Origin of the sequence: Paenibacillus fonticola DSM 21315 (assembly GCF_000381905.1) — a bacterium.
Lineage (GTDB): Bacteria > Bacillota > Bacilli > Paenibacillales > Paenibacillaceae > Fontibacillus > Fontibacillus fonticola.
The window spans coordinates 1-57,220 of record NZ_KB907273.1 but is presented as its reverse complement, the minus strand read 5'-3'; the positions used below and the strand labels follow the sequence as shown (position 1 = coordinate 57,220).

The window sequence follows — 57,220 nt, the reverse complement described above, 5'->3', positions numbered from 1 at the left end:
ATGATCCGGCGGGCTTTCAGCAGCTGCGCGAGGCTTACGAGCAAGCTTTAAATGAAGCGAAGTTTATTAAAGAAGTGGAGCAGCAGCAGAACGAAGCGGGAGGGGAACCTGCTCTTCAAGCAGCCCCTATACAGCCGAAGAGCATCGATAAGGAGAAGGAGGAGGCTGCTCCGCAGACTGCGCCATTTTTACATAGCGAAGACAATTCAGCGGATGGTTTAGCCGACGCTTTTATGGAGCGTGTCGAAGCGCTCTACACGAACTTTTCAATGAGAAGGGATGCTGGACAGTGGCGGGCTTTGCTGGCACGGGAAGAGCTGTGGAGGCTGGATGTCAGGGAATTGATCCATCGGCGTATGCTGTCTTTTCTCACCGAGAATTACTTGCTGCCGCAGCCAGTTTGGACGCTGCTGAACGAGCATTTTTCATGGACAGATCAGGAGATGGAACTGCATAAGCACTTTCCGAGTGATTTTGTAGACTATTTGCTCAGGGAAGTGAGAAAAAATTGGGAGCTGCGTTATGAGTTTATCCCAGCTGATTTGCAGGATGTGGATGTATTTCTTCACAATCGCAATGCCGCCCAATACGCTCTAATCAGTAATCAATTGGAGGATGCTGGCCACTATCTGGCAGCGGCGCAGCAAATATTCGGTGATGATCCCGATTTATTGAGGCTTGGCGGCGAGTATTTCGTCCGTACGGGCGATATGGAAACTGCGTTTAATGTCTATCATCGGCTGGCCGAAATGTATCCCGGAGAAATGGATGGATTTAGGCATCGCGCCGCCATCGCGCTGCAGCATGGCAACATCACGCTGGCATTATCTGACTATCAGTACATTTTATCCCGAAACGCTGATGATCTGGCGGCCTTGCATGGGCTGGCCGAATGCTACCTGGCGCTTGAGCGGCTTGCGGAAGCGAAATCATTATGGGAGCTCGTTATACAGCAATACCCGTTCGATTTGGATGCCCGGATTCGTTTGTTTAATGTGAATAAACGGTTGGCTGAAGCTCAGCGCCTGGAGCTGGCTCAATCTCCCCATGATGCGGACAAGCTGCTGACGCTGGCACAGCTGTATTTCGATCTGGAGCTATGGGACGAATGCTGCCAAACGCTTGAGTCTCTACATGCCGTAAAGGAGCAGGGCTCTGACAAATATCTGCTTTGGGGCCGCGCACTCCTGGAGCAAAAAAGGTATGCGGACGGCATTCAACTGCTTCATTCAGCTTGGAGTGAAGCGATGAATGAAGGAAGCAACGGTTACGACATTGTTGTAGCCCGGGGGATCGCTTATCTCGACTCAGATGAATATGAGCTGGCCATACGTGATTTAACTGCGGCGCTGGAGATGAATCCCTACAACATCACCGTGTTGAATAAGCTCGGCTTGGCGTATTATTTCATCGATGATCCGGGCAAAGGCATCGAGCTATCCAATCAGGCGATATCGATCGATCCATCCATTTGGGAGTCTTATCATATTCGAAGCAACTGTTATTACAAGTTAAAAGAGTACCGGGCAGCTTTGCCAGACTATGAAAAAGTGCTAGAACATGAATATACATATGGCCTGGACTGGTTTAGAAAGGGGCAGTCCCATTTATTCCTCATGGAATACGCGCAGGCGACCGAGTGTCTGGAAGCGGCTATCGCTTGGAATTTTGATAAATTCACATATCAAAATCTAGCCAGTGCTCGCTTCTTGAATGAAGATTACGAGGGAGCCTTGGCGGCGATCCAAACTTTCAAACAGCATTTTCCTGAGGAATCCTACGGCTATGTTGTAGAAGGCGATATTTATCGTGCCATGGGCGAGGACAAGAAGGCGACGGAGCTTTACAGCGAAGCGGCCGAGTTGTTCCCCGAACATTATTATCCGTCGCAAATGGCGCTGTATATGCTGCTGAAGCAATGGAACATGGATGAAATGGAGCGGATTGACGCTAACATTTCCAGAATTATGCTGCAGCGGCCTGATGATGAGTGGGTACTGCTCGAAACGATCAAGATGTTAGTTAATTTGAAGCAATGGAAACCAGTGCCGAGCGTAGCCCAAAATTTCATCGTACAAAGGGGCGAGGAAAATTCCTATGCTCCTCTCGTCTGGCTATATTCCGGGGTAGCGCATTACTATCAGGGTGATTATGAGGCGAGCATCAAGGATTTGGGCCGTGCTTACGACCTGGGCCGCCGGGATGAAGCAGTCATTTATTTAAGTGTAGCGCATTATAAGAATGGCGATATTAAAGCAGCCGCGGAATATGCCCATGAGGCTTGTCAGGATTTCCCTGATCATCGCGCATATGCGCAGTATTATGAACAATTATCGCAGCTTACGGTAAATTCGGCGAAGCTGCTCCGGGGGCTGTTCACACGAAAGAGCGCGCCGCCGATTACGCTGCCTGATCAGCTTTATTTGTCGCATCAGGAAGTTGGCGAAGTATATTCATTACACTTTTTAGTGGATGGAGTTGAATACTATGTTGATTAGCGATAGCCTGGATAACGGCCGCGATAACGAAAATCGCCGTAATAAGGCTAATATAAGCGATATAGAGCTATGGTGTTACGCTTTGGGAGCTGTGCTGTTCGAAATGAACGGTGTCGATTTTGCCAACAATTATGAATTAGAATTTACCGAGGAAAATGACGCCCTGCACAGGCAATCCCTGGAACGTGACTGGGGAATAGACAGCAGGGAAACTTTACTAGATAATCTGAATTTTTTGGATGATGGAGGGCATAATGTTTCATTTATGACCATCCGCTCGTTTTTGTCTGCATTGTCTGCCAGCGACCAGCAACGTTACATCGCCGCTATCCCGAATGCAACGAAAGAATACAGGGAGCATCGTATCGTGCAGGCTTACATGAACAGGCTGCCGGCAGCGGGAATTGCTGCATGGGATTGGGGCAGATACGTCAATTTATGCAAGTATGGCGCTTTTCTCGGGTATATATCCCGGCAGGAAGCGCTGGAGCTGATCATGCCCATCGCCGTCAAGGCCCAGCAATGCTATACAGGCTGGTATGAGTATGGCACCAGCTATTTAATTGGCCGGCAGTTCTGGTGGGGGCAAACTACGGAGGATAGTGCAAAACGAATGGTCGAATACGTTCATCGGCTCATGATCGACGCTGGCAGTCCTTGGAATCGGCTCGATTGGAACATGTCGTTAAACTGAATTTAACCAGTAACTGCAAGAAAGGAATAGAGATGCTTAATTCGATTCTGAAGCATTATGCCGCGGAGTATAACGGAGAAATAAAGCAGGGAGCCAGCGGCTGGAATAACACGACTTATTTTATTGAAAGCCGTACTCGCCGCAGTGTGCTGCGGATTTATGAAACGCACCAAGACCGGGAGAAAATACAATTCGAGCATGCGGTGCTGGAAGCGCTTGGACAGCGAACACTAAGCTTTGGCATCCCGCTTCCAGTCAAAACGCTTGCCGGCGAGACGATCGTACAAACAGCAGACGGCAGTGGACGATACGCTTGTATGTTCGAATATATGGAGGGGATGCGGCCGGAAGGAGACAGTGAAACCGCTGCGTATTCGTTTGGCAACGCTGCCGGCGAATTAGTTTGTGTGCTTGCCGGAGTGGAGCCGGGAGTACAGCCGTCCTATCGGCCGTATTATGAATTAGCGCAGTCTTATCCGGCATGCACCCCGGAGATCGTTCAGCAGTTTTGCAAGCAGCCGCCCGCATTTTTTCATGACTTGCGGAATGCGCTAATTTACATCGCTGATGCTCTCACCGGCATCACCCGACAGCTTGACGGGCTGGAGCAGCTGCCGCAGCAGCTTGTTCATGGCGATCTCAACTATTCGAATTTGCTTGTAAACTCGGATGATCCTGCCCAAGTTGTCGCGCTGCTCGATTTTGAATTCTGTACGCAGGATGTCCGGGCGATGGAGCCGGCTGTCATTATTTCGGGCTTAATGGGGCACGGCAGCGAACGAGATCAGGCAGCTGTCAAACTATTTTGCCAAGGGTTCAGCAGCCGGATCAGGCTGGCGCGCGAAGAAGTAGAGGCTATACCAGCCCTCATGCGTTTGCGTCATATCGATGTGTTTCTTCATTTTATGAGCCGTTTTTTTAATGGTACGGATGGCCCGGAGGTGCTTCGGCGGCAAGTGCAGTCCATTTACGCGGATTTAAGACAGCTGGAAAAGAACGGCGGTTGGCTGGATGAGAGCTTACAACAATCTTTGATTGGCTAGTACGCTGCGAGTGTCAAACTCTTCCTTTTAGGCATACACTACATAGACATTTACCTAGAAAGGAGAGTGCTCCAAATGATCGATGCGATTCTCCAATCGCCTGATCTTCGGCTGGCGGCTGATTCCAACCAGGTGCTTAATTATCAGCGCGATCCGCAAAATTATATTACACAGGTTTTCGGGGCACAGCTCCCCGCAATAAAAACCGGTTTTTTCAACATTCATTTAACGAGGGGCATTATCGTCCAGCCCCATTGGCATACCAATGTGAACGAGATGGTTTTTGTCATCTGCGGGGAAGTCGTTACGTCTGTTTTTGATCCATTTACGCAAAGGCTGATGACCTATTATTTGAAGCCGGGGCAAATATCCTTGTTTCCAAAGGGCTGGTTTCACTGGATTGTTACGGAAAGCGATCATGCGCATCTTCTGACGATTTTTGATCAGCCTACGCCGGATATCGTTTATGGCTCCGATTTCTTGCGTGCGATTCCTAAGGAAGTTATTCAGAAGGCTTACTGTGTGAATGCAGAAGATTATGCCAGAGCGATAGCGCCTATTAGAGAATCCGTCATTTTGGGACCTCCGGTCGGCTGTGGCGGCAAAGCTGCAAATGTACATTTTCCGGGATAGTTCGTTGGCTGCCGTATTATAAAGATTCGTAGAAGAGAGGCCGGTGATGGTCTCTTTTTTTTCATTCTGATGTGGGATCTGAAGGTATGGCATTGAAGGGTCATGATATAATTATTGTAGGCAAAAGAGATTCAGAGCACAGATCAAATGATAGATGAGAGGATCAGCGCCGCAATGAAAAATAAAATAAGCAGCCTTCCTTTAACCCCGGGAGTATATCTTATGAAAGATTTTCAGAATACAATCATCTATGTGGGCAAATCTAAAAGTCTCAGGAAAAGAGTGCAATCGTACTTTTATAACAATAAATCCCATTCGCCGAAGGTGAAGAAGCTGGTTAAGCACGTGAAAGATTTGGAGCACATCGTTACGGATACAGAATTTGAAGCATTTCTGCTGGAGTGCAAGCTTATTCAGGAACTGAAGCCAATGTACAATCGGAAGATGAAAAATCCGCTGTCTTATACTTATATTGCCGTAAGGCAAACGGATGGGCTGCGCCGCTTAGAAATTAGGAACGATCCCAGCATGAAGGACAGCTTGATTCAATTCGGGCCATATACTGCAAACAAGCACGCGGTCGAAAAAGCGGTGCAAGGGATTCAGGCAGCCTTGAAAATTTCCTGCAACTATGCTTACTCTGCCTCTTCCACTCCTAGCTCTGCTCCATCTTCCTCTGCATCTGCCGGAGGCTCGCCTTGCTTGAACTATTCACTTGGATTATGCCTGGGCATGTGCCTCGGCGGGGAAGCCGTCCAACTGTACAATGCAAGGCTGGAACAACTGATCGGTCTGCTGGATGGTACGGATCTGAGCCTGTTGGCCCAAATGGAACTCAGCATGTTGGAGGCATCCCGGCAATACGATTTTGAAAAGGCTGCCAAATACAGAGACTGCATCAACGATATGAACTTTCTGTTGAATAAAGAGAAAGTGATTGATTTCATGGCAGAAAATCGGAATATCGCAGTAATGGAGCAGTTAAACGAAACCACGCTTAAGGTTTTTCTAATCAAGCGCAATGAGGTGCGATACAGCGAGAAATTTACAGTAGAGACTACTTCCGAATTTGAGAAACTGTATGTAAATATGAAGGAATTAATTTTGCGTTACTTTAATATTGGGCAAGTGCTCGAATGTGCCGCAGTGAACCGGGCTGAAATCGACGCAGCGCAGATTATATACAGCTATTTACAGAGCAGCGCCTGTCAGTATCTTCTTATACCGGAGGCGTGGTTGAAAGAGACGGGGCATCATGAACTGGAAAGTGCGCTCCAGGGATGGATAGATAAAATGAACTTGACGGCTTTGACTTTGCAAAAGTGAATGCAGCATTCCTATCTTTTAAATTAAATATGATATCGGGTGTCAAAGATGGCCCCGTGATGATTTTATCCATGGAATCGTGTCTTCAGGATGTTGGCCTGAAGCACGATTTTTTTTATTGAACGCAGAGGTTATGAGCAGCTATTAAAGAGGCTGACTTTACTAAACTAGTTTACAAAAAAGAGCATGACTTTCATGAGATTATAACAGAAACAGCCATCTGATTAAACATATTCCCTGTATGTATTTTACAAAACTAGTTTAACATTTTGATTGAAGCGGAGGATGCATAACATGGCAAATATGAGTGATGTAGCAAAAGCAGCTGGCGTATCAAAAAGCACGGTATCCAATGTATTCAGCGGCAAAAGGGCGATTAGCGAGGCGGTAAGGATGCGCGTGCTCGCTGCGGCAGAGCAGTTAAACTACAGGCCGAACTATTTTGCCAGAAGCATGGTGACCAAGGAAACACGGATCATCGGCGTCGTTATGGACAGCGAGAAGGTGAAATTCAGCCAGTACAACATTTCGTTCTTTAACGGGGTGCTGAAGGAATGCAACCGTCAGGGTTATCGTTTGCTGATCGATACACTGCACAAAGAGTACCGCAAACAAGTGACACAGATGACCTCTGAGCCGGTAGACGGGGAAATCATTCTTGATCCGGCGAGGGTCGATGAACGGATTCAAGAGCGCGTGGCCAACGGACGGGTGATGACGATTATCGGCAAGCCGCCGCTGAAGTACGAAACCGCACTGTCTTATGTGAACAATGACAACGTTCAGGCGGCGGAAACGGCGACAGCGTATTTGCTGGGGCTGGGACACCGGCACATCTTGCTGATGAATGCCGTCAAAAAGCGCACGGTTAGCCAGGACAGAAAGGCCGGGTATGTGCAGGCTTTTGAAAAGATCGGCCTCACCGCGAATGAAAATTGCAATGTGTATCGCGGTGAAACGGTAAGCTCGGTGGAATACGGGTACATAACGGCAAAGAAATATTTGCGTAAAAATCCGATGATTACGGCGATTATTGCCGATACGGATCAGATTGCACTTGGCGTGTACCGTGCGGTTTCCGAGCTGGGACTATCGGTGCCTGGCGATGTGTCGGTCATTGCTTTTAACAACAACACTGTGTATCCCGATGAATTTAACCCGCCTCTGACCTGCATTGAATTGAATGGAGAAATCTTGGGACAAGAGGCGACGAAGCTCTTAATCGAGCAGCTGCAGTCAAAGGAGAAACTGGTCAAGCAAATCATTATTCAGAGCAAATTGGTAGAAAGGGCTTCATGCGGCCCGGCACGGACGATTTTCCCGTCTGATCCAGTACAATCCAGTACGCTGGTTCAGCGTGAAGATAAATAAGACAGACACATAAGAGTGGAGGGAGATTTCTTTGCGGCAAAAGATGACTATCATATTCATGCTGCTTCTGTTCACCGCATCTTTGGTAACTGGCTGTTTTGGCGGGAGCGGGGAGGCAAATCGCAATGAGGTAACGAAAGAGGGCGAGGCACAAAGTGCCCTTGCGTCAAATGACGAACAAGCTGTAGTCAGCGCGTCTGGTTTCAAGGAAGCGCCGATGCTGGCAGAGCTTGTAAAGACAGGAACACTTAAGCCGGTGGAAGAACGGCTGCCGAATAAAGAGGACATTATGGTGGAACCGGTCTTTGAACAGATCGGCAAATTCGGCGGAGAGTGGAACTTTCCGTGGAACGGGCCAGATGACAAGTGGGCGATTGGCATGCCAACCGAAGAAGCGATGTTCCGCTTCAATCAGGAAGGCAGCGCCGTCGAGCCCAACGTCGCCAAGGGCTATGATGTTAACGAGGACGCTACGGAATATACCATTTACTTGCGCAAAGGCATGAAATGGTCGGACGGCATGCCATTTACAGCTGACGATGTGGTCTTCTATTGGGAGCATATGCTGATTCCTGAGACTTTCGGCAAAGCGCTTTATGATTGCTATTATTCCGTTGACCCGGTAAGCGGCGAAAAGGCGCGCGCTGATGTAGCCAAAGTGGATGACTACACCGTCAAAGTGACGTTCAAGCATTCCAATGTGATGTTTCTGGAGCGCCTTGCGATCGATAACAAGTGGTTTTTTGCTCCGGCTCATTACTATAAAACGATACTGGCTGAATTTGTAGGCGAGGAGCAGGCGCTGGAAAAGGCCAAGGAATACGGCTTTGAGGATTTGAATAACTTTGGCGTCTGGACGGGGTACTATTACTGGCTGTATCCGCAGCGTCCTACGCTGCGCCCTTGGGTGGCTAAGAACGATATGAACAGCGACCGCTTCATTATGGAGCGCAACCCTTATTATTTCAAAACGGATGGAGAAGGCAATCAACTGCCTTACCTTGATCGGATCGTTCTGACTAAAATGCAGGACAAGAGCCATAAGCTGCTGGAAACGCTGGCTGGCAAAGTGGAGATCACTACGTTTGATTTTACCGACTTTACGGTATTAAAAGAAAACGAGAAAAAAGGCGGATATCGCGTTATTCCTTGGACGACGCCAAGCTGGTCCAGTACGGGCGTGCAGCTGAATCAAACGACTGAGGACCCGAAGCTGCGCGAGCTGTTCCAGGACATCCGATTCCGCGAGGCGCTGTCGGTTGCGGTCGACCGCAAGGAAATCTCGGAAATTATTACGAATGGTTTAGGCGAACCTAGCCAGGCAGCCGTTCCGGCGGGATTGCCTAATCAGCAGGCAGGCTGGGCGCAGCAGTGGACAGAGTATGATACGAACCGCGCGGCGCAGCTGCTGGATGAGATCGGCCTTAAATGGGATGCGGCCAAGAAGTTCCGGACGTTTGCGGATGGTTCCAGCTTGACGCTGACTATATATCAGGAGGACACGACGGACAATGAGAAATTTATCGAGCTGATCCGCAAATATTACGAATCCATCGGTCTGAAGACGGATGTGAAAATCGTCGATCAGGGCAGCTATTTCGACTTGAAATACGCCAATAAAATCCCGGTTTCGGTCAAATCCGTCAACGTCGTAAACGTGGCGTTCCGTCCGGATGAGCTTGTGCCGCTGCGCGTCATTACGCCTTGGTTTGGTCATTATGGCCTTCATACGTCCTCGCAAGGCAAAGAAGGAGTGAAGCCGGAAGGCGATATAGCCTCAATTTTGGAATATTGGGACAAGGTCAAAGCGTCCAAGACGAAGGATGAGGTTCAACAGTGGACGGACGAAATCATTAAGCTGCACCAGAAAAATCAGTGGGTGATCGGTTATACGGGACCTACACCGGTGCTCATCGTAGCGAAAAATAATTTGAAGAACGTGCCTACCCTCGTTTCTTCCGATGAGTTCCGCGGAATCGGGCATGCGCACCCGGCGCAATTTTTCCTGGAATAGGGGCTTCCTGCTGCAGGGAGACGATCATCAGGAATAGCTTGTGGGTGTGAACAAGAAATACAACTAGCCGGAGGGGAGCCCAGGCAGGCATTTGATTTGGTTGAATAATTTGGTTGTAGATACGGATAAGATTGCTTGCCTGGAAAATGACTTCACTCCGGCCATGCTTGTGAATTTCGAAAGGAGCTGCCGGTTGATGGTTCGATATATATCACGCCGAACACTGCTGATGATTCCGGTCGTGTTCGTCGTTTCCATGATCGTGTTCTTCATTATTCAGCTGCCGCCAGGGGACTTCATAAGCGGTTATGCTGCCAAAATGTCCACCAGCGGCGAAATTATGGATGAGCAGGCGCTCGCCCAGCTGCGGGAGGCTTACGGACTGAACAGACCATGGTATACTCAGTACTTTACATGGATTTGGGGAATTGTGACTGAAGGCGATTTTGGTTATTCGCTTAGCTATAATCGCCCGGTGGCGGACATCATCGGGCAGTACATGGGCGTTACACTGATGGTTTCGATCGTTACGATGCTGTTCACTTACATTATCGCCATTCCGATCGGCGTGCTTAGTGCGGTGAAGCAATATTCCTTCTTCGATTACTTGTCGACCGGAATAGGGTTTCTTGGCATGGCCACGCCAAACTTTTTGTTTGCAATCATTTTGATGTTTCTGTCCTTCAAATGGTGGGGCGATCCGATGCTGGGCCTGTTTTCGCCTGAATTCGCGGATGCTCCGTGGACATCCGCCAAATGGATCGACTTATTAAAGCATATGGTCATTCCGGTCATCGTCATTGGAACGTCCAATACTTGCGAGCTGATTCGGGTCATGCGCGGGCAAATGCTCGACGAGATGACGAAGCCGCATATTTTGACCGCTCGTGCCAAGGGGCTGCCGGAGTGGCGCATTTTGATCAAATATTCCATGCGTGCGGCGATTAATCCGATCATCAGTACGATTGGCTGGTCGCTCACGACTATTTTTACCGGGTCAACGATTACGGCCATCGTTCTGAACCTTCCGACACAGGGGCCGGTCATGCATAAGGCGCTGCTTAGCCAGGACATGTACCTCGCTGGAAGCTGGCTGCTGCTTATGGCGGTATTCACGCTGCTTGGTACGTTGATTTCCGATATTTTACTCGCTTGGCTGGATCCGCGCATCCGGCTTGAGCGGAAGGGAGCTTAGGGCATTATGGTATCACAGACGAAGGCGATTATGCGGCGGTTTATCCGGGCGCGAGGCAAGCAGGGGCCGAACCCAGATCAGGCTGTATCGCACTGGCGCCTCATGTGCCGCGAGCTGAAACGGCACAAGCTGGCCCGGGTCAGCCTGATTATTTTGGCGGTACTGTACCTCGTTGCCTTGCTTGGCCGCTTTATCGCTCCGCAAGGACTGGAAAGCTACAGCAGCGAATATATGAACAGCGCGCCGTCCAAGGTGCGCTTTATAGATGCGGAAGGTAAGTTTCATCTTCAGCCGTTCGTTTACGGCTTAAAATCAGAGCGCGATCCCGAGACGCTCCGCAAACGATTTGTCGAGGATGCTTCGCAAATATATCCGATCAAGCTGTTCGCGCGGGGCGAAAGCTATTCCGTTTTCGGTTTGTTCGACACCGATGTGCATTTGTTCGGCGTAGACGAGCCGGGAAGGCTGTTCCTGTTCGGGACGGACGGCATGGGCCGCGACCTGTTCTCCCGGGTGGTGCTGGGAAGCCAGGTTTCGCTGACGGTACCGCTTGTCGGCGTATCGATCAGTTTTGTATTAGGCCTCCTGATCGGCGGCATATCGGGGTATGCGGGCGGCAGAGTGGACGCGGTCATCCAGCGCTTCATCGATATCGTCCGCTCTTTCCCAACGCTCCCGCTCTGGATGGCGCTGGCTGCGGCGATTCCGCCGCGGGTCGGGGTCATTGAGATGTTCTTTTATATAACGATTATTATGGCTTTCATCGAGTGGACCGGCCTTGCCCGGGTCGTGCGCAGCAAGTTCATTGCGCTCCGGTCCGAGGATTACGTCACGGCGGCCAAAATCGCGGGAGTGAGTGATATGAAAATCATTTTCGTTCATTTGGTGCCCGGTTTTATTAGTTATTTGGTCGTTGCGGCAACGCTGGCTATTCCCGGGATGATTATCGGTGAAACAGCGATGAGCTTCCTCGGTCTTGGCATTCGCTCCCCCGCGACAAGCTGGGGCGTATTGATGCAGGAGGCGCAGCAGATCGAAAATGTGGCCCTCTATCCTTGGAAGCTGATTCCATTGGTTTTCGTGATCGTGACGGTATTGGCCTTTAACTTTTTCGGGGACGGGCTGCGCGATGCGGCGGATCCTTACAGTCATGAAAACAGCTTGAAAACGGCGGGCAGAAAGGGGAAACGCAAATGGACAAGACGCAGCAAGCCGCTGTCGATGTAGCAGGCCAGGCTGATTTAGTGAGCCGGCCGGAACCGCCGGTGCAGGAGACGCTGGTGCTGGAGGTGAAGGGGCTGCGCGTCGGCTTCCGGACGGAGGCCGGCCTCTTGCAGGCGGTGAATGGCGTCGATTTGACTATAGGCCGGGGGCGGACGCTGGCGCTTGTAGGTGAATCCGGCTGCGGGAAGAGCGTTACTGGCCGGGCATTGTTAGCGCTGCAGCCGAAGCATGCCGAGGTGGAGGGCGAAATTTGGCTGTCTCCCGGGAGCAAGGGAGACGGTGCTGGCCGCGCCCTCGACCCCGGCAGGGTCGATCTGCTGCAGCTTCGGCCGTCCGGTCGGGAGATGCGGGCAGTGCGCGGCGGCCGGGTATCCATGATCTTTCAGGAGCCGATGACGGCGCTATCGCCGCTGCATACGGTCGGGGATCAGATCATGGAGAACGTGCTCCTTCATCGCACCCGCAATCGCCGCGAAGCGCGGCAAATTGCGCTTGATATGATGGAGCGCGTCGGGATCGGCCATGCCAAGCGGCGCCTGAACCAGTACCCGCATGAATTTTCGGGCGGCATGCGGCAGCGCGTCGTCATCGCCATGGCACTGTCCTGCCAACCGTCGCTGCTCATTGCTGATGAGCCGACGACGGCGCTGGACGTTACGATCCAGGCGCAGGTGCTGGAGCTCATGAAGCACCTGCAGCAGGAGATCGGCATGGCGATTCTGTTCATCACGCATGATCTTGGCGTTGTCGCTGAAACAGCCGATGAGGTCGCTGTGATGTACCTAGGCCGGATCGTGGAACGGGCCACGGTGCATGAACTGTTCCGCGCACCGAAGCATCCGTATACGAAGGGGCTGCTGCATTCCATCCCGCGAATCGGCAGTACGCAAGGGCGGCTAGCCTCGATTCAAGGCACGGTGCCTATGCCGCTTGGTCTGCCGCCGATGTGCGGATTTTACGACCGTTGTCCCGAGCGCATCGAGGGCCTTTGCAATCGGCGGGACGTGCCGGAAACAAGTCTAACGAACAGCCATCAGGTTCGCTGCTTTCTGTACGGCGGTGACGAACCGCGGGAGATGAGCGCGGAGCACCGTATCGAGGGTTTGAACAAACAGGATAAGGAGGAGGAGGTCATTGATGGCTGACGTGCTACTGAAAGTGGAGAATTTGACGAAGCAATATGCTGGTGAGCACAAAACCTCGCCTATCCGCGCGGTGGCAGATGTGTCGTTTGAAGTGATGCGCGGCGAAGTATTCAGCATTGTCGGCGAATCCGGCTGCGGCAAAACGACACTCGGGCGCTGCATTGCCCGGGGGCTTGAGGCCAGCTCCGGCCGGGTATTGTATACGCCGGAGGACGGTGCTGCCGCCGATTTTCTCACCGCGGATCGAGCTTCGTTCCGGCGGCTGCGCAAGGACATCCAGCTCATATTCCAGGACCCTTATTCCTCGCTGAATCCCCGAATGACCGTCTTTGACATTATCGGCGAACCGCTGCGGGCCAACTTTAAGCTGACAAGGCGGGAACTGGAGGAGCGGGTGAGGACGATCGCCGAAAAGACGGGCCTAAATCCGCAGTATTTGCGCCGGTATCCGCATGCGTTCTCCGGAGGACAGCGGCAGCGAATCGGCATCGCCCGCGCGCTCGTTACAGAGCCAAAGCTGGTTATTTGCGATGAAGCGGTATCGGCGCTGGATGTCTCCATTCAGGCTCAAATCATTAATTTGCTAAAAGATTTGCAAGAGCAATTGCAAATGACGTATATTTTCATTTCTCATGATTTATCTGTCGTTGAGCATTTGTCGGACCGTGTGGCGGTCATGTATTTGGGCCGGATCGTGGAACTGGCGCCCAAGGGGGAATTGTTCGCACGGCCGCTGCATCCCTATACGGAATCGCTGCTGTCCTCTGTACCGGTCCCCGATCCTTCAGGCAAGCGGGAACGCATACTTTTGGAGGGAGAAGTACCGAATCCGGCAAGTCCTCCCGCAGGCTGCCCGTTTCATCCGCGCTGCAGGTTCAGGACCGAGCGCTGTAGTGTGGAAGCGCCGGAGCTGCGCGAGACTGTGGCGGGCCGATTGGCGGCCTGTCATTACGCTGAGGAGCTTGAACTGGAAGGTGTACAGCATGGGGTTAGTGGACATACAGCAATAGGCTAAGCTATAGAACTCGATAGGACAGGAGAGAGGAACAAGATGAAGCTGGAACAGGAGAAGGCGAAAAAGAAGTTAATCGTGTTTCTGGATTGCGGCGATACGCTGATTGACGAAGGAAGTGAAGTTAAGGACGAGACCGGCCTTGTACTCCGGGCTGAGCTGATTCCAGGCGCCGGGGAGATGGTAAAGACGCTCGCTGAAAACGGCTATACGCTGGCGCTGGTGGCGGACGGGCTGGCCCAATCTTTTAAAAATATTTTGACGCAAAACGGAATCTATGACTATTTCGATACGATGATCTATTCGGAGACGATTAAAGTATACAAGCCGGATCGCCGCATGTTCAAAGCGGCCGTCGGTGCGCTCGATTTGTCCGAAGAGGATTATGGACGAATTGTGATGGTGGGCAACAATTTGAGCCGGGATGTGAAAGGCGCCAACGCCCTTGGCATAACGTCGGTGTTTATCGCTTGGACGCCCCGCTATCCGCACACGCCCGCCGACGATAGCGAGCGTCCGGATTATGTCATTTACGAGCCGCTCGAGCTGCTGGAACTGGTGGAGCGGCTGAATAGCCAGGCTGAGGAACGATACGGCTATATCCATACTTAGAGTTTACGTTCGCAATCCTTATAACAAATCATATCGTTTCAGCGAAACTGCCACAACTGAGACACTCCAATCGTAAACCTCCCAAGCGGTAATGACCGCTGCCTGGGAGGTTTATATCCTCCTAATTAGATAAAAGTGCTGGCTGGCTTTAACGGATCGCTCGCTGCCTGCGCAAGCTGTTCAGAAGCTGGTTCATGCGGACAGGAATTTCCGCCTTGAGTTCATCCCAGGTGACGAGCATGTCCGCCTCCCATTCTAAAGGAATATAAGTTCCGGTGATGTCGAAGCGGAACGTGCGCAGGTGTTCCACAGCGAGCTCGTCGGCATCCGGCGAAGTTTTGAAGGTGCCTTGCAGCATTTTGGGTTCCAGTACACCGTCCTTACCGGCCAGAGGTCCGGTTACCGCATGCAGGTCAGGTAACAGATCAAATAGCTCGCGCAGCGGGGAGTAGGCGTGTTTGCCGGGCTGAACAAACAGGCTGATGCGTCCGTCCGGATCGACATTAGTTTTTCCAGGTGCGATTCCCTTCAAGTATCGTCCGTGGAAGCTTGCTTCGCAGTCAACCACATCGCCTTCCGGCGACAGGTAAATCCACATATGCTCCAAATCGTAAAGATGCTGAATATCGTAATCCCAATATACTGCATATTCTATTACCAAGCCGATTCGCTGCCCGTCCACTTCAAGCTCCCGTTTGAACGAGGGGGAAGGTCCAGTCTCCGTCAGTATGGACACGCCGACCCGCACGGGACGAAAGGGTTCGTTCTCGTCGATGAGCATTTGCGGGATGTGGTGCAGCGCGAGCCCCCGCCATTCACTTTGTTTTAGCATAAAATTGCTCCTCCCTGTGATGTTCTTTTATTTCAGTTCAAATAAATATATTGTTGCAAGTAGAATATCAGAAAATGATAAACCTAGTATTAAATCTGCTGAAACTCAATAAGGTAACCTGTCCAAACTATTAGATGAGTGAATAAAAGTAAAAATTTAGTTCACAAAATTGACAAATATAGGTTTTTGATATAATATATAACAAAACTCCATTGTTTAACATCTAAATAATTCTCCTATCCGTCTCCGCTCCATTTCACTATAATTACCAGTGATTCTTATTCCTTTCCCTGCCATCAATTCCTGAATAGGCCGTGTTTTTTTCAAGATGAAACGATGCGGCGCAGCGCTGGGAAATTAGACTTCTCTTCAGGATTTGATCATAAAAACAAGAAGAAAGGGGTGACCTGTGTCCTGATTTAAGTGTGCCAACTAGCAATGATTTACTATAGTGGGTGATTTTACAAGTAGTAAGAAAGCGAGTTGGTCGTTAAACAATCTGATCCTGTACAAAAAAAGGAGGATGATGAAATGACAGCTCAGGTTATGGCGGATCGTAATTATTCGAAATTAAAAATGTTTCTGGTAGCCGTGGGTACGATGCTCGTTATGCTGGCATGTTCTGTGATATTTGCTGATAGCGCTTCCGCACATGGACATGTGATCGACAGTCGTGCCGATTTGTGCGCGAGAGGGGAAAACGTCAACTGTGGCAGAGTCATCTATGAGCCTTTCAGTGTGGAGGGGCGGGGAGATTTTCCTGAATTCGGTGTCCCTGACGGAAATATCGCTAGCGCCGGAATATTTCTGGAACTCGATGAGCAGACATCTACACGCTGGAACAAAGTAAATTTGACAGGCGGAGAGCATACGTTCCACTGGAAAATCGTCGCTAATCACAGTACAAATACTTGGGATTATTATATTACCAAAAAAGGCTGGGACCCGAATACACCGCTTAAGCGGGCGGATCTGGAATTGTTCTGCAGATATATTGATGATGGAGCTATCCCACCTGATGATGTCTACCACGATTGTTTCATTCCGAATGATCGCGATGGCTATTACGTCATTGTAGCTGTCTGGGATATCGCGGATACACCGAACGCTTTCTATCAAGTAATTGATGCTAATTTGAGCATTAATCCGTCAGCGCCAACGAATCCAGCGCCAGGCTTCCCGGGTGATCCTAACCGTTTCGGCGAATACCTGGTCTGGAATCCAATCCGTATCTACAATACAGGTGATATCGTCATTCATAACGGACAGTTCTGGGAAGCGCTATGGTGGACACAAAATCAGGAGCCTGGTACTACGGGGCAGTGGGGGCCGTGGAAGCTGATCGGCGATGCACCGCCACAGTAAGACGCTATACAGTGAGTGATGTATAAGCAATAGTAGCATGAGTAACAGCATAAGCAATAGTAGCATGAGTCATAGTTAAGCAATTGTGCTGACGGACAGAGGAGGTGTCCAGAGATTTTAATTTGGGCACCTTCTTTCATTTTGCTAGGCTTGGATGAGGGAGCCTTGCCTTTTTGAGTTCTCTGTGCTATGATTAAATTTATCGAAATTGAAACGAATTCACATGTTGAACAGAGTCTCATTTTATGATGGAACTTTTCTCAATGTGTGAATTTTTTTGTTTGTAGGAAAAGGATCATGTTAAATAATATTTGGAGGTAATCACATGCAAACAGGTACAGTTAAATGGTTTAACGCAGAGAAAGGCTTTGGCTTTATCGAAATCGAGGACGGAAATGACGTATTCGTTCATTTCAGCGCGATCGAAGGCGAAGGCTTCAAAACTTTGGACGAGGGTCAACGCGTTCAGTTCAACGTGACGCAAGGCAATCGCGGACCGCAAGCCGAGAACGTAACGAAAATTTATTAATCCAAGACAAGGCTGCTCCTGTATATAAAGGAGCAGCTTTTCTTCTTAGGGGCGGAGCGAACTTATCTCTAACCTTTCTTTAAACTTCATAAGAAATGGGGAATGTTTGAGTGAAAGTTAAGTTGATTTTTACGAACAAAGGGCAAACCGCTATTGAGAATTTCGACAATGGCGAGCTGATTGAAATATTCTCAAGATACATGAGAACATTAACGAAACAATTTGCCATCGAGACTAAGGTTCCAGTTGAAGCTAATCAGAATATTAGTGATGAAGGTGTTCTAAGAGTATCTTTGTCTAAAGTTAACTGCGACGTAAATATTTTCTTTAAAGAACTAGGGAAAGACATTAAGGTCCCTTTGAGGAAGAGGCTCGATAAAGACGGTAAATTGGACAACGTATTTAAAATAGAAGTGATGGAATAACCGGAAAAAACCACTTATAAAGCAAGTGGTTTTTTTGTACTTACTTATTTCCATAAACAGGAAACATACATCTTGGCGCCTTAGGAAATAATTGTGATGAACTGTACCTATTTATATCACAGAGAAGGTGACCCCATGGAATTACATAACAATAACAGTACCTATAAACCTGGAGATATTGTCTACGTTTTTTACCGCAACCCGCATACTCAGGATATAGCTCATATCCAGCAGGCGGCCGTTGTGAACAACCCGGACAATCCACAGGAACTGGCCATGTTTCTTTATGAAACGTATTATCCGCTGTCGAATGAAATAGCGGTGTATGCGACAGAGGAAGAGGCGGAACAGGCTTACCAGCATTATTTCGGACTAGCGTCCGAGGGGAGCCTGGAATGATTAGCCCATTTACGCCGAAGCTGGTCTATTTTGAACCGGATGCCTTGGAATATCCGCTCGGTCAAGAGCTTTACGATAAATTTTCGAAAATGGATCTGGAGATCCGCTACACCACTTCGCATAATCAAGTCAGGAATCTGCCTGGAGACAACGACTTTCAAAGATACCGGGTGGCGAAATCTACGCTGGTCGTCGGCATTCGAAAAACGCTGAAATTCGATACGTCCAAGCCTTCGGCCGAGTATGCAATTCCTTTTGCGACGGGCTGCATGGGGCATTGCCACTACTGTTATTTGCAGACGACGATGGGGAGCAAGCCTTATATTCGTACGTATGTCAACGTGGAAGACATATTGGAAGCAGCGGATAAATATATAGAGGAGCGGGCACCCGAGCCGACCCGGTTCGAGGCCTCGTGTACTTCGGATATTGTAGGGATCGATCACCTTACGCATACGTTAAAAAGAGCCATTGAGCATTTCGGTCAATCCGAATATGGAAAACTGAGGTTCGTGACGAAATTTCACCACGTGGACCATCTGCTCGACGCCAAGCATAATGGCAAAACGCGTTTTCGTTTCAGCGTGAATGCCGATTATGTCATCAAAAATTTTGAACCGGGGACTTCGCCGTTAGCGCAGCGGATCGAGGCGGCTGGCAAGGTGGCGAGAGCCGGTTATCCCTTGGGATTTATCGTAGCCCCCATTTATTTGCATGAGGGGTGGGAGGAAGGCTACTATCATATGTTTGAGCGTCTGGATGCTGAACTGCCGAAGGATGCGCGGGAGGACATTACGTTTGAGTTCATTCAGCATCGGTTTACCAAACCAGCCAAGCGGGTGATTGAGAAAAATTATCCGATGACCAAGCTGGAATTGGACGAGGAGAAGCGAAGATACAAATGGGGCAAGTATGGCATCGGGAAATACATTTACCCGAAGGAAGAGGAAGAAGATTTAAAAAGCCATCTTTACGGCTACATGGAGAAATGGTTTCCTAAGGCCAAGCTGGAGTATTTCACTTAGAATCGTAAAGCCTTCTGACCATGGAATATGGGTTTGGAAGGCTTTTTGCTATGCGTCAATCAAAAAATGGAAAAAATAGTAGGAGTAGTAGAGGTGTTGGATTACAACCTCGAGGATCCCATCGTCCCGCCGGAGCAAACGGAAGGGATTGTGGCGTCCTTGAATCAGCGAGGAGTTCCCGTGGCGGCCTTCTACTATCCATGGGCAGCATGGTTTTCGCATTGCGGCAAACATTAAAAAGTCGCTTGAAGCGGAGCTGTATTTTTACTCGCAAATATTAGGCTTCACTCCTGCAGATCCGCTTGAACCTTTCCGATCAACAACTTAAAATAACTTAGTGTGATCCTTCTCATAGCGCAGCCCCTCCTATTTTGTTATCCCTTCTATAGGAGGTGGATTGCGCATGAAAGTTAGTTATGCATTACGAGAAACGGTCGATTTGAAGGAAATCAAAGAATCTCTCAAACCCTTTGGCGGTCGCTGCGCCAAAATCGTCGAAGGAACCCTGGAGTACCAAATCAAAGAAGAGCAGGAGAGCGCAGCTTATGAGGCTCTGAAGGATAAAGGGTATATCGCTTAAGTGCTTGAGAGCATAAGAGCATAAGAGCATAAGAGCATAGGAGTTAAAGGGCTAAGAAGCTTAGGAACGTAGATGCATAGGTTCATAGGTTTATAGGTCCGTAGGTTTATAGGTTCATAGGTTCATAGGTTCGTAGGTTCAGCATAGGAGCATAGGAGCACAGGCGCAAAGAACAAGGGGCGCCCCAAAAGTCATCATAGATGACTGAGGGCGCCTCTTTATTTCAGAAAGCTTTCCGATTCTTCGGAATCCATTTTCCCCCCTTATCTGTATCCCATTCTTTAGCTCATTTTATATAAACAGTCGAACACTAAGTCGGACACAATGCTGACGTACAATTACACTAAGCAGGGAACTCTAAGCTGACGTACACTAAATGGAAATCATGTATCTAATTATGCTCTTAACGAATACTTCGGGGGATTAGATGGATTTAATGTACCTGAAATCAAGAATCCAGCCTTTGATGGCCTTCTCCCATCTTCTAACGACATGAAATACATTTAAATCTACTATCCTTTCTTTACCGTAGAAATTAACTACTACAAATCCATCTATATCAGTTGAATAACATTTAAATGGATACTTAAATTATTCTTTCCAGAGACCTATATTCTCGTTCACCATATGGCTCGTGTAATTGATGAGAGGATAGAACCGAATTCCTAACGGGCAGTTGTCTGCACAATATACGGGAGAAGGCCGCAGTTCCTGCTATCCCAAAAATGGTGATGAAGGTGTTCTTTTACGGCTACCCGCAAAAATCTACTCCTATCACGGCATAGGGGCATTAGCCCACAATCTGCTAAGAGTAGCAGGCATACGGCTGGCTTGATGCTTTCTTTCTAAAAAATGCGTAATAATTTTGTCATGGTCAATTATTTAGGCAGTTACTTTCTCAATACTGGAATCCATATTTCACTCTTATAATTCTGTGATGAGACATCTTTACTTTCATTCCATAGCATTTCTGGACCTGGCGCGAGCTCATAGCTTGAGGAGGGGAACCACTCCGAATAAATGCGTCCCCACACATTTTGAAGCGTATCTGGAAATGGTCCGACCGCTTCGAACACCGCCCATGTCGAGGCCGAGACTGGAAGCTGTGCCAGATGATCCGGACATGCCTGGGTTGTCGCAACGCCAATGTAGTGATCCAGTTCACCTCTTTCCTCCATCCTGCCTTCCGAGAAGTTAGCCGAGGCGCTGATCAGCCCGTTTGGCTCAATATCGGACATAGCTTTCAACTGCCCGATTAATTTGGCATCCAGACTTTCCCACATCGAAGCTATTTCCGGATTAACGCCCTCAAATACGATCGGGACGCGTTTCATCAGGCCGACAATGCTGAAAGCATCTTTATTTACTATACGGTAGTTCATTTCGCTTCCTCCTTGAATGGATAGTTGGAAGGTCATACGCGGATAGGCCTTAAGAGAATGTTCGCTAAGCCTCGCTTCAGACGGCGTGATACCATGCAGACTCTGAAAAGCGCGGGTAAAAGCATCCGGTGAGCTGTAACCGTATTTCATCGCCACATCGATCACCTTTGCCCCGGCATCTCGAAGCTCGAAAGCTGCGGCTGTAAGCCGTCTGCGGCGGATGTATTCAGATAACGGAACACCTGCAAGGAAGGAGAACATCCTTTTGAAATGATATTCCGAGCAGGCCGCTCGCTTTGCGACTTCTTTAAAGTCGATATCTTCGGCTAGATGCTCTTCAATGTACTTCATAGCGTCATTCATACTTTTAAGCAAATCCATGGGATGACCTCCTTGATCCATACGTTAGCAGATACGGGTTATGGCTTTCCCGACATTTTGTGCACGGACTTTGCAGGGTTAGCAGGGTTCTTTTAGCTTTCGAAAATTTATACCAAGAAGGATGTGAACGTCTGTTTGAGATCCCGTTATCCGTTTTAATGCTGTTTGCTGCTTTATTGTTTTTCAGATCGAGGGGAAGGACATGGTAACTGCCAAACCTTGTCCAATGCGGCTGCTTAAACTTAGTTCGCCTTGATGTGCGCTGACAATTCTAGCTACCATCGGCAAACCTAGTCCATGGCCAGTGCGAACAGGAGTCTTTCTTTGGGAAGAATAGGGTAGTTCTAATAAGTCTTTCAAGTCCGGGTTACTAATACCTACTCCATCGTCCGATACAATAAATCGGCAGGGCAAATGACCAGAATCATAATGAATTGCCAGCTCAATCGTACATCCCTGCGGGTTATGATTGATACTATTTTGAACCAGATTGGTGACTGCCCGCATAAGCAGCTTTCGATCTGCCAGAATTTTTGCATGATCCCCGGTTACATTCAAATTAATCTGATATCGGTCATCTAAGTCGTTATTCAAGAAATCTGTAGTGACCTGCCGGGCTATCGCAGACAATCGGGTTACTTCTAAGTTTAATGGCTGCATCTCATACTCTAATTTGGATACAAGATTTAAATCAGCAATGAGAGATCGTAAATTTTCCCCTTGTTGGCGTATTATGCCTGCTTGCCGCCTTTGTTCAGCAGATATATCGGAACTCTCTTCCAATTCGCTTGCATAACCAAGAATCATGGATAAAGGCGTTCTTATATCGTGTGAAATTCCAGTTATCCAATTAGAACGCGCTTCATCTCTCATTTTAAGCGACTCATTCTTTTCTTGAAGCATATCTGAAGTAGAATTAATACTATACGCAAGATCCCTAAAAATCCCCTTAGCTTCTACATGGATCGGGTTCTCTTTGCTTAATGCATGAATCCCTTCTATCAGCGGTTTTGCAGATTTTACAAAGCTTGTGCCAATAATAATAGACAATAATAAAACTATAGCAATATTTCCAACGACCATTAAAACTATACGTGTGGGTAATGAACTAATCCACTGAACGAGGAAATAAGGATGATATTTGGCATAGCTCTGTTTGGGGAAGCCTATCACAACAAGGCTATCACTATGTTCCCAAACAAATACAGGATATCCCATTAAATAGCTGCGTGAGAACTTGGCAACATCAATCACGCTAAAAGCTCGCGGTATTTCTGCAGGCAATTGATATTCCCAGTCCACATCTCCTTCTTTATTCAGTAACATAGCCCATGCTTGATTTTGCAGCAGCATATCTTTGGCTTCATCGTTCAGAGCATAGCCTGCATCAACTTTATGTAAGGAGGCTGCTACGTTTTGTAGGACAGCCTTTGGAGAATTCTCTCCTTTTATTTCATTTGAAATTAATAAACTCAACATCACTATATTCAGTATCAGCAAAAATATGGACAATATGATGGTGAAACCTACAAATCTCCGTAAAATAACTTTAACAGCATCCATATTATTACTCCTTTAAGACTAGCTTATATCCTAATCCCCTAACGGTTAACAAATGCTGCGGATTGGAAGGATCAGCTTCAACCTTTGATCTTATCCGCCTAATATGTACCATTAAAGTATTTTCATAACTAGTCCCGTCATCGCCCCATCCTGCCTGGCATAAGGCGTCAATAGTCACAATGCGGCCACGGCTCTCATAAAGCTTCACAAGCAGAGCATGCTCTTTCGCGGTCAGCGGATATTCCCTATTATCCTTATGTACAGTAGCACTCTCTAGATCTACGCTGATTTCTCCGAGATGAAAAACAGGAAATTGTTCTGATGGAATAGGCATATACACTCGTTTTAGCACGGCTGTAATTCTTAAGAGCAATTCACGAGGCAAAAAAGGCTTAACAACATAATCATCTGCCCCTAAACCAAGACCTAACAATCTGTCCTCATCTTCTCCCCTTGCCGAGAGGAATATTACTGGCATCGGAGTAAACGTCCGCAACTGAGTAAGCAGCTCAAATCCATCTAGGTCTGGCAGCATCACATCCAGTATCGCAATGTCCGGTTTTTCTGCGCGACATAGCGCCAAAGCAGTTTGGGAATCCGAAGCTGTATATATTCTAAAAAATCCTTCTTTGCGCAAAAATCCTTCAACCATAACTCTAATTTCGTATTCGTCGTCAACAATAAGGATCTTTCTGTTTTTAATCAAATCCATGTTCATCACCTTGGTACATTATAGCATTAATTCATAAATTATCTTTATTTAGGAAGCTGTTTTGGTTCATATGGATGTAATTTAAGGCTAGTGTAAGGTAATCTTCAGTTTTAGGAAAGGAATATCCACTAAGTTATTATTGAGATCAATATTTGAATGGAGTGGAGCTCAGGAATGAATGAGAATGCGATTGTAGCAACGAACAATCTATCTAAATACTATGACCAAATATGCCGGGTCAATAAGGTAAATATGGTTGTGAAGGAAGGAGAAATCTATGGCTTTCTAGGCCCTAATGGAGCTGGAAAATCTACTACTTTAAAAATGCTGTTGGGCTTAGTCAAACCTTCCGAAGGCAATGTCACGATCTTTGGGAAGGACTGGAGCAAGCACCGCCAATCCATTTTAAAGCAAATAGGCTCCTTGATTGAATCACCATCTTATTATGGCCACCTGACAGGGATCGAGAATATGCGCATTATGCAGCGCTTGCGCCAAGTTCCAAACAAAAATGTAGAAGAAGCTCTGCGGATTGTACGGCTCGAAAACCAGAAAAATAAAAAGGTAGAACAGTATTCGCTTGGAATGAAGCAGCGTCTAGGAATCGCAATGGCCATATTATCCTTTCCAAAGCTATTAATTCTAGACGAACCAACGAATGGACTCGATCCGGCAGGTATCGGGGAAATACGAGAATTAATCAAATCTTTGCCGCAACGCTACGGAATGACCGTCTTACTCTCTAGCCACTTATTATCGGAAATTGAACAAATCGCTACCTCTGTAGGAATTATTAGTGACGGGAAATTACTTTTTCAAGGGGATATGAGTCTGTTAAAAGCACGAAGCAGGGCATCTATCTCTATCAAAACAATGGATAATGGCTTGGCCATAAAAACATTGTTTCCCTATGGCTTCATGGCTGAACCTAAAAAAGATCGCTTCTTCTTTAATTACATGAGCGATTCTCAAGTTGCTCATATCAACAAATTGCTTGTGGATCATGGCATTGAGGTAATTCGTATCGAAGAAAACAAAATGAGCTTAGAAGACATCTTTCTTGAATTAACGGGGAAGGAGCGAAGTCTTTAATGATCGCTTTATCCTTGGAATTCTTCAAACTGCGGCGCAAACGGATATTTCTAATGATCATCTTATTCTTACTAGCCCAAATGGTCTGGGCCTTTCTGTCCTTAAGTATGTCTATGAGTAAGAACAATGTTGCCCATCCTCAATGGGAAGCAGTTATAGCTGTCATTGCATCTATGAATGGGCTATTCTTACCAATCATTTCCGCCATTATCGTTTCCCGAGTATGCGACATGGAACATAAAGGGAATACGTGGAAAATGATTGTGACAACAAATATAAATCGAAAACAAATTTATTTAGCTAAATATGTATGTGTCCTTTTATTGCTGTTATTCTATGTCATTTTACAAACTGCTTTAATCGCTTTATTCGGACTCACCAACGATTTTATATCACCAGCTCCCATCATTTTATTGGGTCAATACATTTTAGGAACGATGATCACTAGTACGACGATTGTTGCTCTTCAACAGTGGGTCTCATTAAGTTTGAAAAATCAGGCATTCGCCCTCTGTCTCGGGATGGTTGGCGGTTTTATAGGCATGACTGCAGATTTGTTCCCTGCAATCATCCGTCAATTTTTCATTTGGTCTTATTACACCGGCCTAAGCCCGGCCACTTATCTTTTCACTGAAAATGCAGCAACCTATATATCAAGACCGCTTGATCCATTCATGCTTATTATTGCGTTAATTCTAACCGCTATCCTTTATGCAGCCGGCAGCTGGCGTATTTCAAGCAAGGAAATATAGGAGGGTTTAATATGATTCGAAGTATCTCAGCAGAATGGATTAAACTCCGCCATTCACGAATCGGGATTATTATATTGATTTTACCAATGATCAGCTTGTTGATCGGATGCGCAAATTATTACTTTAATCGAACCGTTCTTCAGAATGAATGGTATAGCCTATGGACGCAAGTCAGTTTATTTTACGGAGAATTCTTTTTGCCGATCCTTATTGCGATAATTTGTGCTTATTTCTGCAGGCTCGAGCATCTAAACCGTAACTGGAATATGGTACTCACTGCGCCCGTATCCATCACAAGCATATTTATAGCAAAACTTTGGGTAATCAGCATTTTAATTCTCATTGTCCAAATATTTTTTGCAGCCCTTTATTTTAGCGCGGGAAAATTGCTGGGTTTATCCACTGCTTTCCCATCAGAAACTCTCGGTTGGCTCGTTCGCGGTTGGCTCGCTTCTATCAGCATAGCAACTATCCAGCTTGGAATATCTATTCGTATTCGCAGCTTTGCCGCTCCTATAGGAATCGGTTTATGTGCCGTATTTATCGGCTTAGGTATGTACATTGCGAAGCTGGGGTTATTCTTTCCCTATTCTTTATTAACTATTGGCATGGGTGTTCTTAGCCAGGACAATTTAAATGATTCTGAACTCATTCTGTTCCTTGTAATGAATATTATATTTATTACTGCTGGTTCTTTCCTTTCAATTCATAGGTTGAAAAAAACAGATGCAGTCTAAAGCGGATCTGTGCGAGGTGATAAAATGAAGAGACTATTCATAATAGTCGGTTTAATAATAATCATGATTTCAGCTTTTACTTTTTTCTTGTTTAGTCCAGCTAAACTGACTCCCGAAAATCCATCAGGAAAAAAGATCTATTATACTATGGTTCAAAACAATCATATGAAGATGGGAAACAACCGTTATTTTTATAACCTGGACTCCTATAATAAAAAAGGAAGCAAAAAAGACTTAAGTTTTTCCGCTAGCAAAAAGTTGCGTGAGGGAGCCTATCTTGAACTATATACGACTAACTTTCGTGGTGTCACTTACTGGCAGGAAATACAGTATGAGGATTTACCTGCCGCGGTAAAGGGAATATTTTCTAATCATGCAAAATAAATACCTCAAGAAATTTTGAGCCGAAATTCTAACACATCCTGGAATTCGGCTTAAAGCCGTATCTGATCAAAAACCATATTCTTTTGGGACTTTTTGCAGTAAGATATAATCAATATGTGGAAAGTGAAAATACATTAAGGTATTAAGGTGCATAATAAGGGGGTAATCATGATTACCCGGTCAGGCTAAAATACAATGTTTTAAACTAGGAGAAACGATGACTGACAAAAAAACAACCGTAGATGCAGGATGGAACTTTGATAATAGTTATGCCGAGCTGTCTGACATATTTTATACTTTGCAAAATCCAACGCCTGTGCGCGAACCGAAGCTGGTCGTGTTCAATGCATTGCTTGCGGAATCCCTCGGGCTAAATGCTGAAGCGCTGCAAGGGAGTGAGGGCGCAGCCGTGTTCGCTGGCAACGAGATTCCCGGAGGGGCCCTGCCTCTGGCTCAAGCGTATGCGGGGCATCAGTTCGGCTATTTCACCATGCTGGGTGACGGACGGGCCATACTGCTTGGGGAGCAGATAACACCTCAAGGTGAACGGGTCGATATCCAGCTGAAAGGGTCAGGCCGGACGCCGTACTCTCGCGGAGGCGATGGCCGCGCGGTGCTTGGGCCAATGCTGCGCGAGTACATTATCAGCGAAGCGATGCACGCGCTTGGCATCCCGACGACGCGGAGCCTTGCAGTGGTGACGACGGGGCAGCCGATTATGCGCGAGTCGGAGCAGACCGGCGCGATATTGACTCGTATTTCGGCTAGTCATATCCGTGTCGGTACCTTTCAGTATGCCGCAGGGCGAGGAGAACTGGATGAGCTTCGTGCTTTGGCGGATTACACGCTGGAAAGACATTACCCCGAGGCGGTGGAAAATGCAGCGAATGGCGAAAATCGATATTTAATTTTGCTTCAGGAAGTGATCGGCCGCCAGTCCAAGCTCATCGCGAAGTGGCAGCTGGCCGGTTTTATCCACGGCGTGATGAACACTGACAATATGACGCTGAGCGGAGAGACGATCGACTATGGGCCGTGTGCGTTTATGGACGCTTATGATCCGGCGACCGTATTCAGCTCCATTGACCGGGAAGGGCGTTATGCGTACGGCAACCAGCCTTATATCGGCGCATGGAACCTCGCTAGATTAGCGGAGTCTCTGCTGCCGCTGCTGCATGAGGATAAGGAGCAGGCAGTAAAGCTTGCGGAAGAAGCGATCGGCGGATTTACCGAGCAGTTTCATGAACATTGGCTGGCCGGAATGAAGGCGAAGCTGGGGCTGTTTAACGTAGAAGGGGAGGCAGAACCGGAACCGGAGGATGAGGAGCTAGTTAAAGAGCTGCTGAAGCTAATGCACAAACACCGTGCGGATTATACGAATACGTTTAAAGCTTTAACCTTCGGCAATTGGCAAAATACAGCGCTGTTTGAGGATGCGGAATTTGACCCGTGGCTACAGCGCTGGCAGTCGAGATTAGACAGGCAGGAGGAGAGCAAGGAAGCTTCGCAGCAGTTGATGCGGGACAGCAACCCTGCGGTCATCCCCCGCAATCATCGGGTGGAGGAAGCTCTCGAAGCTGCAGAGAAGGACGGGGACTACAGCGTGCTGGAGCGGCTGCTCAGCGTTCTCGCGAATCCTTATGAGCATACTGCAGAACAGGAGGAATACTGTATGCTTCCTGAGCCATCGCTGTTGCCTTATCGAACATACTGTGGAACGTGACCGAAGTGGGCGGGTAAGCATACAGGGCTGGATCTGTGTAATAAAGGGAACTCCTAAAAAAGAGTTCCCTTTATAATAATATCGACCAATTAACTAATCCTTTTTATTTCCATTCGTCCTGGAGCAAGCCATAAATAATCCTATCGTGATATTCTCCGTTCAAATATTCATAATTTCGAATGGTTCCTTCTGCCGTGAAACCTAATCGTTCAGGTATCGCTTTGCTTTTTAAGTTTTCTCTTGCAACGTTTATTTCAACTTTTCTTAGGCCTAGTTCTTCAAACGAATGGTTAATTAATAGTTTGGTTGCTTTTGTAGCTAAGCCCATCCCTATGTATTCAATATCCAATCTCGGATTTTCTTGCATTCCAATCCATATATAAGAATCCGATAGAGCCTGCCATTTTTTCTTTATGCCAAATGCCAGCCCAGTATCCATTATTTTCGGATAATCTCCTCAAAGATTTTCTATAAACTTTAGCGTATCCTCAACTCTATTAGTCATCTTGGGAAAAGCAAGCCATCTGCTTATATTTTCACGACTGCCATCAATTAATTGATATAATTCTGTTGCGTGTCTTGGTTCTAAAACTGCCAGATAATTTTCTTCGTCAATCGCCGCTCTATACATTTTCTTCCCCCTTATTTAATATCAGCGATAATATCCTTTTGGCAAATTTTTTTGTCGTTTGAGTCAAAAGACTACTCTACGATTAATGCCTTCTGTCCGGACTTCGATAGCGGGCCCTCTCTTCTAAGCCTGTGCTAACTATGATACGCGAGAGCTGAACTTAAGGTTGCATGAATGATGTGGTACGATTACAAAACTTAGAGAGCCGGATCTGGTTGACCCGGCTTAAGTCTGCTTGATATTTTTTTTATGCAAAAATACGATCTATGTCCTGGTTTTCCGTGTCGATTAGTTGGACATTCGCAGTTTTTAAGTTGTTTAAAACTTGCTCAGAGTTTTTTTACCCCCGGAATGATGGCGTCGATTGCTTGTTGCGCCAGGTACCAGGCCAGCACGACACGGGCGATTTCGGCGCCTTTGGCGTTGGCGATTTGGCGTATTCGCTCCACTTTATTCAGGTTATGCACAAATGCTCCCCCTAGAAATAGGTAAACTTGCCCGGAAGTCCTGGAACTTGTCATCGAGCGAATATTTACCTGTCAATAAGCCCGAAGCAAGCGGGAAATACGGAATAAAGGAGATGCCGTTCTCCTATATCCCCGGCTGACGCGATAATACTTACCAGCTTTCAACACATAATTCATTTATTCCAAGGTGTGCAATAGACGAAAAACGGTCGTTTTATTCATGTCCGGCTCTTCGGCAATTTCGGTTAGCGTCAAAGCGTGCTTGGCCCTCAATAGATCCAACACTTGCAGCCCTTTCTGTAAGCTAGAAACTTCATATCTGGATCATCCTCACCTCAGCATCATATAAAGCTTAGAATAAGATCATCGTTGATTCAAAACGAATGCATTTTGATACGCTATACGAAATTATATAACAATAATAAATGTAAGGGGCACATATACATATAGGAGGATTATTTGCAAAAAGGAGGGGGCGAAGATCGGTCGCTCGTTTGGAACAAGCGTTCCCAGAAAGGAAACAGGCGAAAAAGTTACGGGGGCAGCCCGCTATATTAACGATTTTGCGAGATCGGGACTTTTGCATGCCAAAATCGCTTTCAGCCCCCATGCTCACGCCAAGATTAAATCGATAGACACGTCGAGAGCCTGGAGGATACCAGGCGTAAAGGCCGTCATTACAGGAGCGTATTACCCGGTATTGACCGGGTCGCCGCTGGCAGACCGGCCGCCCATCGCAATGGACAAAGTGAGATATTATGGCGAGCCGGTTGCCCTGGTTGTCGCGGAGGAAGAATATATTGCCGAGATGGCTGCTCTTCAAATTCAAGTGGATTATGAGGTTTTGCCTGTTGTCCTAAGTCCAAGCGAAGCTTTGCAGACCGGTGCGCCGCTCATTCATGAGCATCTGGCCGCATACGAAATAAGCGAACAGGCTTATCCGGAGCCGGGAACGAATATCGCCAACCGGACAAGGATCCGCAAGGGGAATATGGAGGAAGGGTGGAGGAATAGCGAACATATCGTTACGGTTCAGGTCCGTTTGCCTCAATCGGATCACGCCGCGATGGAAGTGCGATGCAGTATAGCAGAAATTTTGCCCGGCGGCAAAGTCAACATCCATTCCGCTTCGCAATCCCCTTATGTGATCCAAAAGGATATTAGCCGCTACTTCCATATTCCGCTTCACGAAGTCACCGTTCACACTCCGCTGGTAGGAGGAAGCTATGGCGGCAAATCGGCAGTTCAGTTAGAATATCTCGCTTATTTGGCTTCGCTTGCCGTTGGCGGAAGAGCTGTCAAATTGGTAAATTCCAGGGAGCTGGACATGGTCTCCTCTCCAGTTCATATCGGATTGGAATCAACAATTAAACTTGGCTGCACCCGGGAAGGCAAAATAATGGCCGCCGAAATTCTGCACCTGTTTGATGGCGGAGCTTACTCGGACCGGGGAGCGATCATGAGCCGTGCGGGAGCTACCGATTGCACGGGGCCTTATCGAATCGATAACGTTCAGTGTGATTCTTTATGTATGTATACGAATCATCCCTATTCCACTTCCTTTCGCGGCTTCGGACATCCGGAGCTGACGTTCGCTATGGAAAGGGCTATGGATAGGATGGCGGATCGATTGAATATGGATCCTTTGGTGCTTCGTTATATGAATGCAATCGGACCGGGGGATACGACCCCGACACAAACTTTGCTGAATAGAAGCAATATCGGCGATTTACGAACATGCATTACCAAATTGAAAACGCTAATCGATTGGAACGACCGTCCACGAGCCGAAATAAACGGCCATCTCATTAAAGCGACAGGGATATGCTGCTTCTGGAAAAATTCAAATACGCCAACCAATGCCGGGGCGGGGGCTATGATCAAATTTAATCCGGACGGAAGCATTCATCTGCTATGCGGTGCCGTGGAAATCGGCCAAGGCACCAGGACGGCCCTTACTCAAATATTGGCGGAACGATTCCGCATGGATGATCGGAAGATACAGATTCGCATGGACATAGAGACCGATAAAGACCCCGAGCTATGGAAGACGGTCGCTAGCCGGAGCACCTTTTTGGTGGGCAATGCCATTCTGCAGGCCGCTGAAGATGCAATCATGCAGTTAAAAAACATGGCTTCCATCGTACTTCAATGTCCGCCGGCAGACCTGGATGTTGGCGGAGGGAGAGTCTTCCGTAAAACTCGCCCCGAGCTGGGAGTAGCTATTGAACAAATCGCCAACGGATACACCTTCCCGAACGGCAACACGATTGGTAGCCAGGTTATCGGACGCGGGAGCTATACGATGCGTAATATCACATTATTGGACCCTATAACCGGTAGAGGAAATACTGGACCGGAGTGGACGGTAGGCGCACAGGCCGTTGAAGTGGAGTTAAATACAAGGGATTACACCTATAGAATCGTTAAAGCAGCAACGGTTATCGATGCGGGCCGGGTTATCAACCCGGGTTTTGCCCGTGCTCAGGTGACGGGCGGGATGAGTATGGGCTTAAGTCTTGCTAGCCGCGAGGCTTTCCGCTTCAACCCAAACGGGGCCATATTGAATCGCCAGTTTCGAACCTACAAGCTCATTCGTTATGGAGAACAGCCCGAGTATTTCGTGGATTTCGTCGAGACACCTCATCTGGAAGCACCATATGGATTGCGCGGAATCGGTGAGCATGGTTTGATTGGCATGTCTGCGGCATTGGCGAACAGCTTGTCAGCAGCTGCTGGCGTAGAGCTTAATCAGCTGCCCTTGACGCCGGAGATGATTTGGAGGACGATGCATGATTCCGTTTGATTTTGAATACTTCCATCCTTCTACCGTTCAGATGGCTGTGGATTTGTTCCAAAATCTGCAAAGGCAAGGGAAAAGACCAATGTATTACGCCGGAGGGACGGAAATCATTACATTTGCTCGAGTCAACTCCATTCAACCGGGAGCTGTTATCGATTTAAAGTCCATTCCAGAATGCAACGTACTCGCAATGCAGAAGGATATACTGGTGATCGGTGCGTGTGTCACGTTATCGGCTTTGTCCGAAGCCGACCCGTTTCCGCTCCTCAGTGCAGCGGCACAGGGAGTCGCTGACCAAACATCTCGGAATAAAATCACGCTCGGAGGCAACATTAGCGGCAAAATTCATTATCGGGAGGCCGTCCTTCCCTTGCTGTTAGCAAATAGCCGGATGGTTATCGCAGGAACACAGGGGATCAGAGTAACTTCTATTCATAAAGTCTTCAACCAACAAATGAGGCTTACGAGCGGAGAGTTTCTTGTCCAGGTTCTCATCGACCGCGATGATGTATCACTGCCATTTGCGTATTTCAAAAAACGGGAGATTGGCCATGTCGGCTACCCGCTCGTTACCGTAGCTGCGCTTAGGAAAAATGATGAGATGCGCACCGCCTTTAGCGGTGTATGCGCATTCCCTTTTCGATCCGCGGCAATCGAGCAGGTGCTGAACGATTCATCTTTACCAATTACGGCAAGAATTGAACGGGCCACCGGCAAACTTCCTGCTTCATTACTGGATAATGTGGAGGGATCAGCCGCTTACCGGGAATTTGTATTGAAGCAAACGATGGCGGATGCGGTACATAGACTGGAAAGAAGGTGAAAGGATGTCATCCTTCGATGCCGATCATTATCGAGTCGAATTACAGGTGAACGGGGAACAGCAAACGGTCCGAGTAAGGGCTGCGGAGACCCTGCTGTATACGCTTCGTGATCATCTTGGGCTCACAGGGTGCAAGCCAGGCTGCAATAACGGAGACTGCGGCGCGTGTACGATTCTAGTAGATGGCCAGCCTATGAAATCATGCCTGATGCTCACTGTGGAAGCCTGGGGGAAGCAAATTACAACGATCGAGGGGTTGGCGGGCTCCGCCGTACAGCGTGCTTTTGCCCAAAATCAGGCCTTTCAATGCGGTTACTGTACCCCTGGCTTCATCATGAACTGTGAAGGGCTGCGGCATGTTCATCCCCAGGCCGATGAAGAAACCGTTCGAATATGGCTGGAATCCAACATTTGCAGGTGTACCTCTTATGAAGAAATTCATCGTGCCGTAAAGGATGTCTTTGCAATTAACACGGATCTTAATAGGAATCTTAACACGGATAAGTAAGAAGGCTTGAATTCTCTGGGAGCCTGAGGAGGGGCAGGTTTGGAAGAAATTCATCGTATTTTGGAAACGATTCAGCATACCGATTTAAGAAGCGTGCTTGCGACGATTATTCATGTGGAAGGGAGCGCATATCGCAAAGAAGGGACCTCCATGCTGTTTCTTGAAGATGGTTCGCAAGTAGGGGTACTCAGCGCGGGCTGCCTGGAAGCTGCGCTGGCGCTCAGCGTGCCGGATATATTGGCATCAGCGTCTTCGCGCAGCTTCATGTTCGACATGCAATCCTCGCACCCGCTGTCCTGGGGGGAAGAAACGGGCTGCGGTGGTGTTGTTCATGTCACATTGGAACCGGTCAATGATGTGCTGGCTGAGCATTTAAGTACTTTGAAAAAATATTTGGATGATCGGTCCGAAGTCAAACTCATTAAAAGGTTTGGCCCGGATGGTTCGGTTAGCGACTATGGATTTTTGACCAGAGATCGGCACCTGTTCGGGGAGTGGAGGGAAGAATTTCCGCCATCGCTGCTGGAATGGACGTCGCCCGAGGAATCGCCGAAAAGTGGGATGAAGTTTGTCGCAGCCCTGCAATCGGATGTTTTTGTCCATACTTATTATCCCAAACCGCGGCTGATTCTATTTGGTGCCGGACCAGATGCCAGACCGCTAGCCGCAATGGCCGCCAACACCGGCTTTTCCGTTATCGTTTCCGACTGGAGGCCCGATTATTGCCAGCGGCGTTATTTTCCTGATGCCGAATCCATAGTAACAGGTTTTCCTGAGGAAACACTACCGCTGATTCATCTTACATCTGACGATTATGCCATTGTGATGACGCATAATTTCAGGAGGGATCAGGAGTTGGTTCATTTGCTTGCTGAGCGGCAGCTGGATTACCTCGGTATTCTGGGATCGAAAACCAGAACGGAGCGCTTGCTGCGGGACGGACCGGTTCAGATGAAGGTCTTTTTCCCAGTAGGACTTAAGATTGGTGCAGAGGGACCGGAGGAAATTGCAGTGAGCATTCTCGCAGAAATCATCTACATATACAGAACAAAAAGAAAGCTTGCAAGTGGTTCCTGGTGAGGGGGAATCCGATCGTTGGCATCTATATGGCGGCAGGCCAAAGTACCCGGATGGGCTCGGATAAACTTCAGCTTCCGCTCGGTTCGATGCGTTTGGGGAATTTTGCGCTGGCCGCGGCTCTGAGCTCTAAGCTGGATTATGTATTAGTTATTCGAAACGGCGCTGCGGGGGATTGGATTGATGATGCATTTTACCGGGAGCCATTCAGACGGAAATGGTCCTCGATTACGTGTCCAGAAGCCTGTTTAGGCCAAGCGCATTCTGTTCGCTGCGGCGTAAAGGCTGTGCTTGCGATGGAAGCGGCAGCCGCCATGATATTGCTAGCGGATCAGCCTTTCATTACGGATACGATGATTAATGAACTGATTGCTTTTTTTCAAACACAGCAAATCAACAGCAGCATTGGTTTTGTGGCGTCGAGTTATGAGGGGCTGGCAAGACCGCCCGTTATTTTTGCGCAGCGAATGTTCCCGGAGCTTCTGCAACTCCAAGGTGACCGGGGAGCCAGCCATCTTATTCGGAAAGAAGGGGTGGGAATTTGCCTAGATTTCCCCAACCCAGACCTGTTCATGGATGTCGATACCGCTGACGATTATCGGGCTTTATTGGAAAAAGCCGCTGCAATACGGAAGTCTTGAACGACTTGCTCGGCGTTCGTATATAACGCTAACGGGTACTGATAGTTCTCCATATGGGCAGGCGTTTGTATTTGCAGGGCCGGGTCATTGGAAACCAAGCTGCAGGCGGCCGAATCGTCCAATGTACTTCTCCATTCCGAAATTAGCTTCGCTAATGCGTTCAAGTGCTCGGCCCAAATATGCTGATCCTCTGTTGCAAATTTTCCGCTCTCGGACCAGCTCGTGAAAATTCGTATCATGTCGGCCAGATTGGCAAACCCAGAGCGAAGTTGATCCATTTGCCGGTTTAATTTTTTCAGAATAAGGCGTTTTTTACGACCTAGCGGATTGAAGCGTAAGCTTTGCTCCGCTTTTTTTAGCTCAGATGTCGTTTGATGAAGCTCTTGGAATAAGTTTTGCAATTCGGAATGCAGTGTATTAGCTTCACTTGAGGGGGAGCCAGTTTTTACCCAAAGCGCAGTGTTCATGAAATGATAGGATAGATGATCTGCGAATTGGTTCATCCTTGTTTGAGCCTTGTTAACGGAATCGGGGGGAAAGATGAATACCTGGATGAGCAAAGCAACGATAGCACCGATCACCGTATCGCGTATTCGATCCAGTGGGTAGCTGGGCATTTTGTTGTGAAAGTATAACACTAATAAAATGCTTAGAGCAATTTGGATTAAGAGGGCATACTCCAATTTCAGCCATGTTACGATGAAGGCGCCAACCAGAAGGAGCAGTCCTATACTCCAAGCGTTTAAACCAACATATGGCGCTATAGCTGCAGTAAAAAGGACGCCAGCAACGGTTCCGATCACCCGCTGCCATGCAAATTGCACGGACTTGTCGACGGTTAATTGAATGGACAAAATGACCGTCAGAGGAGCTAAATAAGGATGCTTGGACCCAGCCCACTCCGCGAACGCCCAAGACAGTGCGGCAGCTAAAGGGGGTTTCCATACCATCCCATTGTATTTGATAAAATCGATCCATTTAGATGTCATCTTGTTACTCTCCGTATTTAGTTTAGTCAGAACTATTTTTTCCCGTTTTAACCCGATTATGTGTCAAGGCTTTGCACCATGATGCCGTTGACGGGAATTCATAGGCTGTTTTTTAAAAGATTGTTGTTTTAGATTGATTAACAGTTTCTAAAGTTTTTGGTTATGATAAAATAAAATAGATATTGGAGGAATTATGAAAAAGATAACATTTTTATCCTTAATACTTGTATTTTTGATTTCTTCCACGGTTCAGGCCGTATCTTGGGCTTACCCTTTTGTTGTTTGGAAAGGAAAAGTTTATGAAGTGAAACAAGAAGAAATTGTCGAAGCTGCTGAGATCGGTAAAATCATAGGGGAAGTAAAGACCAAGCCGAATGATATGACAGGAGATTATTACGGACATGCATCAAACTATTATCCAAAAGGAACGCAATATTATGAAATAAAAGGGACATCAACTTCCAGTGCAATTGCAATAAAAGAAAGCAATCAATGGGTAAAGGCTGTTTATGTTCATAAAGCCCCTTTCCACATAATGAATATACTATCTAACATATTTTTTATATCTACCGTTGTAATAATCGCATTAATTGTAACTGTAGTTATATTTCGAACTAAAAAGGCTAGAAACCAAAAATAACATAGGAAAAGCAATCACACTACCACTACGGTTTATGCAACTAAGATTTTATGTCTCCAACTAGAATGCATTTTTCAGGGGGGGCAGCGATGATGAATTGATCACGAAAATAAGCCACGCCATAAATATGGATGCCTTTTGCCACAAGGCGGGGAATTATGTAATTTGGGAGCTGTCGCCTCGCGATCAAGGAATGAAGCTGCTGGAGTTAGAAGGAATAACGATCATTCCAACAAGCAGATGCTGTCAATTACTTTAATACCCTTCTTGTTGCCATTCGTAACGTCCTTCTAAGTCAATTAAAGCCTCCTTCCGAAAATCTTATTTTCCTTTTCCAAGACTATAGTCTAGTAATAATTCGGGCTTCAGGCGGTTTAGGTATTTCCCCATTTGGCATACCATAGTAATAACAATAAATGGTAGTACATAACCCAATAATTAAACGGCGATTGAAAAATATGAACAAAGATATACAAATTTATATTCTGCTGAGCAGTCGGCGGACCATCGTCACGAAAATGATCGGTTTGTACACAAGAGCTCCTTATAATCACGCGTCGATCGCATTTGATTCTGAGCTTCGAGAAGTATACAGCTTCGGCAGAAAGCATCCACTTATTCCCGTCTTTGGCGGAATTGTCAAGGAGAACATCCACTCTGTCGTATTTGAAAAGGCAACCTGCGCGATGAAAGGAATAAATAAAACGAAAGCTTCGCCAGGTATAATCTGATCACAGAAAAGAAACAGAAAATAACAAACGTAAGAAGGGTGAGTAGATTTGGGAGATAAAATAAGTAAGACAATAGTGCAATCTGTTTGGATGATGTGGGAAAGAGTGTTTGCGCTGTTCTCGTATTTCCGCGGGTCACAAACATCACGCTTTGGCATTTGCACAGTCATGCTGAAGAAGCACCGGGGACAGGCTATTGTATGCCAGGATGCTACAATCATCAATCAGGGCGAATGGGTAGGGGAGCTCCATCTCGATAATGGTAAAATCCTGCAGCTGATTCAAACCGAAGGATCGGACCGGGCTGCTCTGCAAACGGCTCGTATGGTGCGCAAATCTTTACAGCAGATCAACGAAGCGTTCGAATCGAAATCCGAGTATAGGCAGGTCAAGGCTTTACTTGGGATTACGCTGCTTCACAGGGGATTGACGCACGGTCTTGGATTTGAGCAGCAGCAGTTGAAGCCTGGCATATTTGTATGGATGACAACGGTCTATCTTCGCTTACTGTTGTCTGCTTTGCATCCCGAGGGGCGGCAAAGGATCAGTCAGCGCACAGAACAACTGGTTCCCATGCTGCTGATCCATTCACGCGCTTCGCTGAAAAATCGCTTCTCCCCCGGAGCAAAATTGCCCGGGACAGGGTTGGGAGGCTAGAAAATAAAAAATATTGATAGATTTGGAGGGGGAGACTTGTTTGTATACCTAATAGGGGGAATGGTGTGGATCGCAATTTTCTATATGTTCCTTCCAAGCTTGATTACGCGCTTACTTGGTCTTGGCGTCTTTCGTAAGGGAAAGGTTAAAAATCAGGTGGCCTTCACCTTCGATGACGGGCCGCATCCCCAATACACGCCGAAATTGCTGGATTTATTGGAGCAGTATCAAGCGAAGGCCTCCTTTTTTGTGCTTGGCTCGCAAGCGGAGAAGTATCCCGAGCTGATCAGGCGGATGCACCGGGAGGGTCATCAGATCGGCATACATAATTATAGTCATACATCCAACTGGATGATGCTGCCCGGGACGATACGGCGCGAGCATCTCGAACGCTCCGCTAATATTATTGAATCTATCATCGGGACCCGGCCCAGCTATTATCGCCCCCCTTGGGGACTAATCAATCTGTTTGATTTTTTCAGGTATAAGCAGTATCGCATCACCTTATGGTCGATAATGGGAGGGGATTGGAGCAGGAGAGTCAGTCGGACCCGCCTGAAGTCTACATTGTTAAGCCGCATTACCGATGGCTCCGTTGTACTGCTTCATGATAGTGGTGAAACGGCAGGTGCGCATCCCGAGGCTCCTTATATTATGCTGCAAGCTTTAGAGGAAGTACTGAGCCAATTACAGACCAAAAACATGGAGTTTGTCCGATTGGATGAAATGGCTTGAGGAGCGGATCGCCCCATTTTACAGTGATTTAAAAAATACGAGGACTGTTCAGGATCAGTCTGTTTGTTAATGGCCTATGCCTAATTGTTGTAGGTTACTTTTCGGTTGCTGTCTATTTTTTGCACAGTCATGGTGAATGATCGCTAATCACCGAAATGTACTTTTTTCCAGAGGCCTTATTTTATATAATAGAATAAATTTGTTAGTGTAGCGCGTATTAATCATCTGTAATTAACATGTATAGCATAAAAGCTGTGGACTGTGGAAGCATTAAATAAAAGGATAATATTTAATGGACAAAATTAAACGCAATCGAATTAAGCCTTCGGGAAGGCTACAATTTGCTGCCCCAATATTATGGCTGGACGCAGTGTTGAGAAATTTGGATACGAAGGAGTTTGAAGAAGCGAACGCCCTATATAGGGAGCATTTTGGTGAAAGTATTCCTACTGAGCAAATTAGCGGGACCATTCATGAATTAATAGAGATTGTAAATCGCAGCGTAGAAGTGGGCAAGAACCTGCTGCCCGAGCATTATGGGTTGCAGCAGGGCGACCTTTATTAGGGGCAGAGAGAAAATCACAACTGTGCTGCTATTTTGTGCTGCCGCTATATTTTGAAAAAGGGGGCTAGGGGAAATTGAAACCGCAGGCGGAAATGCAACTACGTTTATTTAAGGCGGGAATCGTCATTTTGCTCATGATTATTTCCGCGTTTCTCGGCTCGAGCAGCAGGAAAGACCAGAATGTATTTGCCCCGTATTTAGCTCAGGAGAAATACGCTTTCTCCTTGTTGATTTTGGCGGAAGAGAGCGACTACATTAACCAAACTTATGTACTTAATGAGATCGTAGCAGAGCATCCGGAAGAATATACTAAAGCAGGGGTACTGACCATGGATTCCCGAGAAGGAAAGCAGGTTCGGAAGAAGTTGAATATTCACCAGGCTCCGACTTATATTTTGCTTGATCATAAAAAGGTCATCCTTATTCAAAAAGATCTTCAAGAGTTCAAAGACAAATTCATAGAAAAGATCGAGGAAAGCCGCTAGATAAGAGCAAAAGTGAGGATCATGCAAAAGTGATGGATCGAGCAAGAGTGAAAGATCGAGGGAAAATGAATAGACTAACCCTCCTAGACAGCTATTCTTTCGTTTTTTTCTTGGAGCGAGTCCGTCCTCATCACGAACTCAAACTGAGAAGCTTGCGGACTCTGGTTCCGTTATTTGCAGAAAAACACAAAAAAATCAATGCTATCGGACCCTGGTTCCGCTATTTACCCAATTTTACTTGAGAACGCGGCTATTTACGCAGATAAGGTCTTCTGGGTCCGAAAAGTTATGAAATTCTGCGGTAAAGAGTAAATAAGGTCTCTGGTGTCCGATACTGTTGACGACTTTGCGAAATAAGGGCAAATGTTAATTGTGTATCGACAGTATTCTCCATTCCCCGTGCTCTTGAGTCATAATATAAAGTTTTTTTGTAGAATGTACAGCCGCGGTAGGATCTTCGGTTGTAATTTGCACCTGATCAACGAAGACTTCAAAATCGTTATCAGGCAGCGGATTAAATGAAGGCGAGTCAAGGGATACAATGATGCTGAGCGTCGTATCGAAGTCTTCATTTTTACTCGGGTGTTTGTCGGATAATAAGGAGCGATAACCCGCAAAATTCTCTTCCAAGTTATATTTCATCGCTTCATTTAATGTTTTAATTATTTCTAATTCAACGCCGGCGTATGAAGACTCATCGATATAGTGCGGAATTATGCTGGATTGATCGAGAATACTTTGAACCGAAACCGATGATTCATTCCGTGGTTGCTTCATTCTATCGTTGCTATTGAGTCCAACTATTACAATGAAAAACAATAACAAAATGAGAGCTTTTCGGGATTTAAGGAATTTACGAAATTTATGCATCAGCAAACCGCCTTTGGTTGTTTTCTATATTAGACGTATTTTTTTCATAATAGTTTTCTTTATTTTCGGCTGGACGGTGGAGGGTTCAATATGGATCAGGAGCTCATACATAAAATAAAAAGTATTCAATGGTTTGCAAACAGCGGCCATCCGGTCAAAGCAAATATTGCTGCCGATATAACCCTCAATATGACCTACGAGAAAAGCTGGGCCAAGGCAGCTAAGCGTTCACAAAGCATATACTGGGAAAAGGTCTCTTTGGAGGAAAGAAACAAGTTAACAGAGTATTTGTTTGCAAATCATCCTCAAAAATATAAGCAGTGGAATGAATTCGCTAAACAGGGGAGAGAAGTGATTGATGCTGAAGTTGTTCCAAAAATATCGGATTACTTGCAGGAGCATCAGTTACCGGCAGGGATCATGGATAATGTAAAGTGGGATATCGTAAATGCCATCATGGAATACAATTATCAGCATGAAAGAGAGCCGTTCTTTTTCAAAGAGCTATTAAAGGTTTACGAATCAGGGAATTAAATCTCCTTCAAAAAATAATTGGAATATCAAAGTAGCCACATCCATAAATCGGATAGTGGCTTTCTATTTTGGGGCGCTCCAGATTGGGATGCGACATTACAGATTAGTACAGGTTTTCAAGGGCTCGATCATTTCAATAATTATTTTTGAACTATGGGAGAGGTCCTTAGTTCTAGTTGAGGCTTCTGTCCTAATAGAGCAATATTAAAGGATAATGCTTCCAAATGGGCCAGAAGATATAGCATTCTCTGTGACAGAGAAAAGCTGAATTTAAAGAGAAATAATCTACCGTTAAAACTACCAGGCAAGTGATGACTACAATTCTTGGTTTCCTGTTTGAAGACTTAAAGATCAAGCTAATACAAGGAGGAAGATGTGTGAAAAAATTTCATCCCCTATTTTGGGGAATTGTATTAATAATTATTGCAGTACTGGTTGTATGCTCTTTATACGATCTTAGCTTCCTGAATACAACCCGTTTTTTTCAGAATATAAAGTTAGTCTCAACATTCTTTTTTGGGATACTTCCTTTATTGGTTCTAGTGGGCTTTTTCCTATTGCTGATGACAAATAAGTGGGCCTTTAAAATCGAAAGGCTCAGTTTGGGCGGTTTTAATCTTATGTTTGATAACCCGGCTAGACTCTATAAAAGAACTGTCCGATCTTTTCTCGACACGAAACGCTCTCTATTCAAAATCGACCTTGAACGCGACAACTTTGATGAAACATTGACCTCATTCTATAAGACATATGAATTTTTCCGGGAAGAGATGAAAATCTTGGATAATGAGAAGAAGCGCGGCAGATGGAGTAATAAGGGTGAACAGCGAGAACTTTATAATGTTACAAATGAGATTGTTCAGATGCTTAACGAGTTCCTTACATCCCATCAAAATAATTATAGGCGTTGGTATAAGAGAGTTGCCGATACAGACAGCGTAACTCCTATTAACGGCGGGGCAGTAATCCCCTTTCATATGACTCCAATAACTGAGGTACAGAAACATTACTATAGATATCGAGAAATCTGTGATGGGTTTACTAGAGTTAATCAATTTTTTAAGTCGACTGTCGAAGGCACATTTGAAGTCAATACTAAGAAATGGGAGGGATCGTATAATGCATAAGACATTTATAAGCTATCACCATGCTAATGATCAGGACTTAAAAGATCTCATTATTGAAAAGTTTGGTGGAGACCACTTTATAGACAAATCAGTCTCTAATGGGGATATTAATACGAACAACGCCGAAGAAACAATTATGCGTAGTATTCGAGAAGACTTCTTGTCTGATTCCACGGTAACGTTGGTTATCGTTGGGTATGAAACTGCAAGAAGGCCTTTTGTTAACTCTGAAATTCAAGCTTCATTATGGGGGAGCAACCCCAATGGATTACTCGCTGTCGTAAGGGATGAAGTCTATGATCAAATCTACCAGTCAGGTACATGCACTTCCACACAATGTAATTGTGGAATTACTTTGAGATTACCGACAAATCTGCATAAATATTATCTGCCTGATTTAGTTTACAAAAATCATGAATATGATGGCATAATAGCACACTATTCAGACGATCAAGTATATTGCGCGGTAATGAAGTATTCTTCGTTTATTAGTAATCCGGAAAAATATATAGATGAAGCATTTGAGAAGCGCAAAGGAGATTTTAAAATAAAAAAGAAACTTTCATTAGAAACCCCTAAAATCCAACCCAATCCATTATATTTTTGGTGATTACTTAGCAAAGATACTTAAGACCGTATTTGATACTCAACTTATAGAAGAGCCGTTTGGCTCTTTTTTTTTCTTCATGTAACTTTTTTCGTTAATAAATATAAATTTTTGGAGTCACTCCCTTTCCAAAAGAGAGTGACTCAGCCACGGTTCCAGTAATCACTTTGGGAACTATAAAGAATTAGATCATTAAAACTGTTGTCGAACGATAATTCGTACACAGCATTATCTACGAGGGTGATTTAATGCTCATTTTCATATTCGTTCTGAATGGTGAGGCTCACCTCGAACTGGGCTGACCGAATAGCAGTTAGATTTTCATTGAAATCTTTAGAAAGTGGGGTATGGATTGAGGTTCGGTAACCTAGTGCCGCATATTTCTGAGCAAATGATAAAGCGGCCGCTTGTCCCCGGTTCGGGGCAGGTCTGCCATCATGATAAGTAGCGTAATAGTCGTTTCCAATTAAAAAGCAATGTCATTGATATTGTGAGGTAGTAGGAAGCGTCCAATGCTTTGTCTGACAAGCAACCCAGTGATATTCGGTGATCTTCCAGTCTTGGTCATTCAGTTTCGCTAGCGTCGCATGGCTCATGGTATCAATAGGGCTTTCACATACATAGACCTTGTTTCTGGTTCCAGTGATATGGAAAGGAAAACTTTTGTCCGAATGCCTAGATCCTGTTTGAAAGGGTGATCCGAGTTGGATCCGCGAAGAGAGCAATACTTGGCTATTCCGTCCAGGTCATATCCAACAAAGACGCAATTTCCAGTCTTATCTTGTTGATAAAGTTTTTTTTCTTGCATGAGGCAAGACACGATTTTCGAATCAATTCCTCGAAAATGGGTTAAATACCTGGCTATTCGCCTATAGTTTGGTGCTTTATTCGGGAGTTCAAGCTACCGGGAGGCTTTAGAGCGTAAGGAGAGGGGGGATGGTGTGGAGTGTCCATTTTCAACAAAAAGGCTGCTGCATCTTTAAAATTCTTACGGAAGAATTGCATCACAAAATCAATGGAACCACCGTGAGTATCTGTTAAAAATGGTAGTACTTATTGCTGTCCCGAAAAAAGTAAAGGCCGCCGCTCTGCTTCGCATGAAGTGCACGGCGACCGCCATTTTCGAGTATGAAGCCATGAGATTTGGCGAGTTCAATGAGAGATACATTCTTGGCCAGTCCTATTTGTCCCTTAGAAGCAAACGTTAAACTTCTCGACATCTTGCACCACCCACTTCAAAATTGATTTTGAGAATTACATAAATTTTAGAAACTGAAACGTATGTTTGGAAGGAATTGGGACCATTGGTGTAGAAATGTGTCACTGCATGTAGTTCTTTGGTATAGTTCTAGAGTCATCAATTGATCGTTGAAGGGTCAAGTTTTATCCTGTAAAAGCTGATGGTAGAAGTGATTGTCTGTATCTGCAAAAAAGAGAAAACCGAAGTTCATTGAGCATCGTCGATATTTGGTCAAAAAAAGTAATCTTTGGGGAGGAGAATATTTTTGATTGGAAAGAATCTAGCAAATCCATCAATCTATGAATCTGTGAATAAAAGTTTTTATGCATCGGCACAAAAGTCGCAAGTTTGCATTTTTCTGTCTTATACCAGTGAAGATAGAAATACGGTAAAGAAAATTGGAGAATATATTCAGAATGCAGGTTTTGATATCTATTTAGACATTTATGATGAAAGTCTTCAGCACGCAGTATCTCAAGGTGATCCGATTGCAATTACTAAAAATATTGAAAACGGATTATCCGTATCCACAAATGTTTGCTGTATTGTTTCCGAGAAAACGGTGGGGTCATGGTGGGTTCCCTATGAAATAGGGTTCGGAAAAAAGGCTGACAAACCACTGGCAACACTTACATTAAAAGATACTGTTACAATTCCATCTTATTTAGAAATAACTCGAATAATTAGAGGAACTAGGAGTCTTAATAATTATTTAAATGAATTGAGTAAAAAATCAAGTCTATTATTTGAGTCAGCAAGTAATTTTATTGAAAAAAATCCTTATAGTATGGTTCAACATCCTCTTGATAATTATTTAACCTGGAAGGAGTAGTTTTGATGACTTATCAAGGTACAAGAAGAAAAGTTTTTATTTCACACTTTAGGGAAGATCGTCAAGAAGTAGATGCATTTATTGATAGATTTGCAAATAAGGAGAAAGTATTTATTCCGTATGTTCTTGGTGCTAATAACAATGATGAGTTCATACAAAGCCGGAATCCCGAGTACGTAATGACACAAATCAGGAAAAAGTACTTACAAGATACAACAGTTACAATTGTACTTGTAGGAAACTGTACTCATAGTCGTCGTTACGTTGATTGGGAAATTAAAACTTCATTAAGACAAGGAGAGTATACACCAAATGGTTTAATGGGGATCATTTTACCAAGCCAGGGAGAATCGGCACACCTTCCGCCTAGACTGGAAGCCAATTGGTCTTTAAGGCATGAAAATTGCTATGCTCGTTATTGGGTGTACCCAAATTCACCAGAGCAGCTGGGAAAATGGATAGAGGATGCATTTAATGCTAGGATCACAAGAAACCATTTAATAAAAAATTCACAAGATATGATGGGGTATAATGCCAAATGCAAAGTCTGTGGCGTAACTCATTAGGGAGAGATGGCAATGGCTGATTTTAATTCACCGCTTTCAATTTACTTTGTTTGGTACCCGTCAGATTCCGATAAAGTTAAACCTGTGTTTGATTACTGCTATTCTTTATTGTCTCGAGATATAAATAAACCATTCTCAAGGTCAATGAACCTCCCTATTTATTGTAGAACATGTATACATAAAGGGATTCCAAAAGATATCGAAGAACTATCACAAAAAAACTTAGTTTTTATTTTTATAAGTAGAGATTTAGTTGTCGATGATTCTTGGACAGAGTATATAAAAAAGATGACTCGACTAGATAAGTTAACTTTGATTCCTATTGCTCTTGATAAACTAGCATTCAAACATACTATGTTCGATTACCAAAATTTTATAAGAGCTTTTGAGTTTGATCAGACCTATTTAAACGATTTGTTCTTTATTGCAATTACTCATGAAATTTATCGTTTTTCATTGAATGAGGAATTTCAGAAAATAGCTAATGGCAAAGATAACGCTTTAAAACTTTTTTTAAGCCATACGAAGGATGGAGAAAATGGAATTTTTTTAGCGAAAGCATTGAAAAATTTTATTGATAACAGCTCGATGAGGAACTTTTTTGATGCAACAGATATTGCCCCGGGTTACAGGTTTGATGATGAAATTGTTGGGCATATAAAACAATCTACAATAATTGCCATTCATACTGACTCATATTCATCTAGATATTGGTGCCAAAGGGAAGTTATTAGCGCAAAAGATAATGATCGACCTATAATTGCTGTTGACTCTCTAGAAGAATTTGAAGACCGCAGGTTTCCTTTTGCAACTAATATACCAGGAATTCATATTAACCTTGATGGTGAGCCTACTCAACGAGATTTATTAAGAATATTAAGTGCTACTTTGCTAGAAACTGTACGTTATTTTTATGCTAAATTGTTATTGAAAGAGTATAAAGCAGTTGGGTTTATTGATGATAGAGCAGAAATTTTATCACGGCCTCCTGAAGTGTCAGACATAGATAAAATATTATCGGTTAATGAAAAAAGTGAAATAATAAGTAAATTTAAACAATTGGTGTATCCAGAGCCTCCTGTTTACTCTGAGGAAATAAATTTCTTGAGTAAGCTTGGAATTGAGTGTAAAACACCATTATCATTAAATTTTTGCCTTCTGACTAATAAAAACTTCGGAATTTCTATATCAGATCCGTCTATTGAAGATGTCACAGAAATTGGACAAACGCCAGCTCACTTGATCCAGCTTTCTCAGGATTTGACAAGGCATTTAATTTCTCGTGGAGCGGAGATTACTTATGGAGGCGATCTTCGCGATAATGGATTTACAGAGTTTATTTTTAACGAATCTTTGGCTTATCAAACAAGAGCTATGACAAATGAAATCCAATTGAATAACTATATTGTCTGGCCCATATATAGAGCTGATTCAGAGAAAGTAAAGGATTGGAAAGCAAATTTTATATCTATCGCACGGATGATAGAGTTGCCACCATCTGATGACGTTTTAGAATTTATTCCGAGTACTGACTCCTTTTTGCCTCCCTCCAATACACAGAATTTATATATTTGGAGTAGTAACCTAACGGAAATGCGAAAAATAATGGCTAATAGTTGTGATATTAGAATCTGTGCCGGGGGAAGACTTACGGGTTACAAGGGAATTATGCCAGGGATACTTGAAGAAATTATACTTACGAATCAGATGAACAGGCCGTTATATCTTTTGGGTGGTTTTGGAGGTGTCACAGCAAGCGTTTGTAAAGCAATTCAAAATAAGTCAATGCCAAGAGAACTCACAAAAGATTGGCAAGTTGAAAACAATGCAGGGTACAAAGAATTATTAGATTTATATTCTGAAAGAAACCCAGACATCATTGACTATAATAAAATATCAGAGTCTTTAGTGAATTTGAATTTAAACAATGGTTTGACGCAAGAGGAAAATTTAAAACTTTTTAGCACCCCATTTATAGATGAAGCTCTTTATCTTGTGTTTAGAGGTCTTCAAAATCTTTCCCAATGAAGCATAGATGGTAGCGAGGTGTTATTTATTGGAAATATTTATAAGTCATTCGCATAGTGATCGAGGATTCGTGAATATTTTATCCCTTGAATTAATAAATCGTGGATTTTATTTGTGGGTTGATAATTACGAACTGGAACCAAATCAAACATTAGATACCAGTATTCATGCAGCGATTGAAGAATGTTCTCATTTTTGTATGTTCTATCCGCGAGTTCAGTTAATTCTGAATGGTACTTAATGAGTTGAAAATAGCTTTTGAAAAGGAAAAGCAGGAGCAACGAGTTTGTAACATAGTGTAGATAAAATGGAGAGGCAGTTCATAGTGAACTGCCTCATTTATTCGTTCAATTCTAAGATCTTTAATCTCTAGTATTATGTTCGCTTCGGATTATCTGTTTGACCCAATATGTAGTCGATACTTACGTTGTAATAATTGGATAACTTTATTAGTACTAGGCTGGGAACATCTAAGTTTCCACTTTCATACCGCGAGTATGTTGCCTGTGTAATATTTAAATAGTCAGCCAATTGAGTTTGAGTTAAATCTTTATCTTCCCGTAAACTTCTTATTCTTTTATACATGATTATCACCCAAGCCAAGTTTAACTTATGCAATAACCGCATATTGACTTTTATGCAGTTTTCGTATAATTTTGGATGTGAGGCAACTCATGCAAACATAGAGGATGCAATCAAATATTACTTATTTATAAGGGGATGAAATGGCAATGGATATCATTATAGAAAAAATCTATAACGGATCATTGCAGCCAGACGCATACATAAATCCACAAGATCCCGAATATCGCAAACTTGCTAAGGAAACATCTGACCTCATGAAAGAATGTCAGAAAAGATTTTCGGAGAATGACTTTAGATTTATTGAAGGAATCATCGATTTATATGGGAAATCTTACTGTATGCATTCTACCGCGTCATTTGTCCATGGGTTTAAAATCGGTGCCCTAATGATGATCGAGGTGTTGGATACAAAGGGGGGAAAATAGAGAGGGAAACCTAAAGGGGGCGGGTACGACGAGCTACCAGTACGATAAAATAATTACGTTGACTTTTTGTCCTGACAATAATTATTGTAAGGACAAAAAAGCGAGGTAAAGAGATGTCCTCTAAAAAGATGGGGCGTCCTCCATTTGACAAACCCAAAAGGAAAACGATTGAGATACGTGTAGATGAGGAAACGATGAGCAAGCTTGATGCTTCTGCTGAAAAGCTGAATACGTCACGTTCTGCAATTGTTCGCAAAGGGATTGAAAGTAACAACTCTATGTGGTTTCATTTTATCTAAACCCCAGTAAGATAACATCATCAGTGCGGCGGAAAACACTGGACTTCCAGACCGCGCTTCAGTAACTCATGAGTTTATTTCTCTAATTGTCAGAGACCAAAACCAAGAAGAACAAAACAGCTGTATGGGCTAATTCCCCCTAAAAATCAAAGTTGAGGTCCTTCAATTTTCCGTTGATAGGTAGATAACACAACTCCCCCTACAATGAATAACGATCCAAGTATTTCTATGCCTGTGATCGGTTTGTATAATATTACAAATCCTAAAATCATAGCTACAAAAGGCTCTAAATTAGATAGTATAGACGCTTTTGAGGCATCTACATATCGAATGTTGCTATTCCAAATCAGTGCGGCAATTCCATGCACAACAATGGCGGTACCGATCAAAAGACTCCAATCAGAAATATCACCACTGATTCGCAATTGCTTGTCTAGTGTGAAAGCAAACGGAATCGATACGATCAATCCCACAATGTTCGAATATAAAGTAATCGTCATTGGGTCAACCCTTTGAGAGAGCATTCTGGTCATAATAATCATGATTGCGAATGTGACCATTGTTACAACAATCCATATGAGGCCTATGTCAAGATGCAAAGATGATAAATTGCCTTTAGCTACAACAAAATATATACCTACTACCGCTACGATAGAACCTAGCAGCATACGGGGAGTTAATTTTTCTCGTAAAAATACAGCTCCTAAAAAGCCGGTTAAAATCGGGGTTGTTGCTAATATTAATGCAGCTGTGGTTGGGTCAGCTGTTTGTAAACCGACAAAAAAAGACCACTGATTAATAAATACACCAATAATACCTAGCAATAAAATTGAAAATAAATCTGTTTTATTTACTCGTTTGAATTGTTTTTTGTAGAATGCTAAACCTGCCAGAAATAGTACAATAAACAAGAGTCGTAATGAGGTTAACAGAGCTGAAGAGAAGTGCTGAACTAAAATCTTCCCAAACACAAAATTGCTCCCCCATACGATTACACAGAAAGTCAACCACGAATAAGCTTTTAACATATATGATCCCCTTTTTTATATAAGTATTGACGAAATGACTTGTCAATAAACTTCCTGCCTAATTGGTCGGAACTATTTTAATATAATACCATGTTACTCATTTTGAATAAGAACCAAAAAAAAAGCAGCTGCTGATTCCAGCAACCGCTTAATCCTTGCTTATTGTATTCTTTTCCGCAGCAGCACGAGCAGCCAGATGATGCCAGCGGCCAGAATGGTGTGGCCGAGTCCGGCGATGTGCGGCAGGAAGCTGATATCGCTGCCGTTAATCTGCAGCATCCCGCGGACCGCCATGGTAGCGATGGAAATGAGGAGACCCAAGTTATATACGATATACCAGGCTCTAAAAGACTTCGCCTCATGCACCTGGAACAGCTTGGCAAGAATTAGGGCCACGATAAAGAATAGGAAGCCCAGTACCAGGATATGTGTATGAAGGGCAACGAGGACAGTATGCCCGCTGAAGTCGCTATGCTTGGTGATCTCACGATAGGCAACGCCGGAGATCAGGCCGAGAATGGCATAGAAGAAGGACGTATAATACAATTTTTTCATGATTTGTCTCCCCTTTAAGAGTTGTTCTTTATGATTTACGGTCAGTATAGCACGGGTAAATGAACGCAATATGAACACATTATGAAGGAATTTTAACAAAGTGAAGCGTTTCACTTGAGAGTTGGTAAATAATAAAGCAGCTGTCGACCCAAGATCAACAACTGCTTAAAAATACGATATTTAGCATACTTATGCACGGATGCTATAGTAATAGACTATATTAACAGATTAAGAATGAGTGCTTTATTCTCTTCCGTCAACGACCAGCTCGAGTTCACCTGTCATGGAGTCGATCAGCATGCCGTGAACCGGGATGTGCGGGGGAAGAAGCGGGTGTTTCTTAACGATCCCAACGGTATGGATTATGCCTTCTTTTTCGTCATTGAAGCCGCGGAGCCATTTTCTCAGTCGAATTCCCGAGTTCTCCAGCGTGCTCAGTACGTCATCTGAAATTCCGCGCTCTCTCATTTCATTAATCATATGCTCTGAGTTCAATGAGGCCATGCCACAGCCCGTGTGGCCGACGATGAACACTTCCTCAGCTTGAAGCTCGTAAATGGCGAGCAGCAAACTCCGCATAACCGATCCGAAAGGCTGGGAAATGACGGCACCGGCATTTTTAATAATTTTCGCGTCACCGTTGCGTAAATTCATCGCTTTGGGAAGTAGCTCGACAAGTCTTGTGTCCATACAAGTGACGATCGCGATTTTTTTGTCCGGGAATTTGTCGGTAATGTATGCCTCGTATTCTTTGTCGGTTACAAATTTCTTATTATGCTCCAAAATAGTTTCGATTTGGCTCATAGTGGGTAGTCCTCCTTTAGACTCTGGATTTGTACTTGCGGGCGATTCATGCGGCGTTCGCTGGATGCCCTTTTGCGAGACGCCATTTAAACGATATGTTTCTTCTGGGTTCATCTCCCCTAAGGCAAGCTTTCCGCGAAAAAACATTGTTTCAAAATTTGATTATACGTGGTGTAAAAAGTATCATCAAGAGTAGTGTTCAAATTTGCTGGATAGAGGTGGAAAAATATGAATCAGACAACCGCTTCAACTTGGGAACAATTTCAATCGCTTTTAGGCAAAATTAAAAGCTATCATGAAGCTGTAGGGTTAATGCACTGGGATCTTCGTACGGGAGCACCGAAAAAAGGAGCGCAGGGCCGTTCAGAGACAATCGGCGTATTAATGACGGAAGCGTTCAGGCTGCAAACGTCGGAAGAGATGGGAAATTTTCTAATGTATTTGCATTCTCCCTCCGTATTTGCCGAACTGGATGAAACGCAGCAGCGCATCGTTGCTGTCACCCAGGAGGAATACGATCGCAGTGTGAAAATTCCGCCTCAGAAGTATCAGGAATATTCGGAGCTTACCGCGCTCGCCGAGACGCTGTGGGAAGATTTCAAGGAGCAGAGTGATTTTGCCGGCTTTGAGCCATACTTGGCGCAAATCATAGAGAAGACCAATGAATTTATCGATTATTGGGGGCCGAAAGCTACCCGCTATGATACGCTGCTCCATATGTATGAACCGGATTTGACGGTGGAGAAGCTCGATAATGTATTCGGGCAGCTGCGGGATCGTCTTGTGCCGCTAGTCGAGGCGATCAAAGGCGCTACCTCGGAGCCGCAGGCATCCTTCATGAATCAGCTGTTTGCAAAAGACCAGCAGGAGAAATTCGGATTGTTCATGCTGGAGCAAATTGGATATGATTTCGAAGCCGGGCGTGTCGATGAAAGTGTTCATCCTTTTGAAATTACATTGAACCAGGGGGATGTCCGCATTACGACGCATTACATGCAAGACGACGTCACTTTCGCATTGTTCAGTTCCCTGCATGAGGGAGGCCATGCTCTGTACGAGCAAAATGTGAGTCCCGAACTGGCAGGCACGCCGCTGGGCGAAGGGGCATCGATGGGGATTCATGAATCCCAGTCCCGTCTGTGGGAAAATTTCATCGGGCGCAGCCATGAATTTTGGATGCGATATTACGACGATTTGCAGCAGCATTTTCCGGAACAGTTGAAGGATGTCACCGTGGATGAATTTTATAAAGCGGTGAACCGGGTAGAAAACTCGTTAATCCGGATTCAAGCCGACGAGCTGACGTATAATCTGCATATTATTATCCGCTATGAAATTGAGAAGCAGCTGTTTAACGAAGGCCTCTCAGTTAGCGATTTGCCTAAGGTGTGGAATGAGAAGTACAAGACCTATCTCGGCATGACGCCGCCGAATGACAGTATGGGCGTGCTGCAGGATGTGCATTGGTCCGGTGGCAATTTCGGATATTTCCCGTCTTATGCACTCGGCAATATGTATGCGGCTCAAATCGTAAACACAATGCGCAAGCAGCTGCCGCAGTTCGACCAGTGGATTACTGAAGGGAACTTCGTTCCAATCAAGGAATGGCTGACGGAAAATATTTATAAATACGGCAAGAGCCAAAAACCTGCTGAAATAATTAAGCGGGTGACAGGTGAAGACCTGAATCCGGATTACCTGGCTGATTATTTGGAGCAAAAGTATAAAGCGATCTACGGAATAGCCTAAACCAAATCAAAACGAAACAAAGCAAACAAATTAAATCAAACCAAACTAATCTAAACCAAACCATACTAAACCAAACCATACTAAACTAATCTAATCTAAACCCAACTAATCTAAAGCCAACAATCAAGTTAAATAAAATCAAACAAATCTAAAGCTGTTTTCAAATCCAGCTCTCAAAAAAAGGCCGTTACTGCATTGGTTACAACCGATGTCAGCAACGGCCTCTTCATGCATGTCATAACCATTTTCTAGGTATTCGCATACACTTTATTATGAGCTTGCTAGTAGAAAGAGGTGACCTGCATGTTAATCAAGCGCTCTGCCGCTTCCTGGATCGTCCTGCTTATATTATTTTCCGCCATACTCGGCGGATGCGGAGGCAGCGGCCAGTCACAACAAGTAAAAATTGGGGAAGTGACCCGTTCCATCTTTTACGCGCCGCAATATGTCGCATTGGAGAAAGGCTTCTTTCAAGAGGAGGGGCTGGACGTAGAACTGCAGACGACAGCTGGCGGAGACAAGACGATGACGGCTTTATTGTCCGGTGCGATCGACGTAGCCCTCGTTGGCGCTGAAACATCGATATATGTGTACCAGCAAGGGGCCGAAGACCCCGTTATCAATTTTGCGCAGTTGACCCAAACAGACGGGACTTTCCTCGTTTCCAGAGAGGAGCTGCCCGGTTTTGATTGGTCCCAGCTGCGGGGAGCCGTTTTCCTTGGCCAGCGTAAAGGCGGCATGCCGCAAATGGCCGGAGAGTTTACGCTGCGCAAGCATGGCATCGACCCGCATCAAGATCTCGAGCTGATCCAAAATATCGATTTTGCCAACATTACAGCCGCGTATGCCTCGGGAACCGGACAATTTGTACAGCTTTTCGAGCCACAGGCTTCGATTTTGGAGCGCGAGGGCAAAGGGCACGTCATCGCCTCCTTCGGCGCGGAGAGCGGACGACTTCCTTACACAGTGTTCATGACGAAGCAAAGCTATATGCAAAAACATGATCAGACCGTTCAAAAATTCACCAATGCAATCCGCAGAGCACAGGCTTGGGTACAGGAGCATTCTCCAGCAGAAACTGCGCGTGTCATTTCCCCTTATTTTAAAGATACAGACCTGGACATTATTGAGAGCTCGGTGAAGCGTTATTTGGAACAAGGCTCGTATGCCGAAACCCCTGAATTCAACGAGCAGTCATGGAACAATCTGCTTGATGTGATGGAAGGAGCAGGAGAGCTCAAGGAACGGGTGCCGTTCGACAAACTTGTTGACAACAAATATGCGCAATTTGCTATAAAGTCACTCCCAGTGCCTTGAAGAAAGGAGGGTGTGTAACGAGATGATCCCTGTCGTTCAATTGAATCAAGTAGATCTCGCTTATGTTACGGACCGCGAAGCGACGCTGGCGCTGCACAATATGAATCTTACCGTAGAACCCGGAGAGTTTATTAGTCTGGTAGGCCCGAGCGGCTGCGGAAAAACGACGTTGTTGTCTATTCTGGCCGGGCTGATCGCCCCCTCCAGGGGCGAGGTGCGGGTGAATGGGAAACTCGTTACCGGTCCGACGCCGGAAGTTGGTTACATGCTGCAGCAGGATTATTTATTTCCCTGGCGCAGCATACAAGATAATGTTCTGCTTGGCCTCGAATTGACGCACCGCAAAAGCAAACAGAGCGAGGAGCTGGCGCAAGACCTTCTCGAAGGGATGGGGCTTGGCGGGACAGCGCATTTGTATCCGCACCAATTGTCAGGCGGCATGAGGCAGCGTGTCGCCCTCGCCAGGACGTTAGCTACCAACCCTGATTTGCTGCTGCTGGATGAACCATTCTCCGCCCTTGATTACCAGACGAAGCTGCAGCTTGAGGATCTCGTGTTTGATACCTTAAAGCAGCGGAAAAAAACGGGAATTCTTGTCACCCATGATCTGTCGGAGGCGATAGCTGTTAGTGATCGCGTCATTGTCCTTGGGGCAAGGCCGGGGACCATCCGCAGCACGTTCGAGGTTCCGGTCCACATTCGCCAGGCTCAGCCTTTTTATGCCCGAGAAAAGCCGGGATTCAACGCTTTGTTCCATGAGATTTGGGGAGAACTTGAAGCTTCCGAAAGAAAGGAGCGAGTGTAATGGAGGGAGGAAAAATGCTGGGAAGTGCATCAGACATCCAATTTACCGGGAATAGCGATCAACGGGATATGCACAGCGCTGATTCCGATCATTGGCTGGCCCAGAAGTGGCAGCAGCATCAGCAGACCAAACGAAGGTTAAGAAGAAGCGTAATCGCCGTACAAATATTCATTTTATTTTTCGCCATCTTACTATGGGAAGCAGCAGGCCGGTTAAAATGGATCGACGTGCTTATTTTCAGCTACCCGACAAAGGTAGCCCAGCAAATAATGAAGGATGCCGTTAGCGGAGAGTTATGGCCGCATCTTGCCATGACGGTATCAGAGACCGCTGTCGGCTTTTTATTAGGAACGTTTATCGGCACACTGCTGGCAGTCATTATATGGTGGTCGCCTTTTCTATCCAAAGTCATCGATCCTTATATGGTCGTGTTTAACAGTATGCCCAAAGTCGCGCTGGGCCCGATCTTTATCGTCCTGTTCGGCGCCGGATTTACGGCCATTGTCGTCACGACACTTTCGATTACCGTGATTGTAACGACGTTGGTCGTGTACACGAGCTTCAATGAAGTGGATCCCAACTATACGAAGGTCATCCGTACCTTTGGGGGCAGCCGCCAGGATGTATTCAGGAAAGCAATCCTGCCGGCATCTTTTCCGACGATCGTCTCCACACTTAAAGTAAATGTCGGAATGGCCTGGGTCGGCGTCATCGTTGGGGAATTTCTGGTGGCCAAAGTCGGTCTCGGCTATTTGATCGTCTATGGCTTTCAGGTGTTTAATTTCACGTTAGTGTTGTCCAGTCTGGTCATAATCGCTCTTGTAGCTACCGCGATGTATCAGCTCGTCGTGTATATTGAGAGAAAGCTGGTTAAAGAACACTAGAATAACTTGTAAGTAACTAATGAAATGATCAACAAATGATCAAACTAATGCCATGAGCAACAAGTGTATCAACTAATGTGATCAATTAATGTAACCAATAATGTAACGAACTAATGTATCGAACTAATGTAATGAACTAATGTAACAAATATATGTAACGGAATAATGTAACGAATAATGAAACCAGCTAATATAACTTGCTAATGTAACCAACTAATGTAACCAACTAATGTAACCAACTAATGTAACCAACTAATGTAACCAACTAATGTAATGAAATAATGTAACCAATATATGTAACCAACAAATGCGATGATCAAACTAATGCAATGACCAAACTAATGCAATAATCCACTAGTATAATGTTCAATTATGAGCGTTCTCGCGAATTTCCTCATAATTGTCCGATCGCCGCTATCAATTTGAAATTGTCCTGCAACATAGCGGGGATTTCGAAAGGGGCGGTCTTTTTTTTGAGTAGCACCCTGCCATTGATTAAAGATTGGGTCCAGTGAGTGGCGTGGGTGTATGAAAAATCATACAGAATGGTCGTGTAGCGGCCTGA

General features: G+C 45.4%; 62 protein-coding genes and 2 pseudogenes (1 of these 64 cut by a window edge). 48 read left to right on the top strand and 16 right to left on the bottom strand.

The features are described from left to right. The 12 genes from G358_RS0123770 to G358_RS0123715 form a co-directional block, all read left to right on the top strand. Window positions 1-2,498 carry the 3' portion of a J domain-containing protein gene (locus G358_RS0123770; RefSeq protein WP_019639763.1) on the top strand. Its footprint begins 97 nt before the window's first position, so the window shows 2,498 of its 2,595 coding nt (coding positions 98-2,595); the start codon falls outside the window, past its left edge; its stop codon occupies window positions 2,496-2,498. Next, window positions 2,488-3,192: a DUF1266 domain-containing protein gene (locus G358_RS0123765; RefSeq protein WP_019639762.1), complete on the top strand. Its 705-nt coding sequence runs from the start codon at window positions 2,488-2,490 to the stop codon at window positions 3,190-3,192. Before G358_RS0123770 ends, G358_RS0123765 begins: the two co-directional genes overlap by 11 nt. Before the next feature lie 32 nt (window positions 3,193-3,224). Continuing rightward, a complete protein-coding gene (locus G358_RS0123760; RefSeq protein WP_026342437.1) occupies window positions 3,225-4,235 on the top strand; it encodes a phosphotransferase enzyme family protein in 1,011 nt (336 codons plus the stop codon). 75 nt (window positions 4,236-4,310) lie between these two features. After that, the gene (locus G358_RS0123755; protein WP_019639760.1) at window positions 4,311-4,868 is read left to right on the top strand and encodes a cupin domain-containing protein; all 558 of its coding nucleotides are present in this window, start codon (window positions 4,311-4,313) and stop codon (window positions 4,866-4,868) included. Window positions 4,869-5,090: 222 nt separating this feature from the next. Continuing rightward, window positions 5,091-6,194 carry a GIY-YIG nuclease family protein gene (locus G358_RS0123750; RefSeq protein ID WP_019639759.1) on the top strand — a complete coding sequence of 368 codons (1,104 nt, stop codon included), beginning with the start codon at window positions 5,091-5,093 and terminating at the stop codon, window positions 6,192-6,194. A gap of 294 nt (window positions 6,195-6,488) precedes the next feature. Beyond that, the gene (locus tag G358_RS0123745; RefSeq protein ID WP_019639758.1) at window positions 6,489-7,565 is read left to right on the top strand and encodes a LacI family DNA-binding transcriptional regulator; all 1,077 of its coding nucleotides are present in this window, start codon (window positions 6,489-6,491) and stop codon (window positions 7,563-7,565) included. Between the two features lie 31 nt (window positions 7,566-7,596). Next, a complete protein-coding gene (locus tag G358_RS0123740) occupies window positions 7,597-9,579 on the top strand; it encodes an ABC transporter substrate-binding protein (protein ID WP_019639757.1) in 1,983 nt (660 codons plus the stop codon). Window positions 9,580-9,775: 196 nt separating this feature from the next. Continuing rightward, window positions 9,776-10,774 (top strand): ABC transporter permease, encoded by a 999-nt coding sequence (locus G358_RS0123735; protein ID WP_026342435.1) that lies wholly within the window; start codon window positions 9,776-9,778, stop codon window positions 10,772-10,774. A gap of 6 nt (window positions 10,775-10,780) precedes the next feature. Next, on the top strand, window positions 10,781-12,001 hold the full coding sequence (locus G358_RS0123730; protein ID WP_019639755.1) for an ABC transporter permease: 1,221 nt from the start codon (window positions 10,781-10,783) through the stop codon (window positions 11,999-12,001). Further along, window positions 11,968-13,143 (top strand): ABC transporter ATP-binding protein, encoded by a 1,176-nt coding sequence (locus G358_RS0123725; protein ID WP_019639754.1) that lies wholly within the window; start codon window positions 11,968-11,970, stop codon window positions 13,141-13,143. The genes G358_RS0123730 and G358_RS0123725 overlap by 34 nt, the downstream gene beginning before the upstream one ends. After that, complete coding sequence (locus G358_RS0123720) at window positions 13,136-14,158, top strand: ABC transporter ATP-binding protein (RefSeq protein WP_019639753.1); 1,023 nt, start codon at window positions 13,136-13,138, stop codon at window positions 14,156-14,158. The genes G358_RS0123725 and G358_RS0123720 overlap by 8 nt, the downstream gene beginning before the upstream one ends. A 36-nt stretch (window positions 14,159-14,194) precedes the next feature. After that, on the top strand, window positions 14,195-14,767 hold the full coding sequence (locus G358_RS0123715; protein WP_019639752.1) for an HAD family hydrolase: 573 nt from the start codon (window positions 14,195-14,197) through the stop codon (window positions 14,765-14,767). Window positions 14,768-14,915: 148 nt separating this feature from the next. Here the strand turns inward: G358_RS0123715 and G358_RS0123710 are convergent, their stop codons facing one another. Then, window positions 14,916-15,599 (bottom strand): hypothetical protein, encoded by a 684-nt coding sequence (locus tag G358_RS0123710; RefSeq protein WP_019639751.1) that lies wholly within the window; start codon window positions 15,597-15,599, stop codon window positions 14,916-14,918. Between the two features lie 531 nt (window positions 15,600-16,130). Here G358_RS0123710 and G358_RS0123705 point away from each other — a divergent pair. The 7 genes from G358_RS0123705 (at window position 16,131) to G358_RS33540 (ending at window position 19,922) form a co-directional block, all read left to right on the top strand. Next, complete coding sequence (locus tag G358_RS0123705; protein WP_019639750.1) at window positions 16,131-16,964, top strand: lytic polysaccharide monooxygenase; 834 nt, start codon at window positions 16,131-16,133, stop codon at window positions 16,962-16,964. 325 nt (window positions 16,965-17,289) lie between these two features. Then, window positions 17,290-17,493 carry a cold-shock protein gene (locus tag G358_RS0123700; protein WP_019639749.1) on the top strand — a complete coding sequence of 68 codons (204 nt, stop codon included), beginning with the start codon at window positions 17,290-17,292 and terminating at the stop codon, window positions 17,491-17,493. A gap of 110 nt (window positions 17,494-17,603) precedes the next feature. Beyond that, the gene (locus tag G358_RS0123695) at window positions 17,604-17,918 is read left to right on the top strand and encodes a hypothetical protein (protein ID WP_019639748.1); all 315 of its coding nucleotides are present in this window, start codon (window positions 17,604-17,606) and stop codon (window positions 17,916-17,918) included. 135 nt (window positions 17,919-18,053) lie between these two features. Continuing rightward, window positions 18,054-18,317, top strand: a complete 264-nt coding sequence (locus G358_RS0123690) for a transcriptional regulator SplA domain-containing protein (RefSeq protein ID WP_019639747.1) — start codon at window positions 18,054-18,056, stop codon at window positions 18,315-18,317. Then, window positions 18,314-19,342 (top strand): spore photoproduct lyase, encoded by a 1,029-nt coding sequence (gene splB / locus G358_RS0123685; protein ID WP_019639746.1) that lies wholly within the window; start codon window positions 18,314-18,316, stop codon window positions 19,340-19,342. Before G358_RS0123690 ends, splB begins: the two co-directional genes overlap by 4 nt. 93 nt (window positions 19,343-19,435) lie before the next feature. After that, entirely contained in the window at window positions 19,436-19,579 is a 144-nt protein-coding gene (locus G358_RS33210; RefSeq protein ID WP_019639745.1) for a hypothetical protein, read from the top strand. A 166-nt stretch (window positions 19,580-19,745) separates the two neighbouring features. Then, on the top strand, window positions 19,746-19,922 hold the full coding sequence (locus tag G358_RS33540) for a hypothetical protein (RefSeq protein WP_019639744.1): 177 nt from the start codon (window positions 19,746-19,748) through the stop codon (window positions 19,920-19,922). A gap of 890 nt (window positions 19,923-20,812) precedes the next feature. Here G358_RS33540 and G358_RS0123670 read toward each other — a convergent pair. From G358_RS0123670 to G358_RS0123660, 3 genes are all read right to left on the bottom strand, one after another. Further along, window positions 20,813-21,685: an AraC family transcriptional regulator gene (locus G358_RS0123670; RefSeq protein WP_019639743.1), complete on the bottom strand. Its 873-nt coding sequence runs from the start codon at window positions 21,683-21,685 to the stop codon at window positions 20,813-20,815. 183 nt (window positions 21,686-21,868) lie between these two features. Continuing rightward, window positions 21,869-23,248, bottom strand: coding sequence for a sensor histidine kinase (locus tag G358_RS0123665; protein ID WP_019639742.1), 1,380 nt, complete (start codon window positions 23,246-23,248; stop codon window positions 21,869-21,871). Window positions 23,249-23,252: 4 nt separating this feature from the next. Beyond that, window positions 23,253-23,960 carry a response regulator transcription factor gene (locus tag G358_RS0123660; protein ID WP_019639741.1) on the bottom strand — a complete coding sequence of 236 codons (708 nt, stop codon included), beginning with the start codon at window positions 23,958-23,960 and terminating at the stop codon, window positions 23,253-23,255. Between the two features lie 174 nt (window positions 23,961-24,134). On the opposite strand from G358_RS0123660, the gene G358_RS0123655 reads away from it, so the two are divergent. The 5 genes from G358_RS0123655 to G358_RS0123635 all read left to right on the top strand — a co-directional run bounded on the left by G358_RS0123655 (window position 24,135) and on the right by G358_RS0123635 (window position 28,648). Next, window positions 24,135-25,052, top strand: coding sequence for an ABC transporter ATP-binding protein (locus G358_RS0123655; protein WP_019639740.1), 918 nt, complete (start codon window positions 24,135-24,137; stop codon window positions 25,050-25,052). Beyond that, the gene (locus G358_RS0123650; RefSeq protein ID WP_019639739.1) at window positions 25,052-25,804 is read left to right on the top strand and encodes an ABC transporter permease; all 753 of its coding nucleotides are present in this window, start codon (window positions 25,052-25,054) and stop codon (window positions 25,802-25,804) included. Before G358_RS0123655 ends, G358_RS0123650 begins: the two co-directional genes overlap by 1 nt. Before the next feature lie 11 nt (window positions 25,805-25,815). Next, window positions 25,816-26,541, top strand: a complete 726-nt coding sequence (locus G358_RS0123645) for an ABC transporter permease (RefSeq protein ID WP_019639738.1) — start codon at window positions 25,816-25,818, stop codon at window positions 26,539-26,541. Window positions 26,542-26,565: 24 nt separating this feature from the next. Beyond that, window positions 26,566-26,925, top strand: coding sequence for a YxeA family protein (locus tag G358_RS0123640; protein WP_019639737.1), 360 nt, complete (start codon window positions 26,566-26,568; stop codon window positions 26,923-26,925). Between the two features lie 217 nt (window positions 26,926-27,142). After that, window positions 27,143-28,648 (top strand): protein adenylyltransferase SelO, encoded by a 1,506-nt coding sequence (locus G358_RS0123635; RefSeq protein ID WP_019639736.1) that lies wholly within the window; start codon window positions 27,143-27,145, stop codon window positions 28,646-28,648. Between the two features lie 103 nt (window positions 28,649-28,751). Here the strand turns inward: G358_RS0123635 and G358_RS34120 are convergent, their stop codons facing one another. The 4 genes and pseudogenes from G358_RS34120 to G358_RS34650 form a co-directional block, all read right to left on the bottom strand. After that, a complete protein-coding gene (locus G358_RS34120; protein ID WP_240480102.1) occupies window positions 28,752-29,087 on the bottom strand; it encodes a GNAT family N-acetyltransferase in 336 nt (111 codons plus the stop codon). A gap of 18 nt (window positions 29,088-29,105) precedes the next feature. Further along, a complete protein-coding gene (locus G358_RS34115) occupies window positions 29,106-29,279 on the bottom strand; it encodes a hypothetical protein (protein ID WP_019639735.1) in 174 nt (57 codons plus the stop codon). A 247-nt stretch (window positions 29,280-29,526) separates the two neighbouring features. Continuing rightward, window positions 29,527-29,870 (bottom strand): annotated as a pseudogene (locus G358_RS32635) (aldo/keto reductase); the annotation flags it as partial. 53 nt (window positions 29,871-29,923) lie between these two features. Next, a pseudogene (locus G358_RS34650) lies at window positions 29,924-30,040 on the bottom strand (helix-turn-helix domain-containing protein); the annotation flags it as partial. Between the two features lie 163 nt (window positions 30,041-30,203). On the opposite strand from G358_RS34650, the gene G358_RS0123620 reads away from it, so the two are divergent. From G358_RS0123620 to G358_RS0123600, 5 genes are read left to right on the top strand one after another with little or no spacing between them, the layout of a single operon-like run. Beyond that, window positions 30,204-32,552 (top strand): xanthine dehydrogenase family protein molybdopterin-binding subunit, encoded by a 2,349-nt coding sequence (locus G358_RS0123620; protein WP_157274469.1) that lies wholly within the window; start codon window positions 30,204-30,206, stop codon window positions 32,550-32,552. After that, window positions 32,539-33,372: an FAD binding domain-containing protein gene (locus G358_RS0123615; protein ID WP_019639732.1), complete on the top strand. Its 834-nt coding sequence runs from the start codon at window positions 32,539-32,541 to the stop codon at window positions 33,370-33,372. The genes G358_RS0123620 and G358_RS0123615 overlap by 14 nt, the downstream gene beginning before the upstream one ends. A gap of 4 nt (window positions 33,373-33,376) precedes the next feature. Next, window positions 33,377-33,880, top strand: a complete 504-nt coding sequence (locus tag G358_RS0123610; RefSeq protein WP_019639731.1) for a (2Fe-2S)-binding protein — start codon at window positions 33,377-33,379, stop codon at window positions 33,878-33,880. Window positions 33,881-33,919: 39 nt separating this feature from the next. Continuing rightward, on the top strand, window positions 33,920-34,960 hold the full coding sequence (locus G358_RS0123605; RefSeq protein WP_019639730.1) for an XdhC family protein: 1,041 nt from the start codon (window positions 33,920-33,922) through the stop codon (window positions 34,958-34,960). Next, complete coding sequence (locus G358_RS0123600) at window positions 34,957-35,598, top strand: nucleotidyltransferase family protein (RefSeq protein WP_019639729.1); 642 nt, start codon at window positions 34,957-34,959, stop codon at window positions 35,596-35,598. The genes G358_RS0123605 and G358_RS0123600 overlap by 4 nt, the downstream gene beginning before the upstream one ends. On the opposite strand, the gene G358_RS0123595 is transcribed toward G358_RS0123600, so the two are convergent. After that, window positions 35,553-36,587, bottom strand: coding sequence for an aromatic acid exporter family protein (locus G358_RS0123595; RefSeq protein WP_019639728.1), 1,035 nt, complete (start codon window positions 36,585-36,587; stop codon window positions 35,553-35,555). The two genes, G358_RS0123600 and G358_RS0123595, sit on opposite strands and share 46 nt — an antisense overlap. A gap of 193 nt (window positions 36,588-36,780) precedes the next feature. Between G358_RS0123595 and G358_RS0123590 the strand changes: the two genes are divergently transcribed. From G358_RS0123590 to G358_RS0123560, 6 genes are all read left to right on the top strand, one after another. Next, a complete protein-coding gene (locus G358_RS0123590) occupies window positions 36,781-37,227 on the top strand; it encodes a hypothetical protein (protein WP_019639727.1) in 447 nt (148 codons plus the stop codon). A gap of 458 nt (window positions 37,228-37,685) precedes the next feature. Beyond that, entirely contained in the window at window positions 37,686-37,958 is a 273-nt protein-coding gene (locus tag G358_RS30770) for a hypothetical protein (RefSeq protein ID WP_019639725.1), read from the top strand. A gap of 48 nt (window positions 37,959-38,006) precedes the next feature. After that, on the top strand, window positions 38,007-38,615 hold the full coding sequence (locus G358_RS0123575; protein WP_033404373.1) for a YkoP family protein: 609 nt from the start codon (window positions 38,007-38,009) through the stop codon (window positions 38,613-38,615). A 60-nt stretch (window positions 38,616-38,675) separates the two neighbouring features. Beyond that, window positions 38,676-39,350, top strand: coding sequence for a polysaccharide deacetylase family protein (locus G358_RS0123570; RefSeq protein WP_033404384.1), 675 nt, complete (start codon window positions 38,676-38,678; stop codon window positions 39,348-39,350). 292 nt (window positions 39,351-39,642) lie between these two features. Then, window positions 39,643-39,915 carry a hypothetical protein gene (locus G358_RS0123565; protein WP_019639722.1) on the top strand — a complete coding sequence of 91 codons (273 nt, stop codon included), beginning with the start codon at window positions 39,643-39,645 and terminating at the stop codon, window positions 39,913-39,915. Between the two features lie 74 nt (window positions 39,916-39,989). Further along, window positions 39,990-40,400, top strand: a complete 411-nt coding sequence (locus tag G358_RS0123560; RefSeq protein WP_019639721.1) for a hypothetical protein — start codon at window positions 39,990-39,992, stop codon at window positions 40,398-40,400. A gap of 366 nt (window positions 40,401-40,766) precedes the next feature. On the opposite strand, the gene G358_RS0123555 is transcribed toward G358_RS0123560, so the two are convergent. Beyond that, window positions 40,767-41,270, bottom strand: a complete 504-nt coding sequence (locus G358_RS0123555; RefSeq protein WP_019639720.1) for a hypothetical protein — start codon at window positions 41,268-41,270, stop codon at window positions 40,767-40,769. Window positions 41,271-41,360: 90 nt separating this feature from the next. Here G358_RS0123555 and G358_RS30765 point away from each other — a divergent pair, with 90 nt between their 5' ends. The 3 genes from G358_RS30765 to G358_RS0123540 all read left to right on the top strand — a co-directional run bounded on the left by G358_RS30765 (window position 41,361) and on the right by G358_RS0123540 (window position 43,541). Continuing rightward, window positions 41,361-41,804 (top strand): hypothetical protein, encoded by a 444-nt coding sequence (locus G358_RS30765; RefSeq protein ID WP_019639719.1) that lies wholly within the window; start codon window positions 41,361-41,363, stop codon window positions 41,802-41,804. Window positions 41,805-42,181: 377 nt separating this feature from the next. Beyond that, window positions 42,182-42,931 carry a hypothetical protein gene (locus tag G358_RS30760; protein ID WP_019639718.1) on the top strand — a complete coding sequence of 250 codons (750 nt, stop codon included), beginning with the start codon at window positions 42,182-42,184 and terminating at the stop codon, window positions 42,929-42,931. Continuing rightward, the gene (locus tag G358_RS0123540) at window positions 42,924-43,541 is read left to right on the top strand and encodes a TIR domain-containing protein (protein WP_019639717.1); all 618 of its coding nucleotides are present in this window, start codon (window positions 42,924-42,926) and stop codon (window positions 43,539-43,541) included. Before G358_RS30760 ends, G358_RS0123540 begins: the two co-directional genes overlap by 8 nt. A gap of 589 nt (window positions 43,542-44,130) precedes the next feature. On the opposite strand, the gene G358_RS34645 is transcribed toward G358_RS0123540, so the two are convergent. Both G358_RS34645 and G358_RS0123530 read right to left on the bottom strand, forming a co-directional pair. Next, complete coding sequence (locus G358_RS34645; protein WP_084662887.1) at window positions 44,131-44,403, bottom strand: DUF3991 domain-containing protein; 273 nt, start codon at window positions 44,401-44,403, stop codon at window positions 44,131-44,133. Window positions 44,404-44,575: 172 nt separating this feature from the next. After that, complete coding sequence (locus G358_RS0123530) at window positions 44,576-44,758, bottom strand: hypothetical protein (RefSeq protein ID WP_019639715.1); 183 nt, start codon at window positions 44,756-44,758, stop codon at window positions 44,576-44,578. 285 nt (window positions 44,759-45,043) lie between these two features. On the opposite strand from G358_RS0123530, the gene G358_RS0123525 reads away from it, so the two are divergent. From G358_RS0123525 to G358_RS34640, 4 genes are read left to right on the top strand one after another with little or no spacing between them, the layout of a single operon-like run. Next, window positions 45,044-45,610, top strand: coding sequence for a toll/interleukin-1 receptor domain-containing protein (locus G358_RS0123525; RefSeq protein ID WP_019639714.1), 567 nt, complete (start codon window positions 45,044-45,046; stop codon window positions 45,608-45,610). Window positions 45,611-45,615: 5 nt separating this feature from the next. Beyond that, window positions 45,616-46,176 carry a TIR domain-containing protein gene (locus G358_RS0123520; RefSeq protein ID WP_019639713.1) on the top strand — a complete coding sequence of 187 codons (561 nt, stop codon included), beginning with the start codon at window positions 45,616-45,618 and terminating at the stop codon, window positions 46,174-46,176. A gap of 12 nt (window positions 46,177-46,188) precedes the next feature. Next, a complete protein-coding gene (locus G358_RS0123515) occupies window positions 46,189-48,204 on the top strand; it encodes a toll/interleukin-1 receptor domain-containing protein (RefSeq protein ID WP_019639712.1) in 2,016 nt (671 codons plus the stop codon). 7 nt (window positions 48,205-48,211) lie between these two features. Continuing rightward, window positions 48,212-48,445 carry a toll/interleukin-1 receptor domain-containing protein gene (locus tag G358_RS34640; RefSeq protein ID WP_084662885.1) on the top strand — a complete coding sequence of 78 codons (234 nt, stop codon included), beginning with the start codon at window positions 48,212-48,214 and terminating at the stop codon, window positions 48,443-48,445. Window positions 48,446-48,579: 134 nt separating this feature from the next. On the opposite strand, the gene G358_RS32615 is transcribed toward G358_RS34640, so the two are convergent. After that, window positions 48,580-48,789 carry a helix-turn-helix domain-containing protein gene (locus G358_RS32615; protein ID WP_019639711.1) on the bottom strand — a complete coding sequence of 70 codons (210 nt, stop codon included), beginning with the start codon at window positions 48,787-48,789 and terminating at the stop codon, window positions 48,580-48,582. 146 nt (window positions 48,790-48,935) lie between these two features. Here G358_RS32615 and G358_RS0123510 point away from each other — a divergent pair, with 146 nt between their 5' ends. Then, window positions 48,936-49,214 (top strand): DUF6809 family protein, encoded by a 279-nt coding sequence (locus G358_RS0123510; protein ID WP_019639710.1) that lies wholly within the window; start codon window positions 48,936-48,938, stop codon window positions 49,212-49,214. A 113-nt stretch (window positions 49,215-49,327) separates the two neighbouring features. Next, the gene (locus G358_RS0123505; protein ID WP_026342431.1) at window positions 49,328-49,513 is read left to right on the top strand and encodes a ribbon-helix-helix protein, CopG family; all 186 of its coding nucleotides are present in this window, start codon (window positions 49,328-49,330) and stop codon (window positions 49,511-49,513) included. A 146-nt stretch (window positions 49,514-49,659) separates the two neighbouring features. Here G358_RS0123505 and G358_RS0123500 read toward each other — a convergent pair whose 3' ends face one another. From G358_RS0123500 to G358_RS0123490, 3 genes are all read right to left on the bottom strand, one after another. Next, complete coding sequence (locus G358_RS0123500) at window positions 49,660-50,541, bottom strand: DMT family transporter (protein ID WP_019639708.1); 882 nt, start codon at window positions 50,539-50,541, stop codon at window positions 49,660-49,662. A gap of 159 nt (window positions 50,542-50,700) precedes the next feature. Next, the gene (locus G358_RS0123495) at window positions 50,701-51,096 is read right to left on the bottom strand and encodes a DUF2871 domain-containing protein (protein WP_019639707.1); all 396 of its coding nucleotides are present in this window, start codon (window positions 51,094-51,096) and stop codon (window positions 50,701-50,703) included. A gap of 243 nt (window positions 51,097-51,339) precedes the next feature. Continuing rightward, on the bottom strand, window positions 51,340-51,900 hold the full coding sequence (locus G358_RS0123490; protein WP_019639706.1) for a beta-class carbonic anhydrase: 561 nt from the start codon (window positions 51,898-51,900) through the stop codon (window positions 51,340-51,342). Between the two features lie 228 nt (window positions 51,901-52,128). Between G358_RS0123490 and G358_RS0123485 the strand changes: the two genes are divergently transcribed. From G358_RS0123485 to G358_RS0123470, 4 genes are all read left to right on the top strand, one after another. Then, window positions 52,129-53,649 carry a carboxypeptidase M32 gene (locus G358_RS0123485; protein ID WP_019639705.1) on the top strand — a complete coding sequence of 507 codons (1,521 nt, stop codon included), beginning with the start codon at window positions 52,129-52,131 and terminating at the stop codon, window positions 53,647-53,649. A 303-nt stretch (window positions 53,650-53,952) separates the two neighbouring features. Next, entirely contained in the window at window positions 53,953-54,966 is a 1,014-nt protein-coding gene (locus tag G358_RS0123480; RefSeq protein ID WP_019639704.1) for an ABC transporter substrate-binding protein, read from the top strand. Between the two features lie 22 nt (window positions 54,967-54,988). Further along, window positions 54,989-55,771 (top strand): ABC transporter ATP-binding protein, encoded by a 783-nt coding sequence (locus G358_RS0123475; RefSeq protein ID WP_019639703.1) that lies wholly within the window; start codon window positions 54,989-54,991, stop codon window positions 55,769-55,771. Further along, window positions 55,771-56,655 (top strand): ABC transporter permease, encoded by an 885-nt coding sequence (locus G358_RS0123470; RefSeq protein ID WP_019639702.1) that lies wholly within the window; start codon window positions 55,771-55,773, stop codon window positions 56,653-56,655. Before G358_RS0123475 ends, G358_RS0123470 begins: the two co-directional genes overlap by 1 nt. Window positions 56,656-57,220 lie beyond the last annotated feature (565 nt).

Coding starts and splice junctions, on each gene's coding strand:
- G358_RS0123735 (WP_026342435.1), top strand. CDS start 9,776: ATGGTTCGATATATATCACGCCGAACACTGCTGATGATTCCGGTCGTG.
- G358_RS0123540 (WP_019639717.1), top strand. CDS start 42,924: ATGCATAAGACATTTATAAGCTATCACCATGCTAATGATCAGGACTTA.
- G358_RS0123745 (WP_019639758.1), top strand. CDS start 6,489: ATGGCAAATATGAGTGATGTAGCAAAAGCAGCTGGCGTATCAAAAAGC.
- G358_RS0123510 (WP_019639710.1), top strand. CDS start 48,936: ATGGATATCATTATAGAAAAAATCTATAACGGATCATTGCAGCCAGAC.
- G358_RS0123765 (WP_019639762.1), top strand. CDS start 2,488: ATGTTGATTAGCGATAGCCTGGATAACGGCCGCGATAACGAAAATCGC.
- G358_RS0123660 (WP_019639741.1), bottom strand. CDS start 23,960: ATGGATTTGATTAAAAACAGAAAGATCCTTATTGTTGACGACGAATAC.
- G358_RS0123595 (WP_019639728.1), bottom strand. CDS start 36,587: ATGACATCTAAATGGATCGATTTTATCAAATACAATGGGATGGTATGG.
- G358_RS0123665 (WP_019639742.1), bottom strand. CDS start 23,248: ATGGATGCTGTTAAAGTTATTTTACGGAGATTTGTAGGTTTCACCATC.
- G358_RS0123635 (WP_019639736.1), top strand. CDS start 27,143: ATGACTGACAAAAAAACAACCGTAGATGCAGGATGGAACTTTGATAAT.
- G358_RS0123750 (WP_019639759.1), top strand. CDS start 5,091: ATGAAAGATTTTCAGAATACAATCATCTATGTGGGCAAATCTAAAAGT.
- G358_RS0123670 (WP_019639743.1), bottom strand. CDS start 21,685: ATGGATTTGCTTAAAAGTATGAATGACGCTATGAAGTACATTGAAGAG.
- G358_RS0123655 (WP_019639740.1), top strand. CDS start 24,135: ATGAATGAGAATGCGATTGTAGCAACGAACAATCTATCTAAATACTAT.
- G358_RS0123650 (WP_019639739.1), top strand. CDS start 25,052: ATGATCGCTTTATCCTTGGAATTCTTCAAACTGCGGCGCAAACGGATA.
- G358_RS0123490 (WP_019639706.1), bottom strand. CDS start 51,900: ATGAGCCAAATCGAAACTATTTTGGAGCATAATAAGAAATTTGTAACC.
- G358_RS0123565 (WP_019639722.1), top strand. CDS start 39,643: ATGGACAAAATTAAACGCAATCGAATTAAGCCTTCGGGAAGGCTACAA.
- G358_RS32615 (WP_019639711.1), bottom strand. CDS start 48,789: ATGTATAAAAGAATAAGAAGTTTACGGGAAGATAAAGATTTAACTCAA.
- G358_RS34640 (WP_084662885.1), top strand. CDS start 48,212: ATGGTAGCGAGGTGTTATTTATTGGAAATATTTATAAGTCATTCGCAT.
- G358_RS0123555 (WP_019639720.1), bottom strand. CDS start 41,270: ATGCATAAATTTCGTAAATTCCTTAAATCCCGAAAAGCTCTCATTTTG.
- G358_RS0123470 (WP_019639702.1), top strand. CDS start 55,771: ATGGAGGGAGGAAAAATGCTGGGAAGTGCATCAGACATCCAATTTACC.
- G358_RS0123505 (WP_026342431.1), top strand. CDS start 49,328: ATGTCCTCTAAAAAGATGGGGCGTCCTCCATTTGACAAACCCAAAAGG.
- G358_RS0123700 (WP_019639749.1), top strand. CDS start 17,290: ATGCAAACAGGTACAGTTAAATGGTTTAACGCAGAGAAAGGCTTTGGC.
- G358_RS0123475 (WP_019639703.1), top strand. CDS start 54,989: ATGATCCCTGTCGTTCAATTGAATCAAGTAGATCTCGCTTATGTTACG.
- G358_RS0123730 (WP_019639755.1), top strand. CDS start 10,781: ATGGTATCACAGACGAAGGCGATTATGCGGCGGTTTATCCGGGCGCGA.
- G358_RS34120 (WP_240480102.1), bottom strand. CDS start 29,087: ATGGATACTGGGCTGGCATTTGGCATAAAGAAAAAATGGCAGGCTCTA.
- G358_RS0123570 (WP_033404384.1), top strand. CDS start 38,676: ATGGTGTGGATCGCAATTTTCTATATGTTCCTTCCAAGCTTGATTACG.
- G358_RS0123495 (WP_019639707.1), bottom strand. CDS start 51,096: ATGAAAAAATTGTATTATACGTCCTTCTTCTATGCCATTCTCGGCCTG.
- G358_RS0123520 (WP_019639713.1), top strand. CDS start 45,616: ATGACTTATCAAGGTACAAGAAGAAAAGTTTTTATTTCACACTTTAGG.
- G358_RS30770 (WP_019639725.1), top strand. CDS start 37,686: ATGAACAAAGATATACAAATTTATATTCTGCTGAGCAGTCGGCGGACC.
- G358_RS33540 (WP_019639744.1), top strand. CDS start 19,746: ATGAAAGTTAGTTATGCATTACGAGAAACGGTCGATTTGAAGGAAATC.
- G358_RS0123715 (WP_019639752.1), top strand. CDS start 14,195: ATGAAGCTGGAACAGGAGAAGGCGAAAAAGAAGTTAATCGTGTTTCTG.
- G358_RS0123480 (WP_019639704.1), top strand. CDS start 53,953: ATGTTAATCAAGCGCTCTGCCGCTTCCTGGATCGTCCTGCTTATATTA.
- G358_RS0123500 (WP_019639708.1), bottom strand. CDS start 50,541: ATGTTAAAAGCTTATTCGTGGTTGACTTTCTGTGTAATCGTATGGGGG.
- G358_RS0123755 (WP_019639760.1), top strand. CDS start 4,311: ATGATCGATGCGATTCTCCAATCGCCTGATCTTCGGCTGGCGGCTGAT.
- G358_RS0123710 (WP_019639751.1), bottom strand. CDS start 15,599: ATGCTAAAACAAAGTGAATGGCGGGGGCTCGCGCTGCACCACATCCCG.
- splB (WP_019639746.1), top strand. CDS start 18,314: ATGATTAGCCCATTTACGCCGAAGCTGGTCTATTTTGAACCGGATGCC.
- G358_RS0123720 (WP_019639753.1), top strand. CDS start 13,136: ATGGCTGACGTGCTACTGAAAGTGGAGAATTTGACGAAGCAATATGCT.
- G358_RS0123690 (WP_019639747.1), top strand. CDS start 18,054: ATGGAATTACATAACAATAACAGTACCTATAAACCTGGAGATATTGTC.
- G358_RS0123485 (WP_019639705.1), top strand. CDS start 52,129: ATGAATCAGACAACCGCTTCAACTTGGGAACAATTTCAATCGCTTTTA.
- G358_RS0123590 (WP_019639727.1), top strand. CDS start 36,781: ATGAAAAAGATAACATTTTTATCCTTAATACTTGTATTTTTGATTTCT.
- G358_RS0123515 (WP_019639712.1), top strand. CDS start 46,189: ATGGCTGATTTTAATTCACCGCTTTCAATTTACTTTGTTTGGTACCCG.
- G358_RS0123615 (WP_019639732.1), top strand. CDS start 32,539: ATGATTCCGTTTGATTTTGAATACTTCCATCCTTCTACCGTTCAGATG.
- G358_RS0123725 (WP_019639754.1), top strand. CDS start 11,968: ATGGACAAGACGCAGCAAGCCGCTGTCGATGTAGCAGGCCAGGCTGAT.
- G358_RS34115 (WP_019639735.1), bottom strand. CDS start 29,279: ATGTATAGAGCGGCGATTGACGAAGAAAATTATCTGGCAGTTTTAGAA.
- G358_RS0123530 (WP_019639715.1), bottom strand. CDS start 44,758: ATGTCGAGAAGTTTAACGTTTGCTTCTAAGGGACAAATAGGACTGGCC.
- G358_RS0123640 (WP_019639737.1), top strand. CDS start 26,566: ATGAAGAGACTATTCATAATAGTCGGTTTAATAATAATCATGATTTCA.
- G358_RS0123645 (WP_019639738.1), top strand. CDS start 25,816: ATGATTCGAAGTATCTCAGCAGAATGGATTAAACTCCGCCATTCACGA.
- G358_RS0123705 (WP_019639750.1), top strand. CDS start 16,131: ATGACAGCTCAGGTTATGGCGGATCGTAATTATTCGAAATTAAAAATG.
- G358_RS30765 (WP_019639719.1), top strand. CDS start 41,361: ATGGATCAGGAGCTCATACATAAAATAAAAAGTATTCAATGGTTTGCA.
- G358_RS0123760 (WP_026342437.1), top strand. CDS start 3,225: ATGCTTAATTCGATTCTGAAGCATTATGCCGCGGAGTATAACGGAGAA.
- G358_RS0123610 (WP_019639731.1), top strand. CDS start 33,377: ATGTCATCCTTCGATGCCGATCATTATCGAGTCGAATTACAGGTGAAC.